Annotated in this window: 41 protein-coding genes and 1 tRNA gene; 23 read left to right on the top strand and 19 right to left on the bottom strand. The window is 47.5% G+C overall.

Annotated features, from left to right (window positions below; translation table 11 throughout):
• Nucleotides 1-190: 190 nt before the first annotated feature.
• Nucleotides 191-1,930, bottom strand: a complete 1,740-nt coding sequence (locus HUF13_RS11780) for an FISUMP domain-containing protein (RefSeq protein ID WP_173475315.1) — start codon at nucleotides 1,928-1,930, stop codon at nucleotides 191-193.
• Nucleotides 1,931-2,197: 267 nt separating this feature from the next.
• Complete coding sequence (locus HUF13_RS11775) at nucleotides 2,198-2,401, bottom strand: type II toxin-antitoxin system Phd/YefM family antitoxin (protein ID WP_254794303.1); 204 nt, start codon at nucleotides 2,399-2,401, stop codon at nucleotides 2,198-2,200.
• A gap of 151 nt (nucleotides 2,402-2,552) precedes the next feature.
• Between HUF13_RS11775 and xseA the strand changes: the two genes are divergently transcribed.
• The 3 genes from xseA to HUF13_RS11760 all read left to right on the top strand — a co-directional run bounded on the left by xseA (nucleotide 2,553) and on the right by HUF13_RS11760 (nucleotide 6,832).
• Nucleotides 2,553-3,851, top strand: coding sequence for an exodeoxyribonuclease VII large subunit (xseA, locus tag HUF13_RS11770; RefSeq protein ID WP_173475314.1), 1,299 nt, complete (start codon nucleotides 2,553-2,555; stop codon nucleotides 3,849-3,851).
• Between the two features lie 152 nt (nucleotides 3,852-4,003).
• Nucleotides 4,004-5,416, top strand: coding sequence for a GGDEF domain-containing protein (locus HUF13_RS11765; protein WP_173475313.1), 1,413 nt, complete (start codon nucleotides 4,004-4,006; stop codon nucleotides 5,414-5,416).
• On the top strand, nucleotides 5,417-6,832 hold the full coding sequence (locus tag HUF13_RS11760) for a sensor domain-containing diguanylate cyclase (protein WP_173475312.1): 1,416 nt from the start codon (nucleotides 5,417-5,419) through the stop codon (nucleotides 6,830-6,832).
• A gap of 59 nt (nucleotides 6,833-6,891) precedes the next feature.
• Here HUF13_RS11760 and HUF13_RS11755 read toward each other — a convergent pair whose 3' ends face one another.
• Entirely contained in the window at nucleotides 6,892-7,308 is a 417-nt protein-coding gene (locus HUF13_RS11755) for a type I restriction enzyme HsdR N-terminal domain-containing protein (protein WP_173475311.1), read from the bottom strand.
• 146 nt (nucleotides 7,309-7,454) lie between these two features.
• On the opposite strand from HUF13_RS11755, the gene HUF13_RS11750 reads away from it, so the two are divergent.
• From HUF13_RS11750 to HUF13_RS11725, 6 genes are all read left to right on the top strand, one after another.
• On the top strand, nucleotides 7,455-8,873 hold the full coding sequence (locus HUF13_RS11750; protein ID WP_173475310.1) for a GGDEF domain-containing protein: 1,419 nt from the start codon (nucleotides 7,455-7,457) through the stop codon (nucleotides 8,871-8,873).
• Nucleotides 8,874-8,875: 2 nt separating this feature from the next.
• Entirely contained in the window at nucleotides 8,876-10,285 is a 1,410-nt protein-coding gene (locus HUF13_RS11745) for a GGDEF domain-containing protein (RefSeq protein ID WP_173475309.1), read from the top strand.
• Between the two features lie 16 nt (nucleotides 10,286-10,301).
• Nucleotides 10,302-11,720 (top strand): sensor domain-containing diguanylate cyclase, encoded by a 1,419-nt coding sequence (locus HUF13_RS11740; protein WP_173475308.1) that lies wholly within the window; start codon nucleotides 10,302-10,304, stop codon nucleotides 11,718-11,720.
• A 94-nt stretch (nucleotides 11,721-11,814) separates the two neighbouring features.
• Complete coding sequence (locus tag HUF13_RS11735) at nucleotides 11,815-11,955, top strand: hypothetical protein (RefSeq protein ID WP_173475307.1); 141 nt, start codon at nucleotides 11,815-11,817, stop codon at nucleotides 11,953-11,955.
• Nucleotides 11,956-12,203: 248 nt separating this feature from the next.
• Entirely contained in the window at nucleotides 12,204-13,505 is a 1,302-nt protein-coding gene (locus tag HUF13_RS11730) for a pyridoxal phosphate-dependent aminotransferase (protein WP_173387217.1), read from the top strand.
• A 199-nt stretch (nucleotides 13,506-13,704) separates the two neighbouring features.
• Nucleotides 13,705-14,769: a spermidine/putrescine ABC transporter substrate-binding protein gene (locus HUF13_RS11725; protein ID WP_173475306.1), complete on the top strand. Its 1,065-nt coding sequence runs from the start codon at nucleotides 13,705-13,707 to the stop codon at nucleotides 14,767-14,769.
• Between the two features lie 73 nt (nucleotides 14,770-14,842).
• Here the strand turns inward: HUF13_RS11725 and HUF13_RS11720 are convergent, their stop codons facing one another.
• Together HUF13_RS11720 and HUF13_RS11715 are read right to left on the bottom strand one after the other, a co-directional pair.
• Complete coding sequence (locus HUF13_RS11720; protein WP_304039117.1) at nucleotides 14,843-15,580, bottom strand: porin family protein; 738 nt, start codon at nucleotides 15,578-15,580, stop codon at nucleotides 14,843-14,845.
• A gap of 211 nt (nucleotides 15,581-15,791) precedes the next feature.
• A complete protein-coding gene (locus tag HUF13_RS11715; protein ID WP_173475304.1) occupies nucleotides 15,792-16,598 on the bottom strand; it encodes an exodeoxyribonuclease III in 807 nt (268 codons plus the stop codon).
• Between the two features lie 194 nt (nucleotides 16,599-16,792).
• Here HUF13_RS11715 and HUF13_RS11710 point away from each other — a divergent pair, with 194 nt between their 5' ends.
• The 7 genes from HUF13_RS11710 to mqnE all read left to right on the top strand — a co-directional run bounded on the left by HUF13_RS11710 (nucleotide 16,793) and on the right by mqnE (nucleotide 24,092).
• Nucleotides 16,793-17,377, top strand: a complete 585-nt coding sequence (locus tag HUF13_RS11710; protein WP_173475303.1) for a hypothetical protein — start codon at nucleotides 16,793-16,795, stop codon at nucleotides 17,375-17,377.
• A gap of 131 nt (nucleotides 17,378-17,508) precedes the next feature.
• Nucleotides 17,509-18,396 carry an MBL fold metallo-hydrolase gene (locus tag HUF13_RS11705; protein ID WP_173475302.1) on the top strand — a complete coding sequence of 296 codons (888 nt, stop codon included), beginning with the start codon at nucleotides 17,509-17,511 and terminating at the stop codon, nucleotides 18,394-18,396.
• A 275-nt stretch (nucleotides 18,397-18,671) separates the two neighbouring features.
• Entirely contained in the window at nucleotides 18,672-19,427 is a 756-nt protein-coding gene (locus tag HUF13_RS11700; RefSeq protein WP_173475301.1) for a tRNA (guanosine(46)-N(7))-methyltransferase TrmB, read from the top strand.
• Between the two features lie 160 nt (nucleotides 19,428-19,587).
• Nucleotides 19,588-21,237: a DNA repair protein RecN gene (gene recN, locus HUF13_RS11695; protein ID WP_173475300.1), complete on the top strand. Its 1,650-nt coding sequence runs from the start codon at nucleotides 19,588-19,590 to the stop codon at nucleotides 21,235-21,237.
• Nucleotides 21,234-22,394: a CDP-alcohol phosphatidyltransferase family protein gene (locus HUF13_RS11690; protein WP_173475299.1), complete on the top strand. Its 1,161-nt coding sequence runs from the start codon at nucleotides 21,234-21,236 to the stop codon at nucleotides 22,392-22,394. Before recN ends, HUF13_RS11690 begins: the two co-directional genes overlap by 4 nt.
• A 126-nt stretch (nucleotides 22,395-22,520) precedes the next feature.
• A tRNA-Met gene (locus HUF13_RS11685) sits at nucleotides 22,521-22,594 on the top strand.
• Nucleotides 22,595-23,051: 457 nt separating this feature from the next.
• Entirely contained in the window at nucleotides 23,052-24,092 is a 1,041-nt protein-coding gene (mqnE, locus tag HUF13_RS11680; RefSeq protein WP_173475298.1) for an aminofutalosine synthase MqnE, read from the top strand.
• A 110-nt stretch (nucleotides 24,093-24,202) separates the two neighbouring features.
• Here mqnE and rfbD read toward each other — a convergent pair whose 3' ends face one another.
• The gene (rfbD, locus tag HUF13_RS11675; protein ID WP_173475297.1) at nucleotides 24,203-25,123 is read right to left on the bottom strand and encodes a dTDP-4-dehydrorhamnose reductase; all 921 of its coding nucleotides are present in this window, start codon (nucleotides 25,121-25,123) and stop codon (nucleotides 24,203-24,205) included.
• 244 nt (nucleotides 25,124-25,367) lie between these two features.
• The gene (locus HUF13_RS11670; protein ID WP_173475296.1) at nucleotides 25,368-27,737 is read right to left on the bottom strand and encodes a sodium-translocating pyrophosphatase; all 2,370 of its coding nucleotides are present in this window, start codon (nucleotides 27,735-27,737) and stop codon (nucleotides 25,368-25,370) included.
• A gap of 102 nt (nucleotides 27,738-27,839) precedes the next feature.
• Here HUF13_RS11670 and HUF13_RS11665 point away from each other — a divergent pair, with 102 nt between their 5' ends.
• The 4 genes from HUF13_RS11665 (at nucleotide 27,840) to tsaA (ending at nucleotide 33,499) form a co-directional block, all read left to right on the top strand.
• Complete coding sequence (locus HUF13_RS11665; protein ID WP_173475295.1) at nucleotides 27,840-28,619, top strand: hypothetical protein; 780 nt, start codon at nucleotides 27,840-27,842, stop codon at nucleotides 28,617-28,619.
• Between the two features lie 195 nt (nucleotides 28,620-28,814).
• Nucleotides 28,815-29,843, top strand: a complete 1,029-nt coding sequence (locus tag HUF13_RS11660) for a histidine phosphatase family protein (RefSeq protein ID WP_173475294.1) — start codon at nucleotides 28,815-28,817, stop codon at nucleotides 29,841-29,843.
• A 247-nt stretch (nucleotides 29,844-30,090) separates the two neighbouring features.
• Nucleotides 30,091-32,652, top strand: coding sequence for a T9SS type A sorting domain-containing protein (locus HUF13_RS11655; protein ID WP_173475293.1), 2,562 nt, complete (start codon nucleotides 30,091-30,093; stop codon nucleotides 32,650-32,652).
• A gap of 169 nt (nucleotides 32,653-32,821) precedes the next feature.
• Nucleotides 32,822-33,499: a tRNA (N6-threonylcarbamoyladenosine(37)-N6)-methyltransferase TrmO gene (tsaA, locus tag HUF13_RS11650; RefSeq protein ID WP_173475292.1), complete on the top strand. Its 678-nt coding sequence runs from the start codon at nucleotides 32,822-32,824 to the stop codon at nucleotides 33,497-33,499.
• A 228-nt stretch (nucleotides 33,500-33,727) separates the two neighbouring features.
• Here the strand turns inward: tsaA and HUF13_RS11645 are convergent, their stop codons facing one another.
• Nucleotides 33,728-35,005, bottom strand: a complete 1,278-nt coding sequence (locus HUF13_RS11645) for a sialate O-acetylesterase (protein WP_173475291.1) — start codon at nucleotides 35,003-35,005, stop codon at nucleotides 33,728-33,730.
• A gap of 152 nt (nucleotides 35,006-35,157) precedes the next feature.
• On the opposite strand from HUF13_RS11645, the gene HUF13_RS11640 reads away from it, so the two are divergent.
• Nucleotides 35,158-35,715 (top strand): hypothetical protein, encoded by a 558-nt coding sequence (locus HUF13_RS11640; RefSeq protein WP_173475290.1) that lies wholly within the window; start codon nucleotides 35,158-35,160, stop codon nucleotides 35,713-35,715.
• 12 nt (nucleotides 35,716-35,727) lie between these two features.
• On the opposite strand, the gene HUF13_RS11635 is transcribed toward HUF13_RS11640, so the two are convergent.
• From HUF13_RS11635 to HUF13_RS11585, 11 genes are all read right to left on the bottom strand, one after another.
• Nucleotides 35,728-37,770, bottom strand: coding sequence for a transglutaminase-like domain-containing protein (locus tag HUF13_RS11635; protein WP_173475289.1), 2,043 nt, complete (start codon nucleotides 37,768-37,770; stop codon nucleotides 35,728-35,730).
• The gene (locus HUF13_RS11630) at nucleotides 37,767-38,990 is read right to left on the bottom strand and encodes a DUF58 domain-containing protein (protein WP_304039116.1); all 1,224 of its coding nucleotides are present in this window, start codon (nucleotides 38,988-38,990) and stop codon (nucleotides 37,767-37,769) included. The genes HUF13_RS11635 and HUF13_RS11630 overlap by 4 nt, the downstream gene beginning before the upstream one ends.
• 295 nt (nucleotides 38,991-39,285) lie before the next feature.
• Nucleotides 39,286-40,197 carry a MoxR family ATPase gene (locus HUF13_RS11625; RefSeq protein ID WP_173475287.1) on the bottom strand — a complete coding sequence of 304 codons (912 nt, stop codon included), beginning with the start codon at nucleotides 40,195-40,197 and terminating at the stop codon, nucleotides 39,286-39,288.
• An 84-nt stretch (nucleotides 40,198-40,281) separates the two neighbouring features.
• Complete coding sequence (locus HUF13_RS11620; protein ID WP_173475286.1) at nucleotides 40,282-41,142, bottom strand: hypothetical protein; 861 nt, start codon at nucleotides 41,140-41,142, stop codon at nucleotides 40,282-40,284.
• Between the two features lie 6 nt (nucleotides 41,143-41,148).
• Nucleotides 41,149-42,336 (bottom strand): TonB family protein, encoded by a 1,188-nt coding sequence (locus tag HUF13_RS11615; protein ID WP_173475285.1) that lies wholly within the window; start codon nucleotides 42,334-42,336, stop codon nucleotides 41,149-41,151.
• A gap of 79 nt (nucleotides 42,337-42,415) precedes the next feature.
• Entirely contained in the window at nucleotides 42,416-43,177 is a 762-nt protein-coding gene (locus HUF13_RS11610) for a glycosyltransferase family 2 protein (protein WP_173475284.1), read from the bottom strand.
• A 20-nt stretch (nucleotides 43,178-43,197) separates the two neighbouring features.
• Entirely contained in the window at nucleotides 43,198-44,268 is a 1,071-nt protein-coding gene (locus tag HUF13_RS11605; protein WP_173475283.1) for an NAD-dependent epimerase/dehydratase family protein, read from the bottom strand.
• Nucleotides 44,268-44,696: a hypothetical protein gene (locus HUF13_RS11600; protein ID WP_173475282.1), complete on the bottom strand. Its 429-nt coding sequence runs from the start codon at nucleotides 44,694-44,696 to the stop codon at nucleotides 44,268-44,270. Before HUF13_RS11600 ends, HUF13_RS11605 begins: the two co-directional genes overlap by 1 nt.
• A 56-nt stretch (nucleotides 44,697-44,752) precedes the next feature.
• The gene (locus tag HUF13_RS11595; RefSeq protein WP_173475281.1) at nucleotides 44,753-45,463 is read right to left on the bottom strand and encodes a queuosine precursor transporter; all 711 of its coding nucleotides are present in this window, start codon (nucleotides 45,461-45,463) and stop codon (nucleotides 44,753-44,755) included.
• 254 nt (nucleotides 45,464-45,717) lie between these two features.
• Nucleotides 45,718-46,194, bottom strand: a complete 477-nt coding sequence (gene queF, locus HUF13_RS11590) for a preQ(1) synthase (protein ID WP_173475280.1) — start codon at nucleotides 46,192-46,194, stop codon at nucleotides 45,718-45,720.
• A gap of 131 nt (nucleotides 46,195-46,325) precedes the next feature.
• Nucleotides 46,326-47,603, bottom strand: coding sequence for an FISUMP domain-containing protein (locus tag HUF13_RS11585; RefSeq protein ID WP_173475279.1), 1,278 nt, complete (start codon nucleotides 47,601-47,603; stop codon nucleotides 46,326-46,328).
• 157 nt (nucleotides 47,604-47,760) lie between these two features.
• On the opposite strand from HUF13_RS11585, the gene HUF13_RS11580 reads away from it, so the two are divergent.
• Both HUF13_RS11580 and HUF13_RS11575 read left to right on the top strand, forming a co-directional pair.
• Complete coding sequence (locus HUF13_RS11580; protein ID WP_173475278.1) at nucleotides 47,761-51,867, top strand: SNF2-related protein; 4,107 nt, start codon at nucleotides 47,761-47,763, stop codon at nucleotides 51,865-51,867.
• Nucleotides 51,868-52,142: 275 nt separating this feature from the next.
• The coding region (locus HUF13_RS11575; protein WP_173475277.1) for an ORF6N domain-containing protein at nucleotides 52,143-52,393 on the top strand (251 nt) is incomplete at its 3' end.

The following is a 52,393-nucleotide window of genomic DNA, read 5'->3' as shown; positions in this document are numbered from 1 at the left end:
TAAAATTACGCCTAAAAGGAATGAGCCCGGTACAATACCGGACTCATAACGCTGTTTTATCCTAACTTTAAACTGTCCAACTTCTTGGGGTCAGTTCATAAGCGGGGATACGATGTAATTGCGACAAGCTCACTAACTGAGCTCAGCAATGCAGAAATGCAAGCATTTCTGCGCAGCATTTGTCTCAATGCTAGTCCTTTAAGCAACGAATTGACATTTCATACACCTGGCTATAATCATTGGACACAGCCGCACCGTCGCTGTTGTAGGCCAAGACCATAAAGTACGCACAATTAGTACAGAGTTTTTCGTCCACAAACTCAGTAGCACTCCAGAAGAAAGCGTTTTCGCGATAGAAGCTGCGACCGGCATTAGACACCATGTAGCCAGCAGGAACCGCAGTGAAGCCGCTCGCATTGTTTCCCTTGAAGTCGGAGTTTCTCCAACCAACTGAATCCTTGAGCACTTTACCCGCCTCAAGTCTCCCGTTTTCATGCGCATTCGAAATAAGCTGTTCCCACTCGGCTTTTGTAGGCAAGTGCCATCCATCGGGGCAAACTCCCTGAATGTTTCCGTTAACATCAGGCGTGCTATTATCTATAGCAGCCTTCCAGCTGTAATAGCGGCCATAGGAGCAATCTCCGTCATAGCATTGGCTGCCATCAACGTCGTAATCCAAGTTTTGCGCCATCCAAGTCTGCGCTTTATCATCAGTACCGATAGTTACCATTTTATAAGCGCCAATTTCGACCTTCCCCCTCATTGCGCAGAATTCTTTTTCCGGGTCGTATTCTACTCCCTTGCAAGTCGTTTTTTCCAGCAACACATTTCCTACACAATCAAACTTCGTAGGATCATATTCCTTGCCGCCACAACGTTCATATACTTTTTCGCCATAACAGAATTGGGTTTGTACGTCATAGCGGATTGGAGATTTATCCTTAAAATAGCAGAGTTTCTGCAACTTTCCACTCTCACAGAGATCATCGCCCGGAGTATAGGCACTTCCATCGCACAAGTCATACAGTTCCATATTAAAGCAGAAGTTCTTCGCCGGGTCATACGGTGTAACACCGCATACTGCCTTGTAGAGTTCCGTTTCCACGTCACCGCATTTCAAGGTGACAACACCATCCTTGTCGCTCACGATACTGCAACTCGTGCCATTCGTTCCGTTTTCGCCATTTTTGCCATTTTCACCGTTCTTGATGGTTCCGACAACCTTACCGCCACAAGATATCGTGACCGAACCATCCTCGTTAGCTTTGCCTTCGCAAGAGGTTCCGTTTTCGCCGTTCTTGCCATTTTCACCGTTCTTGATAGTTCCAACATCCTTGCCGCCACAAGATATCGTGACCGAACCATCCTCGTTAGCTTTGCCTTCGCAAGAGGTTCCATTTTCACCGTTCGTGCCGTTAGTACCATTTTTACCATCAGCACCTTTTGCGCCTTCCTTACCGTTCATGAGAGATCCGACCTTTTTGCCACCGCATAGCACGTCATATCCTGAACCGTCTTTCAGAGCCTCTACGGTACAGGATGTTCCATTGACCCCATCCTTACCGTCTTTACCATCGGCACCATCCTTTCCATTAGAGCCATCTTTACCGTCAGCTCCATTCTTTCCATCGGTACCATTTTTGCCGTCTTTACCATTGGCACCGTCCTTGCCGTTAGCGCCCTTGACCTCAGAAAGATTCACCTCTTTCCAGACACTGTCAGCACAAAGGTAAACAGCATCGGAACTATCTACATAAACTATACGGCCTTTATTCTGGGAATTGCAATCGCCCAGATCATTAAACGAAGTAACTGCGCCTACGTCAGAATTTGTAAGTTGAGTGATTTCGTCACCGCAAGCAGTCAAAAAAGCCGATGCAGAAATTACACCAGCAAGCGCAAAAAGCACCTTTTGGGATCTTAAATTCATGTTATTGTTCCTTAGGTTAAGTGCATATACTCCCCCAAGCACCAATGCCGGAGTGATAAAGCAGAAAATTTTTTGAAGGGCTTACAAATACAACTCAAACGCACTGAGCGTACAAAAGTATAAGTGTTTTGTAAGGATAAAAACATAACGGGCCAAAATATAGGCATTCCCCTAAAAAAAGTCAAGGAATCTGACAACAAATGGGCATGAAGAACCGGCGAGATACCGACCGGGAAAACTATATAAAAGGAGTGTACTGGTAGCGAACTAAAATTCGTTCCAGATGTCGTTCGGGAGTTTACCGATATCGCGGAAGTCGAGCTTGCCGCTTGTGGCGGAATTCATGCTCACGAGGCGTGCCAAAGGCTTGCCAGCGCGTTCAATGACGATTTCTTCGTCCTTGATGGCAACCTGGTTCAAAAGCGTCCCAAAATTCTGACGCATATCCATTGCAGAAACAACTTTCGACACAATGAGTCCTTTTCCCTCTACGTCATCCTCCGCTAGGAGGATCCATAATTTTTCATACAGAATTTAATTATTATTATAATTAACGTCAAAACGCTTGAAAGGAGATGCCCGCCTTCGCGGGCATGACAGGTAAAGGCGGCAGCCTCAAAAAATGGATCAAGAAGTTCGTACATTTTCGGTCACGCAGTACATGCGTTCGCTCAAGAACACCGTAGAATCAACACCTGCGGTTTGGGTGCACGGGGTCATTTCGCAAATTGCGGAAAAGCCATCGGGCGTTTACCTGAGCATTGCGGACTTCGCCGATGGCGACGTGAAGCCGAAGGCCACCCTCGCCCTTTACTGCTACACCACCAAATACGAAGCGATTCTTGCAAAGATATCCAACCTTTCGCAGCCGTTTACGCTCAAGCACGACTTGAAGGTCAACTTTCTCGTGCGTGCAGAACTGTACATCCCATACGGCAAGTTGCAAGCGCAAATCTTGGACATCGACCCAATTTACACGATTGGCGAACTCGCATTGACGAAGAGCGCCATCTTGAAGCGCCTTGCGATGGAAGGCCTGCTCGAAAAGAACAAGCAGCTAGAACTTGCCGAAGTGCCGCTCCGCGTGGGGCTTATTACCGGCGAAAACACGGCCGCGTACAAGGACTTCACCACGCGACTTGAAGCTTCACCGTTTGCATTCAAAGTCACGACCGTCTATGCTCGAATGCAAGGGAACGAAACCGAGGGGAGCATCATCGCCGCACTGGAGCAACTCCAAAGTGATCCCAACTTAGATGTTGTCTGTATTGTGCGCGGCGGCGGTGCCAAGACGGACTTGAACTTTTTCGATAGCGAAGCGCTTTGCCGCGCGGTCGCAAACTACCCCATCCCCGTCTTTACGGGAATCGGTCACGAAATCGACCGTTGCCTTTTGGACGAAGTCGCCTACCTCTCGTGCATCACGCCCACAGACTGCGCCAAACGTCTCGTGGAACGCGTTACGGATAGCTGGAACCGCATGACAGACGCGATGGCAAGCATTGCCGATGGCGCCCGCGACCTCTTGACCAAGAACAACAAGCAACTCGGCACGATGGGAAACCAGCTCCAGCAAAAAGTTTTCGGGCTCATCCAGAACGAGAAATCGAAGCACGTGCTCATCGCCGCCTCCATCAAGAAGGACACTGCATTTTATATAAAGTCCGAGCACGAACGTCTCGACCGCAACCACGAAGGTTTAAAGCAAGGTACACGCAAAATCCTCGACCTCGCAAAATCTGAGTTCGAACTCGTCAGCGAAAAAGTCAAAAACGCAGACCCCAAGACGACTCTCGCCAAGGGCTACTCGCTCACGCTAGACGCAAACGGGAAGTTCATCCGCAAAGCAAGCCAACTCAAGAGCGGCGACACCATCAAGACACGCCTCGCCGACGGCGAAGTCATTTCAACCGTTCAATAGTCTAAAAAAGCGCCTAAGCATTTCAAAAAATGTGATAAATCCCTCTTTTTTGCAAAAACTCAGCGGGAAATAATTAGGAACCCCCGCCATTATAACATTTTGTGTTATTTTTATTACATCAGATCAGAAAATTTTGCAGAAAGGGAGAATTTATGGATTTAGACGAATTTATAAATGAATTTGGTTCTACGGCTTGTATCATATCTATCGAAATGAAACCCGATGGGAGCTACGGCAAAATATGTATCGAAACCGGTAACAAGGCCTACCTTTCATCTTTCGAACAGAAAAACGAATTCAACGACGGACGACCTAATCTGACATTTCAGCCTGGACTAGATTACACTGCTTATATTCCAAAAGACTTGAACTTCGAACATTTTATCTATAGCTGTGCCGTTCTCAACAAGCCCATGCACGCCTATGTCCATCCTGATCGATACAACATGTGGTTCAACCTTTTTAGCGTTCCGGTTGATTTTGGAGTACCAAACAAAGGCTACTGCGTCTACACTCAAGAAATGTCCACCAAGGTCAACATCGACCAAATGACAAACTTATCCGCAAAGACAACTTCGGACATTCTTAAGACATGCATCAAACTCCGCAGCACCAAGAATTTTCTCAAAACAATGGACGAAGTCATCGCGGACATCCGTACCATCTGCGGTGCAAATTTCTGCTGCATCATGCTCACCGATTTCAAGACAAACTCTTGTTCATTGCTAAGCGAAAGCGCCGCCCCTGAACTAGGCCATTATTCACTAAATGATTTCTTGAACGATTCTTTTATTGACATCGTTAAATCATGGCCCGAGACCATTGCTGGAAGTTCTTGCCTTATTATTAAGGACAACATAGATATGGAAGAGCTCAAGGCACGCAACCCCCGTTGGCACGCTTCCATGCAAGAAGCCAAAATCAAGAGCCTCGTTTTATTCCCACTACAGTACAATCACGAGAACATCGGCTTTATATGGGCAACAAATTTTGACACAAAAGATACCGATCGAATCAAGGAAACGCTCGAACTCACCACATACTTTGTCGCCTCGGAAGTGGCGAACTACCAGCTTTTACAAAAACTCGAAATGCTGAGTTCCACAGACCTCCTTACAGGCGTCAAGAACCGAAACGCCATGAACAATCGCGTTTTCAAAATCGTGACCGGACGCGAACGCATGCCAAGTTCCTATGGCGTCATATTTGCCGATTTAAACGGCCTCAAGACCGTCAACGACAATAACGGACACAACGCCGGAGACAAATTGCTAAAGAAAGCAGCCGACACGTTAAAAACAATTTTCAGCGGAAGCGAAATCTACCGTGCCGGCGGCGACGAGTTCGTAATTATATTCATGGGAACCCCAAAAGAAGTCATCGAATCCAAAATCGAGCAACTCCATAAAATGGCGGAAGACCCAAGCAACGTCAGCTTCGCACTAGGCTTCCACTACGAAGAAAACTGTGGAGATATCCGCGCCGCCATGCGAGAAGCCGACTCCCGCATGTACAAAGACAAGAAACATTTTTACGAAATACACCCCGAAAGCAGGACCCGCTAAATGAAGAACTTACAGAATTTTATCGAACAATTTAAAACAATGGCCTGCATCCTTTCTGTCGAAAAAAGAAATGACGGGAAAGCAGGAAATATTTGCATCGAAATAGCCAACAAGCAATATATCGAATTTTTGGAAAAGCTGAACGGAAATGGCAAATCAAGTTTTGAAACAAAATTCGAACCAGGCTCCAATTACGAGAGATTCATGCCCAAAGCTTTGGACTTTGAGCGATGCTGCCACGAGTGCGCCATTGAACAAAAACCGGTCCAAGCATTTATCCAACCCGAGCAATCCAATATCCACATAAGTATGATATTGCTCCCCCTGGGAATAGAAGATCCAAACAAGGCGTATTGCACCTTGTCGCAGGAAACTTCAGAAGAAAGTGAGTCCAGCGAAGAATCAATGCTTTCAGCAGAAATGTCTAAAAACGTCTTGAAGACATGCGTCAAGCTCCGCGGTGCCACGAACTTGCAAAAGACCATGGATGAAGTCATCGAAGACATCCGCAAAATTTGCGGAGCAAACTACTGCTGTGTTCTGCTGACCAACTTCAACGAACATACCTATTCCGTATTTAGCGACTCCATTAAAGCAAATTCAAACCATCGTTCCGTCCGTGACTATATAACAGAAGACTTCGTGGACTACGCAAAGACATGGCTTCACCTCCTTGCCGGTAACAGTTGCTTGATCATCAAAAACAAGGAAGACCTTGAAACAATCGAGCAAAACTTTCCGAACTGGCATAGATCCCTCACCAACGCAAATATCGAAAGCCTTGTGCTTTTGCCCCTAGAGTACAACAATGTCATTTTAGGATTTATTTGGGTCTCAAATTTCGATGTATCAAACACATTAAACATCAAGGAAACGCTCGAACTCACTACATTCTTTGTCGCCTCCGAAATTGCAAACTACCAGCTTGTCGGAAGGCTTGAATACCTCAGCAACATGGACCTTTTGACAAACGTACAAAACCGCAATTCCATGAACAATAGAGTTTCTCAATTTATGAACGGTAAGGTGCAGTACAAATCCCTTGCAGTTATATTTGCCGACCTGAACGGGCTAAAGCCCGTGAACGATAAATATGGGCATGATGCGGGCGATGAATTACTAAAAAAAGCATCATCCGCGCTAAAGTTGACTTTCAGCAAAAGCGAAATCTACCGTGCCGGCGGCGACGAATTCCTAGTCATCATCCTCGATCAGCCCAAAGAAGACATCGAAGCAAAAGTCCAAAAGCTACGCGAAAATTCGGAAAATACAGACAACGTAAGTTTTTCACTCGGTTTCTATTACAACGAAAACGGTGGCAATATCCGTACGGCCATGCATGAAGCCGATGTGCGCATGTACGAAGACAAGAAACAATTCTACTTACGACATCCCGAAAAAAGAAAAAAACTGTAGCCTCTAGATTCTTCTTTTACAAATCTCGTAAATCGCCAAATATTTTCGGACGAATATTGCTATTCGAATAGAGGCAAGTTGTCAATTTTTATAAAACGCCGAGTCTCTGGATCTAGAGCAAAAAAGCGCACGCAATCGCCAAGCGCAAGCATCACGTAGCTCGGCGTCAAAACTTGCAAATACTTATTCAGTTGCTGCTGCAACACCGGCCACGTGTATTCGCCCGGAGCTTTGCATTCCACCAAAAGCCATGGCTTGTTAAGAGACGCACCCGCGCGGAAATTATGCACTAGAATATCCACGCGATCCGCCGTTTTCGCTTCAACCGTCGAAAGCGGAAATTCCACCGCAATCAGATGCTCGGGTACTTTCACCACATCAAGCAAGTAACGCACGGTCGCCTGCCGGACATGTTCCTCGGGGGTCAATGGGACCTCTTTTTTGCGAATCGGATCGTAAATTGAGTCATGAATCATAAGCAACAAATACAGAAATCTTACAAAATGTGAGGAATATCACCCTTTTGGGGTCAAATTTATGAAAAAAAGAGACATAAAACACACCCAAATCAATCATTTCATATTATTTTTATGAAGGTCCTTTTTGCCATGAAGGAGATGTTATGGATCTACAGGAATACGTTAACCAGTTCGACTCAATGACCTGTATCATGTCTGTTGAAAAGAACCCCGACGGAAGCTATGGAACAATGCGCATAGAAGTCGGGAACAAAGCTTACGTTTCGTCTTACGAAAGAAGCAGCGAAAATCCGATCGATATGCCCTTCGGCAACAAGTTCGTGCCCGGCCAAGAATATACCAAGTATATACCCAAAGACTTGAACTTCGAGCATTTCATTTACAACAGCGCGGTCCTCAAGAAGCCGATGCACGCCTATATCCATCCCGACAGGTTCGATGTGTGGTTCAACATATTTAGCCTACCTCTCGAATTTAACGATCCGAACAAGTGCTACTGCACCTACACGCAAGAAGTTTCGACCGAAGCTAGCGTAGAGCAGATGGCAAACCTTTCTGCAAAAACGACCTCGGACGTCCTGAAGACTTGTATCAAGCTTCGCAGCACCAAGAACTTCCTCCAGACCATGGACGAAGTTATCCGCGATATCCGTGTCATCTGCGCTGCAAACTTCTGCTGCATCATGTTGACGGACTTTAAGGAAAACAAATGTTCATTGCTAAGCGAAAGTTGCGATCCTCACGTGGATAAGCGAACGCTCTTAGATTACCTAAATGATGCATTTACAGACCTTGTTAAAACTTGGATGGATACAATTGGTGGTAGCAACTGCCTTATCATCAAAAACGAATCCGATATGGAAGCTGTCAGAGCACGCAATCCTCGCTGGTGCAAATCCATGCGAGATGCAGGAATCGATAGCATCGTTCTTTTCCCGCTCCAGTACAACAACGAAGTCATCGGCTTTATCTGGTCTACAAATTTCGACATTAAAGATACCGACCACATCAAGGAAACCCTTGAACTGACGACGTTCTTTATTGCTTCTGAAATTGTGAACTACCAGTTGTTACAAAAACTGGAAATGTTGAGTTCCACAGACCTTTTGACAGGCGTCAAGAACCGCAATGCCATGAACAACCGCGTCCTCAAGATTGTAAGTGGTCGCGAGCGCGTTCCAGACGCATACGGAATAGTCTTTGCAGACTTGAACGGCCTCAAAACCGTAAACGACGGAGCTGGCCACAATGCGGGCGACCAGCTCCTTAAGAACGCTGCAAAGGCATTGATGGATATATTCACCGACTGCGAAATTTACCGCGCCGGTGGCGACGAATTCGTGGTTATAGCCATGGACAAGCCCAAAGAAGACATCGAGACAAAAATCGAAGCATTGCGTCAAAGGGCATACGATCCAGAACACCCAGTCAGTTTTGCAGTCGGCTTTTATTACGACGAAAACCATGGCGATATCCGTGCAGCTATGCGAGAAGCGGATACTCGTATGTACGAAGATAAAAAGCAATTTTATGCAAAATTCCCAGAAAACAGGAAGCGCTAAATATGGATCTGCAAAAATTCGTCGATACATTTTATTCAATGACATGCATTGTTTCCGTCGAAAAGCGCAAAGACGGAAAGCTTGGGCGTATTCTTTACGAATATGCTAATAAGCCATTCATTGAAGCAACGGAACAAGCCATTCGCGATGGTTACGCTATAACAAAGGAGCCTTTTAAACCCGGCACTAGTTATGAACGGTACATGAAGAAGGAATTGAATTTCGAACACTTCTGCTACCAGTGTGCCGTCAAAAAGGAACCCATTCACGCCTATATTCGTCCGGAGCACTTTGATTTTTGCATCAACCTGATTATGCTGCCCCTGAATATCGACGACCCGAACAAGGCATATTGTACATACTCGCAAAGTATTTCGCCCGAAGTGGACTACGATGCCATGGCCAAGCTTTCTGTCGAAACATCAACGACAGTGCTCAAGACCTGCATTAAGCTCCGCGGTGCCACAAACTTGCAAAAAACCATGGACGAAGTCCTCTATGACATCCGTGAAATTTGCGGTGCTAACTACTGTTGCCTTTTGCTCACCAACTTTAACGAACGCACCTGTTCTGTCTTTAGCGATTCCGTCAAGGAAGGTTCAAACCAGCATTCCATTCGAGATATTGTAACCAATGATTTTATCGACTATGCAAAGACATGGGTCGATATTCTCGCCGGAAGCAACTGCTTGATGCTTCAAAACGAAGACGATTTTGAAACCATCAAAAAGTTGGATCCTAATTGGCATGCATCCTTAATGCAAAACAACATTGACAGCCTTGTTTTGTTGCCACTCGAATTCAACAACAGAATTGCTGGCTTTATTTGGGTTACAAATTTCGATACATCTAAATTATTACAGATAAAAGAAACGCTTGAAATTTCGTCATTCTTTATAGCCTCTGAAGTTTCGAATTACTTGCTTTTGAACAAGCTCGAAAAGCTTAGCAACTTGGACCTTCTGACAGGCGCCAAGAATCGTAATTCCATGAACAACAGAGTTTCACAGTTCTTGAAGGGTGATGTTTCATACAAGTCATTAGCCGTTGTCTTTGCCGACCTGAACGGTCTCAAGCCAGTCAACGACATTAAGGGCCACGATGCCGGCGATGATTTACTAAAAAGCGCCGCTGACATTTTGAAGGATACCTTTACAGAAGGAGAGGTCTATCGAGCCGGTGGTGACGAATTCTTGATTATCATCACCGACACGCCGAAAGAGGGGATTGAAGCAAAAGTCAAAAAAATTCACGATAAATCCCAGGATATTAACAATGTAAGTTTCTCATTAGGTTTTTACTATAACGGAAACGGCGGCGATATTCGCACTGCAATGCACGAAGCCGACGTTCGAATGTACGAAGATAAAAAACAGTTCTATGCAAAACATCCAGAACTGAAAAAACGCTAATAAACCCTCTAAATTTATGGATCTACAAGAACTTGTTGACAAATTCCACACGATGACATGTATCGTATCGATCGAAAAACGCAATGATGGCAAGGCCAGGACGGTACGAATCGAAGCAGGCAACGAAGATTATGTTCGTTCAATGGAAAAAGTCGATGACAATGGTAATGTAATATTCAAGGAAAAATTCGTCCCCGGTCGACGCTATGAACATTACATGAAGAAGGAACTCAATTTCGAGAACTTCTGCTACGAATGCGCAATCAAGAAAAAGCCCATTCATGCCTATATCCGCCCCGAATATTATGATTTCAGCATCAACATGAACATGATGCCTCTCAATATCGAGGATCCCGAAAAGGCATACTGTACTTTTTCGCAGGAACTATCGTTCGAAGAAAATCTTGACGAAATGTCGAACATATCGTCAAAGACTTCTTCTAGCGTTTTGCAAACCTGCATAAAACTCCGTGGTACTAAAGATTTGCACAAAACTATGGACGAAGTTATCGAGGACATCCGCAATATTTGTGGTGCCAGCTATTGCTGCGTTCTGCTAACGGATTTCAACGAAAACACCTGGTCCGTATTTAGCGATTCCTTGAAACCAGGATTAAACCAACATTCTATCCGAGATTTAAAACACGTAGACTTTACAGAATACGCTAGGTCTTGGATTAAACAACTCCGCGGAAGGTACTGTTTGATGATAGCAAACAGCAGAGACCTTGAGCTTATCCGCGAAACCAACCCAAAGTGGTACGATTTGCTCGTCAAAGAAAAAATCGAAACCGTGGCGCTTCTACCGCTCCAATATACAGGGACACTCTTAGGCTTTATCTTGGTCACTAACTTCGACACATCGAATACGGTGAACATCAAGGAAACGCTTGAGCTTTCGTCATTTTTCATCGCCTCTGAAATTGCTAACTATCGGCTTTTGAACCAACTTGAAGTTCTCAGCAACCAGGATCTTCTGACAGGACTATTGAACCGCAACTCCATGAACAACAAAATTTCGAAGTTCATAAAGGGCGAAGTTTCATACGATTCCCTGGCGGTAATCTTTGCGGACTTGAACGGCCTCAAACCGATAAACGACAGCCAAGGGCATGATGCAGGCGACGAATTATTGAAAAGCGCAGCTCATCTTTTGAGAGATACATTCATCGGTTGCGATTGTTACCGTGCCGGCGGCGACGAGTTTCTCGTTATTGCCACCAACCAGCCTAAAGAGGATCTTGAAGCTAAAGTCGAAAAGCTCCGTCAGGACTCAATGATTCCGGGCAAAGTCAGTTTTGCAATCGGCTTCTATTACGACGAACACGGAGGCAAGATTCGCAGAGCCTTGCACGAAGCAGACAACAACATGTACGAAGACAAGAAACGATTCTATGACCGGTTCCCGGCAAATAGAAGAAGAAGAATAAGCTAGTATGGGTTAATGTTTGGTGTTCAGGAGACACTCCCGCAAGGCGAGAGTCCCTGTCACCTTGACACATTTCTTTTGTGGTGCTATATTTCGGTACATGAATAAAATTTTTGGACAGAACATCATCGCAGCAGCAGTAGATGCAAGATTTGCAGCTAACGCAGCAAAGGCGGCAAGCCCGGCAGCAGCCCGAGCTATTATGGGGCTGTCCAAAGAAACAAAAATCTGTAAAGCATAACGCGAAAAACTCAGATTAAAAGTTTCAAGGGCAGCCCCGTAAAAGGCTGCCTTATTTTTTTACCCTAAATTTTTACCCAAAACTTTAACCATAAACAAAAGGAAATCGAAAATTCTAAAAGCACCGGATCCTTCGGCTTTACCTCAGGATGGCGCAGAATCTGCATTGCAAAAACAACATAGATAAATATTATTCTATAATTATGCAGTAAATTTTGAGAATTTTTGAAACCTCCATAGGAGTCTAAAATGCGTAGAAGATTGTTGAGCGAAGGTGCCAAGGAACTTTCATACGAAATCCGAGAAATCGTGAAGAAGGCAAACCAGCTCAAGGCGCTTGGCCTCCCCATCCACTGGGAAAACATCGGTGACCCAATTGAAAAGAAATGCCAGCTTCCCGAATGGATTAAGGACATAGTCGTTGATTTGGTCAAGACGAACAGAAGCTACGGCTACTGCCCCTCCAAGGGCATGCTCGAAACGCGCGAATTCTTGGTGAAAGAAAACAACAAACTCGGCGGCGCTCAGATTAACGTCGACGACATCCTGTTTTTCAACGGCCTCGGCGACGCAATCGCCACAATTTACGGCCTTTTGTCGATGACCACCCGCATTATCGGACCGGCACCGGCTTACTCGACGCACAGCTCTGCCGAAGCCGCTCACGCACACACTTCGCCGATTACTTACCGCCTCCAGCCCGAAAACCACTGGTACCCGGACTTGGAAGAACTCGAAAACAAGGTGAAGTACAACCCGAGCATTGCTGGTATCTTGATTCTGAACCCGGACAACCCGACCGGCATGGTCTACCCGCTCGAAATTCTCCAGAAGATGGTCGATATCGCTAAGCGCTATAACCTGTTCATTATCTGCGACGAAATTTACAACAAGATTGTGTACAATGGCGCTCACGCTTACGCGCTCGCCGAATACATCGGCGATGTTCCGGGTATCGCACTCAAGGGCATTTCTAAAGAATACCCGTGGCCGGGCGCACGTTGCGGCTGGGCCGAATACTACAACCGCGACAAGGACGAGCAGTTCGATGCTTTCTGCCGTGCACTCGACAATGCCAAGATGGTGGAAGTCTGCTCAACCACGCTCCCGCAGATGACGATTCCGCGAGTGCTTGGCGATGCCCGTTTCAAGGAACACCGCGACGCACTCAACGAAAAGATCGGACGCCGCAGCGCCATCATCAACGAAATTCTCTCCGACATTCCGGAGCTGTATTTCAACCCGACTTACGGTGCATTCTACAACACCATCATCTTCCGCGAAGGCGTGCTCAACAGCCACCAGACCTTGAAAATCGACAATCCGATTATCAAGAAGAAAGTCGAAGAATGGTGCAGCAAGACCACAAACCTCGACTACCGCTTTGTGTATTACCTCTTGGGCGCAAAGGGCATCTGCGTTGTGCCGAGCACGAGTTTCTGCACAGACCTCAAGGGCTTCCGCGTGACACTCTTGGAAGAAGACGAAGACGAACTGCGCAGCGTGTTCACCACCATCCACGACGCGATTATCGAGTACTTGCATAGCTAGTCATTAATTATTGATGATTAGTTAACGGAACCTCGCACTGCGAGGTTTTCTTTTATCTTAATTTTTTTATTACGAATCAGTCTAGAGCCCGACCATTGAGTCGGGTTCTTTTTTTGTACTAAACGAAAATTTTTCGAGCATTTCGAAGAATATTTTTTTATGTTTTGTATGTTACAACATTCTATAACGGGATGCTGATTTGAAATCGATTATTCTAATTTTTGCACTTCTCGCAGCCTTGGCAATAACCGCCTGCATACAAAAGCAGGGGGAAATTGCAGATTTATCCAAGACTGTTACGGTGATGCTTTATAGCGAATATATCACTCCAGAATTGCTAAAAGATTTTCAGAAAAAGACCGGCTACAAGATCAAATTGGAAATCTACGAAGCCCAAGAAGAAATGCTTGCGAAACTCATGACCGCCAAAACAGGCAAATACGATGTCATCATCGCTTCTGACGTGGTCATTCAGCAAATGATTCAGCTTCGCCTCATCGCGCCACTCAACATGAGTTTGATTCCCAACCGCATAAATGTCGCGCCGCAGTTTCGAAATCAAAAATACGACCCTACAAACACCTACAGCCTCCCCTACCTTTGGGGCACCACAGGAATCCTCTTCCGTGGCGAAAAAATCCACCCGGATAGCGTAAGCTATTCCATGCTCTACGACGAAAAAATCACCAAGGGTAGTTTTAGTTTGCTCAGCGAAAGCCGCTCCATGCTCAGCATGGCGCTCCAAGCCACGGGCAATAGCGCCAATAGCACAAAGCAATCCGAAATAAACAAGGCCGTGGAATACATATTACAGATAAAACAAGACCTCCACTTTGCCGGATTCGAAAATTCAGTCGAAGGAAAAGCAAAAGTGCTTTCACGTATGAATAGCGCTGCAATCGTTTTCAATGGCGAAGCGCAAGCAGCCATCAACGAAGATTCCACACTCCAGTTCGTGATTCCGAAGGAAGGGTCGTTTATGTGGGTTGACGCCATGCTTTTAAGTTCCAAGGCTTCAAACATTGCAGGTGCATACGCCTTCATGAACTACATCTTGGATGCTAAAGTCGGCGCAAATCTTGCAAAATCGCTCAACTTTGCAACACCAAACAAGGCAAGCCTCGAAGTTATCGATGACAGTTTCAAGAACAATCGCGTGATCAACCCCAACAAGCAAGAAATCAACCGCATGGTATTCCTCACTGATCTAGGCGACATCGAAAGGCTATACGACGAAGCCTGGATGATTATCAAGACGCGATAACCGCAAAAATTTTTACGTACAAAAAAGCCCACACTTCTAATTAAGTGTGGGGCTTTTTCTAATATCTAAACGATTACATGAACCAGAAGGTCACGCCAAGCTGAAAGCGCAAATTCTTGAAGCCGAATGTAGGAGTATCATCGTCATCGTCTTCATCATAAGAGCTATCATCATCATCAGGACTTACTCTGTTAAAAGCCTTCTGCATGTCAATCATGTCTGTTAGGCCAATTGCAGTACGGAAATTGATATCAATCTTATCCGTAACAGAATAGCCAAGACCAACAACGAAACCGAAATCAATAGTACTCTTCATATCACTATCGACATCTTCCGTCTTTTCTACACCAATCGTTTTGCTAGTGACAGAAGCGCTCACGTTAATGCCCAAATCAATACCAGCATCAATAAAGAAATTCGGAACCGGGTTAATACGAGCTACAACTGGGATGTCAACATAAAGTAACGAGAACGTCATTTCCGATTCAAACACAACGTCCGCCATCATTTTTTGTTTTGCAGGCAAAGAACTATAGTAAGTATCAAAATCTATACCCGCCATACTCATCATCTTCGTCATCTGGTTTTTCATCATTCCACCGACATCCCAGAAAATACGACGATAATCAACACCAATTCCACCAACTAAAGAGAACTGCGGATTAATGACAAGCTTGGCGTCAGCACCAACATTGAAACCCGGACCCCAGCCAATTTCAAGCATATCAACATTATCACCCCAAGCAGTACCAAAACTACCTGCTGCGTGAGCACCAATTTTTACGTTTTGAGCAAATACAGCACTTGCCACAACAACTGCTGCAAGAATAATTTTTTTGAACATATTTATCTCCTTTTTAGATTTAATGCCAATATAACATAATTGAATTTTAAAAACAAGTTTTTTTCATATATTTTTCATTTCTTTAACAGCTTAAAGTGCTTTAATTTTTCACAAACAAAAAAAGTCCCGACATGCGGGACTACGTTACAAAAAAACAACAGAAAATAATATTTTAATTTTAGATTTCTTCGGACTTTTTGATTGGGAGCGGAGCAAACGGCGGTTCAAGATCCAAGCAAATCGGGCAATGGTCAGATCCTGTTACACTGCTCAAAATTTCGGAGCTCACCACATTCGGCATAAGCGCTGCATCCACAAATCCATAATCCAAACGCCAGCCCACATTCCTTTCGCGCGCACCAAAGCGGTTTGACCACCACGAATAAGCATCGCGGGTATCAGGGTGCAGCGTGCGGAATGTATCGACAAAGCCATTTTCGACATACTTGTCCATCCAGGCCCGTTCAATCGGCAAGAATCCGCTCACGTTCTCGTTTTCTTTCGGGCGCGCAATATCGATTTCCTTATGGCATGTATTATAGTCACCTACGGTTACCACATGCTTGCCATCGCGCAGCCACTGCTTGCTATTTTCCAGGAACGCATCGTAGAAGCGGAGTTTGTAATCCAAGCGGTCGTCACCCTGCCCACCATTCGGGAAATAGATGCAATTGAGCACCCAATCCGGGAACACCAGTTGGAGCACACGCCCTTCAACATCAAATTCCTCGATGTCAAAACCGTAATTGACCGCATCGGGTTCAATTTTGGAATAGACCGCTACACCGCTGTAACCCTTCTTGCGCTTGCAAGCGTTCCAATAAGTGTAGTAGCCTTCGCGGCTTGCGATTGCGGAGACCTGGCTCTTTTCGGCCCGGACTTCCTGAAGGCAAAGCACATCGGGATCGGTCGCTGAGAACCAATCCTCAAACCCTTTTTTCAGGACGGAGCGAATACCGTTGACATTCCAGCTGTAGATTTTCATTTTACATCAATCCCATTTTTTCCACGCCAAAGATAGAATATTTTTTTAAACTCCAAAGGGCACGAAGGCGGTTACAACAAGTTTCGTTTACAAAAACTTTACAAATATGTAAAAAAGTGGCATTTATTACAGCATTTTAAACCATTTTCAAAAAAAAATTCGCAATTTTATATAATAATCTTATATTTGATGGTATGAAGAATAAAATCTTGTTGTCATCCAGCCTTATTGCTGTTTCGTTCTTGGCCGGTTGTGCCGGTTCATCCTCACAGAAAGCCGAAGAACTCGAAATCCCGACCGACCTTCCGCCGATTTGCCGTGATATCGACTTTGTCGCGAACCCTGACATGCGTGAAGTTTGCGGAGTCCGCAAAGCTAGCAGCCACAACATCGCCTATAAGAACATTCCCCAACAGCGCTACCTGATCAAGCCTTCCGAGACCTCGATCGTGAAGACAAACGGAAAGCTCGAACTCCGTTTCCAGAATTCCTTGCCGCTCAATCTGGAAGGTCCAATTACAAACGAACTCGAATTCTCTCAGGAAAAGCGCCTCGAACGCATCAAGAACTCTTACGATTACCACGAAATTACAAAACCGGGTATGGAACGTTTTCGCATTTTCAAGATGGGAATCCCGACCGACAAGGGAAACAAGTACGATTTCTGTTTCCGTATTCCCGGAAGAAAGGGTAACGACAGGACCCGCAGTAAGGCTATGGGTGTGAACATCGAAATGATGTCTTGCACCGAATTCGACAAAATCATAGCAGACAAATAAGAACATTTCTATAATACAAAGAGCAGCTCTCGCCGAGCTGCTTTTTATTCTATCCCCGTAACGAGTACAGGGTGACATCAAGTGTCATTTTTTACCCAACGTAATTTGCTAAATTATCGGGCGGTAAAAAAGTGAACGAAAATAAGTACATACATAACGCTCTACGGCAGATACACGTCGATACGCCGTGTTCTCCAATTTCCGGATTTTCGATTTCCGGACTAGCAACGTATATTCAAATTCCCGAACTTGATTTTTGCATTGACATGGGCGAATGCCCGCTTTCGGCTATTCCACTAGACCATGTGTTCTTGACGCACGCCCACGGCGACCACGCCCGCTGCCTGATGCGTCACCACAGCCTGCGCAAGATGATGGGTGTCGAACGCGACAGCGTCTATTACATGCCGGATTTCATCAGCGAAAACGCAAAGGCCTGGATTAAAGCCGAAGCGATGTTCGAAGGTGTTGGCGAAACAAAATTCCGCTACCCGGAAATTGAACCGGTAACCGCTGGCGAATTGCAATTTTTGCGCTACCGCAAAGACCTTGCGATTGAAGCTTTCGAAGTCAAGCACTCAATCCCGACAATGGGCGGAACGCTTTATTTTTACAAGAAAAAGCTCAAGGATGAATTCCTCGGGAAATCGGCCACCGAAATTATCGAACTGCGCAAGCAAGGTGTCGAAATCACGCGCGAAGTTTATGAACCACTCGTAAGCTTCATGGGCGATTGCCTTGGCGAAAGCTTGCTCGACAACAGCCGCGTTTTCCAGTCGAAAGTGCTGATTACGGAATGCACGTTCCTCGACGATGGCGAGGAAGCGATGAGCAAAAAGAAAGGGCACAGCCACTTGAAAGATATAGTGCATGCGCTCAACGAGCTCGATGATGAAATCAAGTGCGAAAAAATCATCTTGAGTCATTTCTCGATGAAGTATTCCGAGAGGCACATCCGCGAGATGCTCGATAAGGAAATTCCAGAAAAATTCAAGGAGAAGATTGTAGCGTTTATTTAGTAGGAAGTAGACGGTAGGAAGTAGGAAGTTGGCAGAACTTAGAACTTAGTTACTAGAGATAGCAATATAAACATTTCTAGTAACTCGGAACTTAGAACTTAGTTACTAGTTAATAGTTAAGAGTTACTAGTGATTCTAGAAATGAGGGTCATTCTCGACTGAGCGTAGCGAAGGAGGGAATCCATACTTTGCTAATTTGGAACTGTATGAATCCTCCTAGCGGAGGATGACGAGCAGAACTCGGAACTAAATTTTTATTTTAAGAAAAAAACATTATGGCAGACGAAAACAACAACGAAGTATTGAACGAAGAAGAGAAGGCTCCGAAGGAAGTCGTGATTCCGGAGTTTTATCGAGACTTGAACCAAGATCCGCAAATGAAGGCGCTGTGGCATTACATATTCCGCACGAATGGCGACCGCAAGCCCATCAAGACGCCGGACGGATTGCCACACAAGCTCGACTTCGACTGGAAAGACATGTTCCCGAACGAGAACGGTCATATCGAAGTAGAAATCGGAAGTGGCAAAGGCAACTTCATGACGGACTACGCCGAAAAGCATCCGGACCGTTTTATCATGGGTAGCGAATGGGACTTCACGTGGGCCGCATTTGCTCACGAACGCATGGAAAAACGCGGAATCGTAGCTCAGGGCAATGCCGCCATGTTGCGCGGTGATGTTTTCTACTTCTTGCGCGATGCCGTGAAGTCCAACACCGTGGATACATTCCACATGTATTTCCCGGACCCGTGGCCAAAGGAACGCCACCACAAGAATCGTTTGCTCCGTCCTGATTTTCTCGACGAAGTCGCTCGCTGTTTTAAACCGGGCAAACGCATTTTCTATTGGGGCACCGACCACAAGGAATACAACGAAATTGCACTTGAAACGTTCGATGCCTACCCGACTTGCAAAGTTATCGTCCGCAATACGGCAGAACCGACCGAAGGGATCTTGACCGGATTCGAACGCAAGTACAAGAAAGAAGGCCGTCCGATTTATAGAAGTATTATTGAATTTGAAAAATAGGGATTAGGTGATAGGGATTAGGTGATAGGGATTAGGTGATAGGTAGAAAAAAATCGTGGCGTAGCCACCTTTTTAAGACGTGCAAAGCACGTGATTCTTTTCCTAAAACCTACAACCTATAACCTAAAACCAAGCACATTCTTTTGCTAATTTATCTAGTATGTTAAAGCAACTTACAATTAACGGATTCACATTGATAGCGGAGGCAACGGTTCCCTTCCACGGGGGCTTTACTGCTATTACTGGTGAAACTGGCGCAGGCAAATCCGTTCTTATGAAAGCGCTCCGCATGGTTTGCGGAGACAAATCGCAAGCGTCCATGGTCCGCACGGGCGAAGAAAAAGCAGTCGTCGAAGGAACGTTCGATATCAGTAACGATCCCGAAGTCAAGCAGATACTCGCAAGACTTGAACTCGATGATGACGACGAGCTCATTATTCGCCGCGAGATTTTAGAAAACGGAAAAGGGCGCGCCCGCGTAAACGGTTCTGTGGTAAGTCTCTCGGACTTGCAAGAACTTGGCGAATCGCTCATCCAGATGCATGGCCAGAGCGAACAGCTTTTGTTACGCGACATCCGCACACATGCTAAAATGCTCGACGAATATGCGGGCAACGGCGAGTTGCTTACAAACTATACAAAGAGCTATAACGTTTGGAATGATGTTCTTGCAAAAATCCAGCAAACAGAAGCTCACGCCAAAGACCTTGCTCAACAAAAAGATTTTTTGAAGTTCCAGTACGAAGAACTTTCAAAGGCTGCGCTCCGCGATGGCGAAGAAGAAGAGCTTGAAGAAAAAGTCAACATTGCAAGCAAGAGCGAAGCTGAACATAATCTGCTGAACGAAATTCAAGCGCTCATCGGTTACGATAACGGCATTCTCGAACAGGTCCAGAACCTTCAGTACAAATTGCGTTCCCTCGCCCAAAAGATTCCACATTACGAAGAAGACTTGAACGCCCTCCTCGAAGTGGCGGACCCGTTCGAGGGAATCTGCAAGGATTTGCAAAGGCTCCGCCCGGCAAAGTCCATGAGCCCCGTCGAAATCGACCGGGCCAATTCCCGAATCGCGCTCATTCAAAAGCTCAAGCGCAAGTACCGCACCGATGTCGCAGGGCTTATCGCGCTTACCGAACAACGTAAGCAGGAACTCGACAGCCTCGAAAATCTCGATGCAGACATCGAAGAACTCAAGCGTAAAGCCGATGCGCACAAGGCTGAAACAGTTCGTCTCGCCGCGAGCCTCACCGAAAAGCGCCGTGAAGCCGCACTTCGGTTCGACTCCGCCGTGCAAGAAATTTTGCATAGCCTTGGCATGCCAAAAGCAAAATTCTCTACCAGCATCACTGAACAGGCGCCCGCGTCCAACGGTTTCGACCGCATTGAATTTTTGCTTGCACCAAACCCGGGCGAAGGCGAAAAGTCTTTGCAAAAGGCCGTGTCCGGCGGCGAACTCAGCCGTGTGCTGCTCGCCATCAAGAGCGTCATGGCCGAACTCGACAAAGTTCCGCTGCTCATTTTCGACGAAGTCGATTCTGGAATTTCGGGCGAAACAGGCAACAGCATTGGCGAAGCCTTGCGGAAATTGGGCAAGCATCACCAAGTGCTCACCATCACCCACTTGCATCAAGTGGCCAGTCGCGCCGAAAATCAACTCGCAGTGAGCAAGAAAGAAGTCGATGGAAGGACTTTTACGTCCATTATTGATCTCGACAAGAACGGGCGTATCGAAGAAATTGCTAGAATGTTAGGTGGATCTTCAGAAACAGTCCGCACTCATGCAAAGCAGTTGTTGGAGAATAATTTATGACAGAACCAGAAAATGCATCTGATGTTCGTTTGCGTTCACGCATTTGGAGTATCTTGCGTGCACTCGTCTTTATCTGCGTCATCGTATTCATCTGGGAAGGATGGACAACGATGGCCTGCTCTTTCGTGGGTATAGCACTTATCATGGGATGGGTCAACCTATTCCAGTTGAAAAGCCAGGAAATCGAAAAGCCCTACTACAGACTTTGGCTCAACGCGATTGACGGATTTTTACAGTTTATCGTGATGGCTAGCATTTTTGCCCGCGACCTTCTCCAAAACGAAAGTGTTGAAAAAATTTTGGGTGTCGGTTGCGCCGTTTTGCTCGGGCGACTTATCGCGCACACGTTATTTTCGCTTGGAGTGCTACGCGAAGGGAAACAACTCCCCCGCAAACGCCGCTGGAGTAAACTCGCGAATCTCTCCGTAACAATCACGATGGGCGTCTATTTGTTGAACATCGAAAATCTACAACAAATTATGATGGTCGTTTCCATTTTGCTCATCGCCGCCTCTACCGCTGCATACGCATACTGGTATTACCGCGACCCCGCACACCGCAAACCGCTTTCGATTGCAAGCCAACTCACCATGAGCCGCATTGTGCTCACTCCGTTTTTCCTTTGGGTGTTCTTCTACGACAACGATTTGGATTACAGCAACAACAGTATTGTCTTTAAAGTACTCGCGCTCGTGATGGTGCTTGGATTTATGCTTACCGATTACCTAGACGGCAAGCTCGCACGATCCATGGGCGAAGTGAGCACGCTCGGCAAATACCTCGATCCGTTCAGCGACAAGATTTCGAACATGACAATTTTCATGTGCTTTATTGCAACAGGTTACGCTTCGGTGTGGATGGTCGCCTTGATTTACTTCCGTGAATCTAGCGTGGAAACGCTCCGCACGCTTGCTGCAAGCGAAGGGCTGATTATGCCTGCACGCCGCAGTGGCAAATGGAAAACGGCATTGCAAGGCATTGGCATTGTCGCCATTCTCCTTGGAGCCATCGATCCGGTGCGTGCATTGATTCCAGGTTTCGAAAATATTTGGCCGAAATTTCCTGTCGTTGTGATGGGCATCATAACAGCCATTACACTCATCAGCGGAATTGATTATTTCTACGCCAGCAAACACATTTTGAAAAAGTTCGTGTAATAGAATTGGATTGCTATTTTGCCGAAATCAAGCGAAAAAAGCATAAAAAAAACTTACTCCAACGTTTAATCGGCTATTGACTCTTGCCAAATCTATTATTATTTTCTATATATGGGACAACCTCGACGCGGGGTGGAGCAGTTGGTAGCTCGTCGGGCTCATAACCCGAAGGTCGCAGCGTTCAAGTCCTGCCCCCGCTACTAAAAAACGCAGATTTTAATCTGCGTTTTTTTTGTTTTATGCATATTACTTGGCCCTTCGGGCTAGTTTATAGCTACTAGAATATTGCTCTAGATCCTTCAGCTTGGATTGTTGCTTTAAATAAATTGTATGAATTCCCTCCCTTCGGTCGAGAATGACAAAGTCAAGAATGACATCAGAGCCGAGAGATGCAGGAACATATTTATATGTTCCTATATCCGAGGCGAACAGGTCAAGCCTCGAAGAGAAACGACATCAGAGCCGAGAGATGCAGGAACATATTTACATGTTCCTATATCCGAGGCGAACAGGTCAAGCCTCGAAGAGAAACGACATCAGAGCCGAGAGATGCAGGAACACGCTTGCGCAATGATATTATTCCGCCCACCGTCTCCTTCCTACTTCCTACTGCCTACTTCCTACTAATCACTAGCCACTAATAACTATATTTATCGCATGTCTCGCCTTACAGAACAAGAAGCTCTCGATTTATTTTTGAACGCACCGCTCGATGAACTTTGCGCACGCGCGAATGCCGAAAAAGAAGCACGCCACGGCAAGTCCGTTTATTGGGTGAACAATCGCCAAATCAACTACACAAACGTGTGCGTTCTGCACTGCAAATTCTGTGCCTTCAGCCGCATTAAAAAAGATAGCCCGACCGCTTACGACTGGAATTACGAAACCATCCGCGACAAGGCCGCCGAAGCGATTAGCAAAGGCGCCCGCGAGTTGCATATCGTTGGAGGCCTGCACCCGGATCATCCATTCGATTACTACATCGAAATGTTGCGCAAGCTCCGCAAGGAATTTCCGTCTGCAAATTTGAAAGCTTTTACGGCCGTTGAAATTTGCCACTTCGCCAAAATTTCCAAGCAAACGCCCGAACAGATTATGGCAACGCTCAAGGACGCAGGGCTTGACGCGCTCCCCGGTGGCGGTGCCGAAATTTTAGTACAAAGTGTACGCGACAAGATTTGTCCGGGCAAGGAAACCGGCGAAGAATGGCTTGACGTTCATCGTGCAGCACACAAGCTCGGAATTCCAACAAATGCAACAATGCTGTTCGGGCATATCGAAAAGATCGAAGACCGCATTGCGCACATGAAGATGCTCCGCGACTTGCAAGACGAAGCTCCGGGATTTTTTGCGTTCATTCCGCTCGTATACCACCCGGAACACAACGCGCTCCATCAAATTGTTCCGAACATCACAAGTGAAGAAGACATATTGCGCACGGTCGCCGTTTCTCGTTTGTTCTTAGACAACTTCCCACACATCAAGGCATACTGGATTCAAATGGGCATCGAAACTGCCATGAAGGCTCTCCACGCCGGTGCATCGGATTTGGACGGTACGATTATCGAAGAAAAGATTACGCATGCCGCAGGCGCCACGGTTCCCGTGGGCATGAGCCCAGAACGCATGAAGAGCCTTATAACAAAAGAAGGCCTCGTTCCTGTGGAACGAGACGCCTTGTACGAAAAATTCTCGTAGAACTTAATGGATCCTCGCCATCGCGAGGATGACAAATCGTAGCATGCCATACACGCACCGTCATGGCATCTTGTGTTATAGCCGCCACCTCCGGCACTAAAACCAAAGCGTTAAGCAATAACCCCAATTTCCTTGAGGTAACGGCCAAGGGCATCTTGCCATGTCGGGAGCGGCTTAAAGCCTGCTTCCACAAGCTTGCTCTTGTCCAAACGGCTATTGAACGGACGTGCGGCTTTAGAAAGCCCGTATTCCGCCGTCGTCACCGGCAACACCTTCGTCGGGAGGCCAGCCTGCTTGTAGATTTCCTTGGTGAATTCGTACCAGCTGATAAATCCACCTTCATTCGTAGCGTGATAATAGCCGTACTTGTCCGTTTCAATCATATCCACGAGGAGACGGCTCAAGTCGAGCGTGTAAGTCGGCGTTCCAATTTGATCGTACACAACGCGAACGGTATCGTGAGACTCACCCACCTTAAGCATCGTCTTGATGAAGTTCTTGCCGTTGAGGCCGAACACCCAAGCAATGCGCACAATGAAATACTTTTCGAGAGTTCCACTAACAGCGAGTTCGCCCTTGAGCTTGGATTCGCCATAAACGTTGAGCGGCTCGTAATCTTTGCAATCCGGTTTCCACGGCGCTGTGCCACGACCATTAAACACGTAGTCTGTACTGATGTAAACCATCTTCGCTTCGATTTCTTTTGCAACGCGAGCGATGTTTTCGGTTCCTTCGGCGTTGATTGCAAAGACCTTCGCTTTTTTGTCTTCGTCTTCGGCAAGGTCCACGGCAGTCCAAGCAGCGCAATGCACAATCACATCCGGCTTAACGTTCTTGATTGTTTCAGCAACGGCAGCGGCATTCGTAATATCCATGGGCACATACGGCATAGTCGTAACAGCGCTTCCATCGGCAACTCCAGAATACGCTGGAGCAATATCGCTACCGACCCCTTCGTATCCGCGCTTTGCAAGTTCATTCATCACATCGTGACCCAGCTGGCCACCGACACCCGTCACTAAAACTTTCATAGAAAAACCTCTAACGGGAAAGATAGTAAATAGATGGCAGAGTTTAGAACTTAGATCTTAGATCTTAGAGTTTAGAATTTAAAAGTTAGAAGTTACTAGTTACTGAGGACGCTTCGCGACTTGGCTTGTTCACAAAAGATGGCGGATCCGAGTCCGCCATGACATCACCATCAGCCCGTCATGATGTTGTTCTGTAATCATTTAATGAACGAAGCCATAACGACCAATGACTAACAACTAATGACTAAAAGAACATGTTCCCAAAGCCAACGATAACGCCAGCAAACACGACACTCACCATGGTCATGAGTTTGATAAGGATGTTGAGAGAAGGGCCAGCTGTATCCTTGAACGGATCGCCAACAGTATCGCCAACAACGGCAGACTTGTGCGTATCAGACCCCTTACCACCGTAATTGCCTTTTTCGACAAACTTCTTTGCGTTATCCCAGGCGCCACCGGCATTGTTGAGCATCGTCGCGAGCGCAAAACCACAAGCAAGGCCTCCAGCCAAAAGTCCAAACACGCCCGCAACGCCCATCGTAAGCCCAACAAGCACAGGCACGACCACCGCTAAAATCGAAGGAAGCACCATTTCATGTTGCGCCCCCATCGTCGAGATTTCAACGCAACGAGCGTAATCAGGCTTCCCGGTTCCAAACATGATTCCCGGAATTTCGCGGAACTGGCGACGCACTTCTTCGACCATCGCACTTGCAGCACGCCCCACTGCCTTGATGGTCAAAGCGCAGAATACAAATGTCATCATCGCACCAATAAACAGCCCGCCCAATAGCATTGGGTTCATCAAATTGAGATTATAAATTTGCATAAAGTCCGCATAGCTTACTTTACTTGCAACCATGCCAACTAAATCGCCGTTTTCAGCAATCGCACGCGTTCCACCATCGAGGAACTTCACACCCACAACACCAGAAAGCGCATTCGCCAAATCGTTTACGCTGTTCGCAAAAACAACGGACCCGACCTTCCAAACACCTTCTGCAGATGACGCCAAATGCCCAAGCCAGAATTTCACTTCTTCAACATACGATGCCAAAAGCGCCATAGCCGTCAGAGCCGCAGAACCAATGGCAAAACCCTTGCCCGTTGCAGCAGTCGTATTCCCGAGCATATCCAGTTCATCGGTACGTTCACGCACCTCGGGAGCAAGCCCCGCCATCTCGGCATTTCCACCCGCATTATCGGCAATCGGTCCGAACGCATCTGTTGCAAGCGTTATGCCAAGCGTACTCAGCATGCCCACCGCAGCAAAGCCGACACCGTAAAGTCCCATTGCCATATCGCTGAAACCGCCAGCACAGCCAAACGCGCAGACAATACCCACCACGATGGTCACCACCGGAAGCCCTGTCGAAAACATGCCTACCGAAATTCCATCAATAATCGTCGTTGCAGCACCAAGCCTCGCCTGATTTGCAATCCCGCGCGTAGGCGCATAAGCGTCCGAAGTAAAATATTCCGTAAACTGCCCAATGAGAATCCCCGCCGCAAGACCCGAGAGCACGGAACCAAATATGCCCATCGAAATAAAATCCATTTTGACAAGCACCAAAAGCGCCAAAAGAATAAGAACCGACGAGCCTAACGTTCCCGTCAAAAGAGAGCGCAACAACGACTTGGTCGTAGCGTCTTCACGCGTACGCACAGCAAAGATTCCCACGATAGAAAGGACAATCCCGATTGCAGCCACCAGCATCGGCGCAATCACAAGTTTCAAGCCGCCCATCGGGAGTGCTGCCCCGAGCGCCGCGGTCGAAAGAATGGAACCGCAATAGGATTCATAAAGGTCAGCGCCCATGCCAGCCACATCGCCCACATTGTCGCCCACGTTATCTGCAATGGTCGCCGGATTACGCGGATCATCTTCCGGGATACCCGCCTCGACTTTACCCACGAGGTCAGCACCGACATCCGCCGCCTTTGTATAGATACCGCCACCCACGCGAGCAAACAAAGCCTGCAGCGAAGCGCCCATGCCAAACGTAAGCATGGTCGTCGTAATTTCTACCATTTTTGCATGGGCCCATTCGGCGTTAGCAACCAAGTCCGCATTCCAAGCGCCAAGCGAAAGTTTAGACGCAATGTCGGCACCAAAGCCCCAAACATTGTTGTCGTAAATGTAATTGAGCAAAAAGAACCAGGCCGAAATATCTAAAAGCCCAAACCCCACAACGATAAGCCCCATCACGGCGCCGCTTCTAAAAGCAATGACAAGCCCGCGGTTCAAGCTCGACATGGCTCCATTCGCGGTTCGGGAACTCGCATACGTTGCAGTCTTCATCCCCAAAAATCCGCAAAGGCCACTGAAAAAGCCTCCGGTCAAAAACGCAATCGGCACAAACGGATTTTGGATTCCTAGCGCCGCCAAAACAACAAAAACAACGAACAGCACTACAAAGACCACCGATATCGTCCGGTATTGCTTTTTGAGGTAAGCGTAGGCTCCCACACGCACATAATGGGCGATTTCCTTCATTTTCGCGTTGCCCTCGGGGGCGCGTTTCATAAAACGATAAAAGAAGAGAGCCATTCCCAGAGCAATAAACGCCGCCACTGGGACAAAATACCAATAAGACGGAATCGAAAGCATAAAAACCTCGCTTTTCAGATATCTATCGGCATGGGTAGTATCAAAAATAAATCTATAATGGAAAAGTTGAAAAGGCGCTTACTTTTCTATTTTTTACGTTCGATGTTAGAATCGTTAAATTTTCATTTTTCGCTCTACGATTGGCTGCTAATTTTCATGGTCACCGCCCTCGGGACTCTTAGCGCCTACCTAAAGGACCCGCAGCTCAAGGCCGTTACCGCCACCATCCCCATCCCTTGCGGTTTCGCCTACATTGCAGTAGGCCTCCCGATGGGTACAGAAAACGCGGTTTCTGGATTTATGTGCATGTTATATGTACATATTGTACGTATTTTACACTACAAAGTCAAGGTTCCCATCGTCCCTTCTATTATTGCCGGGCTTGCCTTTTTTGTGGCACTCGGAACATTTTTGCACTCACGCATTCCCCAAGGCGAAGCTTACTTTATCGGGGCCTGCGTTTTTGACTTTATTATCGGCGTGATTTTCTTCCAAAAGCAAAAATACAAGTCCGGCGTGCGCTATAAGACCCCGCTCCCGATTTACATCAAGGCACCCGCTATTGCAGGCGTTGTTTCGAGCCTTATGCTTATCAAGCGTCTGATGGGCGGTTTTTGCACCAGTTTCCCGATGATGAACTCTATCGTGAGCTACGAGAGCCGTTTTTCGCTCGGGGACCAATGCAGGCAGCTTCCGCTATTTTTGATCGCGGGACCATTTATGTTCGTGACAATGCGCTATGTGGAAATAGGCTTTGGACTCAACCACTGGCTTGTGCTGCTCATCGGCTATATCGTCTTTGCACTCATTTATTGGCCACTGAACAAAGAATTAAAGCGTAGAAATGAGATTAACTATAATTCAGTAGACGGTAGGAAGTAGGAAGTTAGAAGTAGGAAGTAGACAGTAGGAAGTAGGAAGTGGTTAGTGGTTGGTGGTTCGTAGGCAGTGGTTAGTGGTTGGTGGTTAGTGGTTAAGGGGTTGGTGAGTAATTTTAGAGCGTTTTTGAAAAAATTTACTTGAAGAAATGGGTCTGCGAAAATAAATTTAAAGAGATAAAACAAGGATTTTTTCGAAATGCATAAAATTTCACGTATTTCTTTAGCTTTTAGCGGTGCGCTCCTGTCAGCAGCCCTTTTGGGCGCCTGCAGTGACGACAACGCGACAACCCCATTCGTCAATACGGCGGCAACGAGCTCATCTAGCATACAGGTCATCGCCCCCGATCAATCTTCAAGTTCCGAAGCGACAACGACTTCGTCCGATTCGCAACTGCAGCAGCAAAGCTCCAGCTCTTCTGAGACCTTATTGCCACCACCATTGTCCAGCTCTTCGGCTACATCGACAGAACCGACTTGCGTTGAAACACCAGTCGCAACAATCGCCGTCGATTCTCTCGGCCTTGCAGACCTCGCCGACGTGTTCAAGAGCGTACGTTGCAACGAAAAAGCAGTTTTCGTGATCCGCCATGGCGAACGTAGCGACGGAGACCATACAAAGTATTCGCCACTCACCTATTGGGAAAATGAAACGGCCGATTCCGTCGCAGGGCAGCCAACTGATGGCGTTCGCCAAGCCATTGCCGTCGGCAAAAAGCTCATTAGCGCAGACGAATTTACATACACGCATACCAAGTACCTTCGCACAGAGCAAACATGCTTCTATATCAACCAAGGTCGCGGACAGGCAACATTCCCGCACGATTCCACAGAAATTTACTCCATCAGTTGGTTCAAGAAAGACAGCGAACGTTACGATTTCTATAAAGACTCCACCACAAACGTCCGTCTCGTCATTTCCGGTTGGGCCTACGACAACCTTTATGCCGATGCATTCTACGACCTCAAGGAAAAATCAGAAGAAATCATCAAGACGCATATCGCACCGGACTACGCTTCCATGAATAAGTTCCGCGTGATTTGCTCCCACGATGACTTCATTTTGCCGCTCTCCGTTTTCGCCTCGAACGGCACAGTCAATTACAGATTCCACGATCCGGCTTCGAGACATTGGCCGTACTTCCTCACGGGTGTTGCCGTCATCATCGACGACAAGAACCAAATTAGGTACGTATCGTTTAAAGGACTCGGCATCGGCGCTGAATAGCAGGCAGAACTTAGAGCTTAGAACTTAGTTTACATACTTTAGATATCGCCCCGGACTTGCGAAGCGCAGAGCCTCGCCAAAGAGTTCCGGGGTCTTTTTGTATTTAGCGAAATTTTCGGGTTTCGCACCAAGATGTTCTCAAAAAACTTCTCATTTTAACATTTATATAATATTCACTTTTCTAAAAATTTAGCTATATTAGCTAATATAAGGGTTTAATTGTTCTCAAATTTTAAACGGAGACGATATGTTTGGTAAAATTTCAGCTATCGGCATCGCCGCCATGACCGCACTTGCTACGAATGCAAGCGCAGAAAAGTACGAATGGGGCAACGTCCGCTTTGATGGTGGCGGATTCGTGAGCGCCATTATGCCGAGCCCGACAGTCGAAGGGCTCATTTACGCGCGTACCGATGTTGGCGGCATTTACCGCTGGGATGCCACAAGCAGCCGTTGGATTCCGTTGATGGACTGGATCAACCAAAACGATGTGGGCCTTTACGGCACCGAAGCTTTTGCACTTGACCCGCAAGACCCGAAAAAGATTTACGTGCTCGGTGGAACAGGCTATTTCAGCAAGGGCCGCACCGCTGTTTTGCGCTCCTCTGACATGGGCGCCACTTGGGACACGAGCTACGTGGAAATGCTCGCCCACGGTAACGGCATGGGCCGCCAAACTGGCGAAAAACTCGCCGTAGACCCAAACAAGTCTAACATAGTCCTCTGCGGTAGCCGTACGAAGGGAGTTTACAAGAGCACGGATTCCGGCAAGACCTGGACAAGCCTCTACAAAGTCGCCCTTTCTACAGCAACCGAAAGCAGCCTTAACGGCGTGAACGGCGTCAGCTTCGTGATGTTCGACCCGGCTCAGGGAAAACTCGCCGACGGTAGCACCGCCACGATTTATATCGGCACTTCCGAAACCAAGGACAATTTGCAAGTCAGCCATGACGGCGGCGCCACTTGGGAAGTTATCGCAGGCGTACCTTCCGGACTTATGCCGCACCGCGCCAAGATTGTCGATGGCAACATGTACGTGACATTCGCTGATGGTCCGGGCCCGTACAACATTTCTCGCGGTGGCGTTTTCAAGTACAACATCGCCGCAGGCACTTGGACGGACATCACCCCGTTTGACGACAACGAAAAAGAAGATGGTACTATCGCTCACGAAAAGAACGAATGTTCTTACGGCGGCATCGCGATTGACCCGAAAGACCCAAAACACATCGTCGTTTCTACACTTGGACAGTACACTGGTCGTCACCTGTTCAAGGACGGCACCGAAAACTACGGTGACCGCATTTACGTGACGACCGACGGTGGTGAAAACTGGACGTTCGGCCAGCACTACGGTGACGGCGTGAACATGGACGAAAACGGCAACAAGTGGATTCACGGCAACGCAATTCACTGGGCAGGCTCCATCGAATTCGACCCGTTCAATAGCAAGAAAGTTTGGGTAACAAGTGGCAACGGCATCTTCCAGACCGACGACATCACCGCTAAAGTTCCCGTTTGGAAGTTCCAGTCCGTGGGCATCGAAGAAACGGTCCCGCTTGACATCGTGAGCATTCCGGGTGGACCACTCGTTACCGCGATCGGCGACTACGATGGCGCCATCTACACCGACATCAAGAAGAGCTATCCACGCCACACGCCGATTATCGGAACGACCGAAAGCATGGCATATGCTCCGCTTTCCGGCACGCTCCTGCGCACTGGCGTTATCACCAAGTACTACACTTACGAATCCAAGAACTTTAATGTCATGTACCGCTCTGACGATTTGGGCGTTACCTGGGACAGCGTCAAGACGGAACTCAAGGGCGGCAAAGGTCTCGTGGTTCTCTCCGCAGACGGCAAAGTGATGCTCCATCGCCCTGACCAGAGCGCAACCGTTTATCGTTCCGATGACAATGGCGCCACCTGGACAGCCGTCGAAACCGGCACGCAGACGCAGTACGCACGCATCGTTGCAGACCCCGTTGACCCGAAAACATTCTACGTGATGGGCGCCATGGGCACACTCTACAAGTCCACTGACGGTGCCAAGAACTTTACCGCACAGGATGCCCGTTTGCAGAATGAAGGCGCTGGCGAATACTACAACGGCGCAGGTCTCATCCGCACCGTCCCGAAGAAGGAAGGTCACTTGTGGGTTCCGATGGACCAAGCTCAAGTCTGGCAGCCGAAGGGATTTACCGAATACGGCCTCGCCTACACGGAAGACGGTGGTAAATCTTGGAACCGTTGCGAAGGCGCAAGCACTGCAATTTCCGTCGGCATCGGCAAGGCTAAGGAAGGCGCAGACTACGAAACGATTTTTATATGGGGTGCAGCAAAGTCGGGCGACCCGATTGGCATCTACCGCAGTACAGACAAGTGCAAAACGTTTGAACGCGTGAACGATGACGCCCACCAGTACGGTGGACCGGGCAACGGCAACTTCGTGCAGGGCGACATGAACAACTTCGGCGTTGTCTACATGAGTACGGTTGGTCGCGGCCTTGTCGTGGGCGCTCCAGAAGGAACAGAATTCATCGACGTGACACCAACCGGAATGAACCCGATTACAATCAAGCCGGGCAAAGCTACGCTTGCATTGCAGAACAGGAACTTGCAAATCAGCGTCACAAGCGAAAGCAAACTCGAAATTATAACCGTAAACGGCAAGACACTCCTCAGCACGAATGTCAATGGCAACAGAAGCGTAAGCCTCAAAAAACTCCCCGTAGGCCATTACATCGCGAAGGTCGTTGACGCAAACGGCAAGTTGCTTTTGAAAAAAGCGATTGCGCTTAAATAAAACGCATTAAAGGAGATGCCTGATTAAGTCAGGCATGACAACAAAAACAAGCTTCAATAAATCATCAATCCCCACACTTAAAAAGGCTAGAGCCATAAGCGAATGCTTTAAAGCTCTAGCCTTTCATTTTGCTATGTTATACAAAGAATTTAAGGCATGGCAATTTCCGATGCAAGATATCACTTTTAAAATCATCGCACGTATCAAGAGCGACTTTCACGAAAAGTTTGGCATTCCGCGTCAAAGCGGGCTGGTGCAGAACTTGCGTTCTACAATCCGTTTCGAGCCGGAGTTCCGCAATGCCGATGCGCTCCGCGGTCTCGAAGGCTTTAGCCACTTGTGGATCATGTGGATTTTTTCGGAGAACATCCGCAGCACTTGGAGCCCGACCGTGCGCCCGCCGAGACTCGGCGGGAACAAGCGCCTCGGCGTTTTCGCGACCCGATCGAGCTTCCGCCCGAACCCGGTCGCGCTTTCTTGCGTAAAAATCGAGCGCATTGATATCGACGGGCCGGAAGGGCCCGAAATCGTCGTCTCCGGCGCCGATTTGATGGACGGAACGCCCATCGTCGATATCAAGCCGTACCTGCCTTACACGGACGCCCACCCCGAAGCCACAGGTGGCTTCGCCGAGGCAGTCCGCCAAATCAAAGTGCATGTAAAGCCCTCCGAGCAACTGAACAAATTGCCCACGGAAAAGCGCAGCGCCCTCATTGAAGTCCTAGAGCAAGACCCTCGCCCAGCATACCAGAACGACCCCGAACGCGTTTACGGATTCAACTTTGCCGAATTCGAAGTCAAATTTAAAGTCGCAGGCGAAGAACTTGAAATCGTGAGCATTGAATAAGTTTTCACCCCAAAAGTGAAAAGAGCCCCGTGAAAATCACGGAGCCCTTAGCAGTGAGGAGAACTTTTATTTTGGATAGCGGTCACCTCTAAAAATTCATTCTCAAAAATTTGGCTGCGACACATCGTGCAGGTTCGTCATTCAAAGTGGCAAAGACCTCCAGTATTCGCCACTTCTCATTCCTGCCTGCACTCGGTCTCGCTCAAATTTTTTTTATCAAAGCAATTTTTAGAGGTTCCCTAGCTCTATTCGTTTTATGACGCGAGAAGATGCCGATTGGACGCTCAACAAATAAACGCCCGACGAAATTTTCTCTCTTGCGAAAAGAACGTTGTTCGTGCCGGAAGTCATCAATTCGCTAGCGCTCGCCACCTCGTTTCCAAGCACGGAATAAAGCCGAACTTTAACATCTCCATTGCGAGCAAGCGTCACCGGCACATTAAGGTAACCGTGATTAAACGAAACCTCGCCAACGCTCAATGACGGTGCGGCATTTCCAATAACGACCGCGCCAGCCGTAGAACTGCTGGAATTATGGCTGTCGCTACTACGATGCGTTCTCGAAGAACTAGACCGAACATTAGATGAGCTGGAGCGCGCTACAGACGAGCTCGATTCTTCGGCAACGGAGCCCTTGCTACTGCTAGATTCCGCAGACACCGGTTTAACCTTGTCGCCAAGCACTTCAATCATCTTTTCGGCATAGCGCTTGCCAAAATCGCGGTATTCCTGCGAGGTAAAGTGGACATTCTGTCCATCGCCAAGAGCCTGATTAAATCCTTCGGATGAAACTACATAAAAGTTTTTTGACTGTTGCGGGAGTTTAGCGATATTGTTGTTCGCGCCCTTGCTAGAGCCGCTGCGCAACACTTCGCCCGCAAGAAACGGCACATCATTGCCAAGACCCAAATCCTTAATAATATTATCGTAAACCTTTTTGACCTTGGAGGGCCATTGACCGTCACCAGCATCCGTTTCACCCTGGTGGAAGATGATCCCCTTGATGACACCATCTTCTTGAGCCTTCTTAGCCATTTCAATCAAGCGACCGTAAGGATTTCCACCATATTCATTAATGCGCTGCGTCATCCAGCTCTGCTGGGACCTAGCATAATTGGCATAGCCATCCTTGTCGAACAGCTGGATGCTGCACCCGGCAACAGCCACGACGATAACGCCCACCTTAATTTTAGAATCCGTCTTTTCGACCATCGTGCGGCCAAAATAGTCCGTAGGTCCAAGTTTTGCGCCCTGACAATGCGCCAACGGAGGCACTGCCGTAGCCCATTTTCCCTTGGTTTTCCCTGAACAAGAACCATTATTTGCCGCCCAGAGCACCTGGAAACGTTCGTCAACGGTCTTATCCTGACTACCGACGTCCCCCTGGCCTTCCATATTGGATTGGCCAAAAGCGAGATAAATGTGGAAATTTGGATCTGGAGCAGCATGAGCCGACACGGCAAGCCCCAAACCGAAAAACAAGCCCACGAAACGCGAGACTTTCATCTAACACTCCTTGGGGCACTGAAAATGCCCCCCAACAACATTCTCTAATATATTTCCATATCCCAACCAATTGTTAAATCTTTGGAAAATCGCGTTGTAGTGTTCTGCAACATTGAATTATTTATATATATTCCCATTAAAAAGAGGATTTTATGACAATCAAAATTTTGGCATCTCTCGCTTTGGCGACAACCCTGTTCACCGCCTGCGGCGATAACGCAACAACACCCCCACCCTCCAAAGCTGAACAATGCGCTGCAGGACTTTCCGCAGATTGCGTTTTAGGCACTTGGAGCCTTCAAGGTCCTACCATACAGAGAACCAACGGAACTGACGCCGTTACGATTATCGATCCGAGCCATGATTTCGGTGAAAAACCGGCAACACTCCGATTCTACGTTGACGAAAAGCAAAAAGCAAATAAATTTGAATTTAACAACTCGGAAAATAGCAAAGCAGAAGAATGCAAGCCCATAAAGATCTACGGAACCTGGGACATTGTTGGGACTTCGCTTCACCTTTGGGCAAAAACCGGTAACGATTGCATGGCCGCAAGCGAAGAGACCATTCCGGTTGAGATTTCTACAGTTGGCGGTAACGTCACGATAACACTCAAGCAGATATTCTTCATGGAACCGGAAATGAAGCAATCCGATGCCGTAGAAAAGAAAACGGCTACTGAAGTTTACACCTTCGTGACGGCGAATTAAAATTCTAGTGGATTAACGCCAACGATTGCTTTCGTATTCTTCGAGCTGTTTCAGCAAAAGGTTACATTCTTTTTCAATGCGCGAGTCCTTGGGACTCGCCTTTTTTATTGCCGGCCGAGCCTGCGCCATCATGGTTTGCTTTATGCGAACCATAAACGCCGAAACCGTTTCGCCAGGAATGCGCACAAAGCCCATTCGAGCCAAACGCTTTTCAGTAGATTCGAGCAACGAAATCCATCGCACCGCATCTTTCGAGACCATAGTTGAAACTTTATTGCGGCGATATTTGCGGAACCTTATTCCTGCAAAGACGGCAAGCAATACAAATAAAATCACATAAGGCACAGGGCCAGAAACAAAGCGCTCCGAAGCGGTCTGCCAGCTATCAACAACACGGCGCCATTCGCCATCCTTAAGCAAATGAAGCACATACGAAACACGGCCTTTAAGCCCTTCCACTTTTTTCGAGAACCAAGACGATTCCGCAAAGGAGTTCACAAGAACAGGCGGAGTCGGGTCAAAAATATACCACTTGCGGTCTATAAAAACTTCAACCCAGGCATGGCTATGGCGACGACGGAATGTCACGTAAGGGCGACCTTCGACATGTTCCGGATGCGCAAAGCCCGTCACATAACGCGCAGGGATTCCCTGATGGCGCAAGAGAAGCGTTGCAAGCGTTGCATAGTATTCACAATAGCCCTCCTTATTTTTCCAGAAGAGCGTAAGCAGGTCTTTCATATTCGAGACACCTGAGTTCATCGAAGTTCCAGCAAAACCTCTGCGCCACGACACTACATACGAATATTTGAAATTTTTAATAAAATAACTTTCAATAGCCGTTAAATTCCGAACGGCAAATTGCTGTTCTGATTGCTGTTCCGAGAATGCCGCAGAATCGCGAGTAGGAAGCGCCATCGCAGCCGCTACAGAATCAAGCAAGTTCAAATCTTTTTCTGGAATTTGCAGGAACGCAGAATCAACCTCGTCCGACACCGCCGAAGTTATAGCAAGCTTTTCCGCAGAATCACTCACATAGTAATACCAATCGCTTCGCGTTCCATTTGCACCGGCAAAAACATTTGTCGAATAATAGTTGAGCGAGTCCGCATTTTTACTCGCAACGCCCACGGCATTCGGAGCGGCAAACATAAAGCCAAAATTGTCTAAAGTCGCCTGCACCCAAACAGACTTCACGTTTGGCGCCAATGTTATAGAATCTTCCGTTTCAAAGACGGCATAATCCACGCGATAACGGGCGGGATAAAGTTTCTTTTCTGCTGTAGGCGGGAGTTTCCAAATGCCTGCCACATATTTTTCATAAGCAGCAGCGCGAAAATATGGCGGAGCAAGCGTATCCCAAATTCTTAGAATAATTTCGTTATTGTATTTTGAATTGTAATTGCTCGAAAATGAGCCCAATGCAGCCACGGGATCAAAACCCATGACGCGATTTCTCACATAGTAATCTTCGGCCCAGCGGCCACTGTAATAGTGATTGCTTTTCCAATATTTAAATCCAAGATATGAAGAGCCGCACAAACTTGCATACATCAAGACAAAGAGAAGCCTTTTATAAAACGCAACGCGAGGACGTCCGAACGCATACACAGCAAGGATCAAAGCAACAGCAGCACTCACCACAACACCACGGGGCGCTTGAAAGAGCCCCATAAAGAGTGCCGCGATTCCATTGAACACAACAAAGACTTCGTAACCGCCATTGCCAAGGCTTCGTTTTTGCAGCCAAGCCAAATAAAGTAAATACCACGCCGGAATAAAAACCAAATACGGCGACACACCATTTTCGACACTTGGGGTCAACACCCACCACAAAGCGCTCGGGACAATCGCACCATACGCATACAGTTTTCTATAGCGAGGAATTTTTCTTTGAATCGCCGCCGACTTCGAAAGCATATATTGCTTCACGTGTATAGCAATAAACAAGATTGCAAAAATAATACCGAGAATTTCTAGGCCACTCGAAATGCCCAAATTCACCGAGACTATGCAAAAGAAAATCGTCTTGCAAATTTCACGGAAGTTCATCATAGACCCACCTCCGTTTCGTGCGATTTTTCAAATGAGCGTTCGAGAAGTTTTGCATTAACAGCCAAAACATCGTCCGAAACCGTAGCTTTCAATGCACCAGCCGCCAAGGAGTGCGATTCTAAAACAACTTGCTTGTGCACTAGCGGATCATCAGTGGCAAAAAGCCCCACGCGAAGTACAGGGCCAAGCGGGCGCGCCGCAGGCGACCAAAGTTTTGGCGTACGTGTCGCATTTCGAGAATTTGTCGCGGCACGAGATGCGCGAGCCCCTTTCGAAAAGCGCGATTCAAGCAAAGAAGATGCAGGTATTCGCGCCAGCGCTTCTAAAAAGCTTTCGCCGCCATCCGCCTGTACCAAAGAAATTTCATCATCGCCAATGAAAAAACGCCCGAGCGCATTCCGTTCCAAGAGCCATAAGCCAATGCCAGCGGCCAAGCGGATTAACATCTCAACCGAGGATTTCTCGCGCAAATTTCGGGCAGTCACGTCAAGCACAAGGATTGCTCCCGCGCCACGTTCCGTTTCGAACTCCTTCGTAAACGGTTTCCCGTAACGAGCAAAAGCTTTGTGGTGCAAATCGCGCAACGCATCGCCTTCGCGGTATTCGCGCACGCCCACAAAATTCATTCCACGAGTGAGGCTCGGCATTAAAAGTGGAGCAAAAACAGCACCACTTGCCCCCGAGATCAAAAACGGGAAAGCGCTCACGCGCAGCGGGCGCGGGATTACGAGAAGTTCGGCTTTCCCTGTATTCGCCGCATAACGAAGTGCCCCGTTGATTTCAGGCAAGATAAGTGCCACCTTCGGGATTTCAAAAGCACCGCGCTTTTTCGTCTGTATTTTGCAAGTCAATTCCGCAGATCCGTGAGCCACAATTTGCACAAGTTCCGATTCGACACATTTAAGCGAAGAATCCATGCGGAAGCAACCCAGCGACACAGCATTTAGCTTGTCCACAGCATAAACTTGCAAGCGAACCGTCGAAACTTCACCTTCGTAAACATTGCGCACCGTGATGTCACCCGCCTTGAACAGGCTCTTTCGCGCAGTCATGAAAAGGCTTGGCACAAGCGCCAAAAGATACATGAAGTCCAAACCGCAAAACACCCACGCCGCCCAAAAACCGGGCACCGCCCCCGCAAACATCGAGAACATCATGAGCGCAGCCGCCGCATGCCCCACCGGCGTAAAACCTTCTTGCCAAATGTAATACAAATGCATCAAGAGCCCCTTGCGCTTGGGACTTCTAGGAATTGCATTTATAAAGAAATGGAGAGAGGACATAGAGGTTGTGAGGTATGAGGTCGCGGCAGTGCCGCTTTAAAGTTTAGGTTTTAGGGGTTTGATTTTAAGGTTTCGTCAACGCAAGCGTTCATGCTGTCTCGCCTTGCACGTCATTCTGAGCGTAGCGAAGAATCCAGTGATTTTTACTGGATCCTTCGGGCTTTCAGCCCTCAGGATGACGTATGCAAAACAATCATCTCGGAGCGCGAAGTTCGATAGGATCCAATCACGTTTACTTCGGCACTTTCACCTGTTTCAAGACGCCTTCGAGAATTTGTCTGGAAGCGCCGGGCGTATTCGAATCTTTTGCAAACACGCGATGTTCCATCACCGGAAAGAACACGTGCTGGATATCATCGGGATTCACAAAGCCTCGCCCAGCAACGTACGCACTCGATTGTGCCATCTTGATGAGGTTGATTCCCGCACGAGGGCTTGCGGCCAAGCGCACCGCCGGATTTGTACGCGTTGCCTGCACCAGCGAAACCACATACATTTCAAGAGACTCATCAATGTGAATTTTGCGAACATCGTTACGCATTGCAATAACTTCATCCGGAGTTGTCACCGCTGTAAGCGTATCGAGCGGTCGCCCATCGCGATGTGCGCGCAAAATGCCAAGTTCCGTTTCCGCCGTCGGATACCCAAGCGAAAGGCGCACCAAGAATCGGTCCATCTGCGCCTCAGGGAGCGGAAACACACCATGGAATTCCACGGGGTTTTCCGTCGCAAGCACCATGAACAGTTTCGGGAGCGCATGGCGTTCACCTTCGAGCGATACCTGGCGTTCTTCCATCGCTTCTAGGAGTGCACTCTGCGTTCGCGGGGACGCGCGGTTGATTTCGTCCGCCAACAGCACCTGCGTAAACACAGGCCCCTTGCGAATTTCGAACTCGCCCGTATTTGCCTTGAATACCGCACCGCCCGTCACATCGGCAGGCAATAAGTCCGGCGTAAACTGGATGCGCGCAAAATCGGCTCCAACCGCCGTCGCCAGCGCCTTCGCAATCGTCGTCTTGCCCGTTCCCGGCACATCCTCGATGAGCACATGACCATCGGCGAGGAGAGCCATAACCAAAAGTTCAACCGCCTCGGATTTTCCGAGCAGCACCCCATTTAAAGACTGTATAAGATTTTTAACCATACAGTAAATATATATAGTTAAAAGTCAATCGTTAGCAGTTAGTAAACTATGATTGATAGATAGTTAAATATAGGTCGTTGGAACCTAAAAAGCAAAACTTACACCCATACCAACAGCACCGATAATTGCCAACGCTATACCGACACCACGCTTCGCACTTCCTCCATCCCCTGCTACATCAGCAGCAAGCACAGTCCCCACCGATAGCAACACTCCTCCAACGCCAAGAAAGCCAAAGTGTAGCCAAGCCAAAGCCCGGGTATTTTTCACAGCAGGAACTTCGCCAATAGGCTTATTGGACCGTTTAACTTCTTCTGTATTTTTTTCAACTTGCAGATTCTTTAAATCCACATTTCTAAAGCGAGAATTCTCGTCATCATATTCCGCAGAAGTGTTATCTAAGCTTTGAGCATCGCCGATGCCGCCCGCACCAGCACGGCGTTCCATGGAATTAGGAGTTTGCTGTTTCCCCTTGACCTTGCCAAAGAATTCCGCAGCACTATTCTTTACCACCTTCAGAAGCTCTTCCACATTAGCGCCATGACCATTGAAACTCGCCACAAGCTTGTTCCCCGAGGTCTCGTAGATTTCCGCAGAAATTGCAAGTTTCGAGCCGAAGCTACTCACACGCGCTTGGCACACGTAATCGGCAGCAATATTCCGCCCCGTTTCCACAAGGCAACGGCCTTCGCAATCCTCGATGGCTTTACCCGGCGGCAACATTTCACGGATGTTCTCGCGAGTCATGATAGTGTAGTTTTGCGAAGCGGGGAGTTCCTTCACCGCCTCTTCACGAAGTACATTCGTAAGGTATTGACGATCCGGAAAAGACACTTTCTTTTTAACGCTAGGGTCTGCAACAGTTTCAAGCACTGCTACATGCGTCGCTATAGCACTCGAAACGCAAAGCAACAGAAAGAACAGGATGTGCTGAACATGCCTCATAGGAATTTATTCTGCGAAAGTGAATGGGATTGTAGCCGTTGTGTTGCCAACTTCAACCTTACCGAATTTCCAACCACTGATAACCTTCTTGATTTCGCCATCGAACTTTGCATTGTTCGTCGTAGACGAAAGAATTGAAAATTTAACGACATCACCATTTGCGTCAATCGTGAACTTCACGACAATTCTGCCCTCGAATTCAGGATTTTTCTTCCGATATTTGTTGTAAATATTCCTAAGAGCAGGCTTGCGTTGTTCAACAACCTTCATTATATCCGATGCCTTGCGTTTTCCATTGACATTGACATCGTCATCTGTAGCCGTACCTACGGAACCGCCAATGCCTCCGCTACCATTGTCGCCACTCGTTTTCAACAAGCTATCGAGTTTATCGCCGCCATCACCATGAGCACGACGTCCACCATTCTTGCCAGAGTCTTCAAGCTTTTTAGCCGAGAAAGAGAACGTAACGATTCTGGTCATATTTGCGCCAGACACCTCGCCAAAATTCCAAGTGCTGACAGCCGCTTTAATGAGTTGGTCAAAATCAAGTTCGCCCGTAGTCGTCGCTTCAATAGAAATATCAATGATATTTCCTTTGGGAGCAATTGTGAACTTCAGAGCAACATAACCCTCAAATTTCTTTTTCGTTTTCTTTAAATACTGATTGTAGATTTCATCGAGTTCCGGACGGTGTTGGCTCATGACCGCATCCATCTCCTCACGAGTACGGATTGCATCGTCTTTATCTTCATCGAAGTTGCTTTCGAAACCACCAAACAAGGGTGCCCAGTAATAAGCGTAGACGTCATCGACTTTGACATAGGGAACTTCATTGTCACCCTTCCAAGCCTTATACTTAGTTATCTTGATGGTACAATTTTCTGTATCGCCTTTCACGTCGATGTAATAGCGGTGCGAAATTGTGCCGACAACACCATAACCTGCATATATTGCAGCAACATGTTTTTCCGTTACGATTCGGCCAGCAATGGGATCGGCCTTAGTGAGATCAACGCCTCGTTCCTTGAAAGTGGTCAACACAGCATTGTAGCACACGTCAACACGCTGGTTGTAACTCCTAGTGAGATATTGGTCGTAAAGTTGCGGATCATCGAGTTGCATGGTCTTGGCACATCCAGAGAGGAGTGCTAATACAGCAACTATAGCAGAGGCAATAAGGGGTTGTTTCATGCATTCTCCTTTTTCATTCCTAACAAATGTAAGAAAAAGCACATATAAATGTCAAAGTTTTTTATAAAAGACTACAATTTTAGTGTATCATTAAACGGCGCCAAATTTGCCTCAGCACGCGGAGTCCGTAAGTGACAACATTCAGGTTCGATTTTTCGCCGGCATAGCGCGTAGGAATCGGGAGTTCTGCAATCGCAAAATGGCGAGCATCCGCAATGGAAATCAGTTCCAAGTCAATATCAAACGAGGGGCTCAGGCGATTCAAATCTACAGTTTTCAGGAATCGCGAGGAATAAACGATAAAGCCGCTATGACGGTCCGTGAGTTTTACGCGAAAAGCAATATTTTCTAATGCGGTCAAGAAAGCACCGCCAATGCGTTTGTGTAGCGGCATGCCGCCGCGTTTTGCTTCGCCCGCAATCGCATGTCGTGAACCTTGCAGCAAATCGAGATTGTTATTTTCCATCTCAGCAAAGAACTCGCCTAACTTTTCAGCAGGGTATTGTCCATCGCCATGCAAGCAAGCAATAAACGCAGCACCCGAAGCCAAGCCTTCGGCAATGCCTTTTTTGACCACGGCACCGTAACCGCTATTTTGTTCAAATTTTAAATATCCAAAATGAGATGAGAGATTGCGTGCGGTCTCAGAAATTTTCCAGCAATCGGAATCCAAAAAATTCAAGTAAGCTTGGGCAGTACCATCGCGAGAGCCATCATCAATGACAAGCACACGAGCGCGCGACAAAATAGATTCATCAATTTTTGAAAGGACTTCGACTAGCGTATTTTCTACGTTGTACGCAGGAACAAAGATGAAGTAATCTATCGCAGAGCAAGACATAATTGGATCCTTCGCGCAGCTCAGGATGACGCAGAATCAGTATCAGAATGACTTGTATTGCTGTAATGTCCGACAAACCACTCTAACGATTCGCGTAGCACCACATCAATCGGAGTTTTTGCCTTGAAGCCAAGCAAGCGCTCCGCCTTTTCGACTGACGGCAAACGGCGCATGGAATCTTCGTAACCTTCGCCGTAATATTCCACCCCCGAAACCTCTTCCGGTTCAGGAACAGACTCAAGGCTCATACCTTTAATTTCTGCATAAATCTTGCGCATTTTCCACGCCAACTCGGCAATCGTAATTTCGTTGTCCGGATTCCCGATATTGAACGCTTGCGAGAACGGCGTTTTGTCCGATTCAAACAAAGCGAACATAAAATCGACCGCATCAAAGACACTTGTAAAGCTACGCTTGGCAATTCCGCCATTCACGAGCTTGAGCGGTTCGCCGCGCACAAGCGCCGACGAAAAGTTCGCAAGCACACGCGGAATACCCGAGCCATCGACCCCAGGCATAAAGTCCATGTACGGCCCAACAAAGTTAAACGGCCGCACCACGGTCCACTTTAAATTCTTGAGGCCCGCAATATAGCGTTCCGTGAGGAGCTTCGCAGTGGCATAACTCCAACGGCTTGCAGTTACCGGACCAAACGTGAGTTCCGACTCATCTTCGACAAGCAAGCCAGAATCTGCAGACGTGCGACCGTAAATCTCGGACGTCGAAAAATGAATCAACCATGAACCCGACTTGGCGCAAGCATCGGCCAACGCTGCCGGATGGTCGTAATTACTGCGGATAACTTCGGGAGCTTCCGCCATGTATCGGCTCGGCGTGCAAATCGCAGCCAAGTTCATTACAACTGGATATTTTGCAATTCGTTCAACGACACTCTTATCGGCGAGGTCAGCCACCATGAACTCGCAACGCTCGTTGCTGAGCCTGTGCTGGATCCTGTAAAAATTCAAATCAACGCCAAAAACGCGCCACTGCGTGCGCGACAAAATAGCATCGAGAAGGTGGCACCCAATAAAACCACCGCAGCCAACAATGGCTACGGTGATACTAGAATCGTTGAACTGGAGGTTCATTATTTCTTGACAACGAAGAGGGCGGAGTTGTTACCCAAACTCGACTTGTTGTAAGGCTCGACACGGATACTACCAGTCAATGTTTCTTCAACACCCTTTTCGGCATCAAGCTTGACCTTCACCGTATGGCAAGTCTTGCCGTCAGCCGGAGCCGTCAAATCATAGGATCCGTTGAACAAATCACTACCGCGATCGCCAGCATTTTTCTTGAACATGATGCGATAACCATCATCAATGGTTGTACCAAAAACAACCGTAATTTCGTCACCGACTTTAAACTGTTCGCTAACGGTCGGATAAACAACCTTGACGCCATCGGACACGGTGCAATCGTATCCGCTCTTTGCGCTCGTCGGGGAATCATCATCATCACCGCAAGCAAAGAAAGCAAGGGAGCTAGCCAAAATCAAAACGTGGGAAAACTTCATAAAAATAACTTCTCCATTTTATAGTTGAACGACTCTTAATATACAAAAAACGTTCTTTACTCGTTCAGCAGTTCCGGGTGTTTTTCGGCGATGCGGCGTGCAAGGTACACAAACGGAGTGTCCATGAGCGATGTCACGATGAAGATGCCGTAGCCGAAGATTAAAATTTCACCAATCGTATTCCACGGAAAAACGCCAGCAAACGCAAGCAGGTTAAACACGACCACGTTAATCAACTGGCTCACCAGCGTGGAACCGTTGTTGCGCAGCCACAAATAACGCTTCTTGCTGCCAAACTTTTTTTCGGTCCATTTCCAGACGGCGTGGTATGCCCACACATCGTACATTTCGCAGACGGCGTATGCAAACAAACTAGCAAGCATCACACGTGGCGTATTCGAGAACACCGTGCGGATGGGTTCTGCCATTGTATCGCCTTCGGCCGGGATGTACAAGAACCAGCTTTGCGAAATGAGAATGAACGTGACATTTGCAAGAATGCCAATTTTAACGCAACGGCTTGCTTCTTTTTTGCCGAAAATTTCGCTCATGATGTCGGTCGCCAAGAAAGAAGAAGCGAAGATGACATTACCGAGCGTAGTATCGAGCCCGAAGGCATGCACGAGAATGAGCACTTCGATGTTGGCGGCAATCGTGCAAATGACGGTCCAGGCGAAAATGCCCTGCTTGCCGAAGAAGCGGAAGAATGCAACGAGACCGCCAAAGAACACGAAGATAGAGGCGATTAGGATAATTTCGTTTTGCATAGTAGTAGGAAGTTAGATGTAGGAAGTAGGAAGTGGTTAGTAGGCAGTAGGTAGTTCACTGAGCCTGCCCCGGACTTGTTCCGGGGTCATCCTGAATCCCTTTTGGGATGAAGGATCCAGTCACATTTAACTGGATTTAATCAAGTTTCTACTCCTTGGCTCGGTTATAAAAATGAGTTCACCCATTTTTGCAACACTCGCCTTCTGAGTAGTCTTCGCTGCGTTTCACTTGCTCAGAATGACGTTATGAATTGCTATCTTCTACGATCTATCGCAGAAAACAGACGATTCTTGGCGATGGCTTCGAATTCCGTGCCCGGCTTGCCGTAGTTAGCGAACGGGTAAAGCGAAATGCCACCGCGCGGCATAAAGATGCCTTCGACTTCGATGTACTTCGGATCCAAAAGCTTCACCAAGTCCTTCATGATGATGTTCACGCAGTCTTCATGGAAATCGCCATGGTTGCGGAAAGAGAACAAGTAAAGCTTGAGCGACTTGGATTCCACCAAATACTGGTCAGGAATGTAATTGATCTTGATTTCGGCAAAGTCCGGCTGGCCCGTTTTCGGGCAGAGGCTCGTGAATTCCGGGCAATTGAAAGTGACCATGTAGTCGTTACCCGGATGCTTGTTCGGGAACTTTTCGAGCACTTCGGGGCTGTAGGTCGTCTTGTACTGGGTCTTGTTGTTGCCCAAGAGCGTTACGCCTTCGAGTTCAGCTTCTGAACGCATATTGTCTCCTAGTTTTGGTTTATAGACTCACAGAATTTTTTGAGATTTCTGCGGTCTAAGGTCAGGATGGTTTCGAACTGACCGATTTTTCGGAGACAAAGATAGAAAAATCCCTAAATTTTCCTAGGCTTTTATTTCTTGACGCAGCGGACGGATTTGGCGGCTTTTTTATTGAGCGTTTCAAAGTTGCCCGTTTTAGTGTTTAGGTCATAGTAATAGAACTTACCCTTACTACCTGTAGCGCCACTCGTCCAAAATTCAGCTCGAGGGGGCCATCCATATTTGCCTTTAACATCGCGATTACCAAAAGCTTCGATTTGAAGTCGTTCAACGTTATCAACTATAGCAGGCAATTCACTATCTGTAGGGAGGCGCCATCCATTGGGGCAAGCGTTTTGAGCGGCCTTCCAAGTATAAAGACGGCCATATCTTTCACAATTGGCCCAGCCGTCATTGAAGCACCAACTTTCTTTTGTCTTGAAATCCAAATTATGGGCAAACCACACAACGCCACCAATATTTGCAACCTTATACGACTTCGCATCGCGAGGGTCATGGAACACTACATTTGCAGCCGCAAGACTATCATCCTTTACACAACGGACAGAATACCCAGCAGTCTTTCCATACCCAGGTTCCCCATACGACCACTTATTAGACGCTAGCCCCCATTCAAAAGCTTCTTTTTCATCGTATTCCGAGGAAGTCCAAAAATCGCCGTTGTGAGTAAGCCCCCAAAATACGGTATCAGTACCATCAAATCTATGGCTACCCGCAGCAAGCCCCGCAAAGCCGTATTCATCTTTAGCACCATAATAGATATTTGCAAGCAAGGCTTCTTTTTTTCTATCTACAGCATCTGCCAAGTTCTGCCACTCGGCCAATTCAGGGAAATGCCAACCTTCCGGGCAAACGCCACGAACGGGGTAAGTCGGAGTACATTTTTTTCCTTTGCCACAGCCTTTTGCGTTATTCGAAATATTTCCGGCACTATCCATTGCGGCTGACCATGAGTACAGACGCCCATACTGAGCGCAATTACGTTTATCATTGTCATAGCACCAGGAGTTTCCAATTAATCCAGGAGCCGTGACAGTATCGCCATAATTCAAGTTCTGCGCCATCCAAACCAAATCACCAATTTTCACAAATTTATATGTAGCGCCATCTCTGGAATCTACAAACGTGTTCTTAGCTTGGGCGGTAGGCTTTGCTTGAGAATTAGCCGCTGTTCGAGATTCTGCGGTTTCCGGCTTTGGGTTTTCTGCGGCTGGGACTTCTTTTTCAGTTTGCTTTTGTTTTCCCTTGCCTAAAGATTTTAGAAGGCCTTTCAACGAAGACTTTGCACAAGCCGGTTCAGCAACAAGCATCCATGCCACTAGGGCCAGTACGATTCTATTCGTTTTCATATTTCTATTCCTTTTGGGATGGGAAGAGCACGTTTCAAAGCCTTCTTTTTTCTTACTTCAAATATAAAAACAAATCGTGATTAATGTTCTATTTATCCTCACGACTTAGCACGTCGTTCATTTGTTCATTTGAGCAGTTTTTACTATATTTGGGCGCATGGATTTTGGAAGTTATGGAAAGACTTGGTGGGCAAACAAGTGGTTGAGTTCGATTCTTGCAACCGCAAGCGAGCAGGCTATTTTGCAGGGGCTCAAGTTTGCCACTCGTGGACAAGTCACAAATATCGACATTATCGATAACCGCGTAATTTCCGTGGTGAAAGGTCCGAATGGCGGGCTCCACAACAACTACATCGTCTTCCCGAAATTTTCCAAAGAATCTTCCGAAATCTTCGTGAGCTTTTTAAAGCAACAGCCTGCGGAACTTTTAGCGTTCAACAACAAGGCGTTAAGCCCGTCGCTTGAACTTTTGATGAGCAAAAGCGGGCTCCAACTTTTTGACGATCCGGCCAAAGTCAACATGGGCTGCGATTGCCGCGACGAACGCCCTTGCAAGTACCTCGTTGCCACATTTTTGAAAATCGCAGAACAGGCAGACAAGGAACCGAATGTTCTTTTCAAGATTCACGGGCTCGACCTGGAATTTATCAAGGACTACAAGCCGGACGCGATGGAAATGGAGGCACCGCCCGAAGCAAATCTCGTGAGGTCGTTCAGCAAAGCGACAAGACTCGTTGGGAATGCAGCAAGCTCGGATGCTGCTGGTGCTTCGGAAAATGCCGCCGGAAATGCATCCGCTAACGGGACTACCGCCGAACGCGAGGTCCAAAACGCCGCGGAGCTTTCAAACGCAGAAGACGCGAGCGCTAGTTTATTTGGTGGGTATAAAGGCTCGGGCCGCGAATCGCAAAACAGTATTCCGCCCAAGCAACTGCCGACATTCGATTTCAAGAGTTGGAAAGACTACTCGCACATTCTGCCCGCGATGTTGCAAAATTTTCCGAAGTTCTGCCCCGCCGGGAATTTCCGCAAGAGTTTTACGGATGAACTAGAATCGTGCCACAAATTCTTTACTGACTTTGAAAATTTCGATGCATTCTCGGAACAGTTCCGCGTGAACAACGCGAAGACATTCCTGATGGAAAACGAGCAATTGCGTTTGTTCCATAGGCCCGGTTGGCACTGGAATTTTGAGCAATCGCTTGCCAATAAAGTTATCGACAGCAATCTCACCGTCAAAAACGTGATGGGAGCGCTTTGCTGCCTTAGCGCTGGCAATTTTTCGTGGCACCACTATTCCGTGCGCTATTTGCACTTGATGTTGCAAGTGGCATTTTACCTCGTGCGCACCGGAGCCATTTACCCGCAAGTTTTTTGGATCGGGAAAGACGTGGCGCAGATGCGATGGCTCCCAGCCGAGATGCTCCCCGAGATACTCTACATTGTCGCTGACCTCGAAGTGACGGCCCCGCGTGAACTTGCGTGGACATGCAAGGACGAATCATTTTTTGAAATTGCTGAACCGGCAGAACACATTCTTTCGCTGTTCATTTCGCAGTTGTTAAAGTTTGCGCGCACGTACAAGACTCCGCTCAAGACGAATCACGGCAATTTGCTCTCGTTCTTTTTCGATAGCGTTTCGGGAAAGCTTGCGAACAACGCACACGCCATTCCAGGGAAAATCCAGCAATGGCTTTCGGTGTATTCTTGCCTCGGTTGCCGTACGCAGATTCTCTTTGTCTGTAGTGAAATGGACAAAGATGTAGCGCTGGATGTTTTTGTACTTGACGAAGACGGAACTGCAGCGAATGCCACGAGTGTAAGCGAGAACGCGGCTAAAAATGCCGCCGGGAATGACGCAACAAGTGCAAGCGGGAATGCCGGGAATGCAGCGGGACTGCTAAATATCGCGAGACGCACGCCGCTTTCGGAATTATTTGAAAACAACGATTCACGTTTGCTCTCGATTATGAGCGTTCTGAACGGCATTGCCGATGGATTCAAACCACTTGACGCCTATTTGGTACGCCGTGCGAGCGAACCGATTTTAATGCGAGGCGCAGAACTCCTCGACTTTTTACAGGATTGCCTCAAAAAGCTCCAACTGTTCGGCATCCAAACAGAAATTCCAAAAAACCTTTTGAACATCGGAAAACCGAAACCCAAGATGCGCTTGCAAGGCAGCATGAGCTTTGGAGCATTTACTGCCGGCGACCTGCTCGACTTTGACTGGGAAATCGCCATCGGTGACGAAAACATTTCGGCAAAGGAATTCTTGGAACTCGCTGAACAAGCAGACGGACTTTTAAAATACAAGTCCAGTTACGTGCAAATTACCGAACAGGATTTGCAATCCATCCGCGATAAAATAGAAGGCAAGTCTGGCGAGTCTGCGAAAAACGGCAAAGGCAAAAAAACTGGTGGAGATGATGCGGGAACGTCTTCTGAAACTGCTGCCGAGGGGGCAACTGGTAACGCCGCGAAAAATGGCGAAAACGAAGACGAAATCCTCGAAGAAGATTCCGTTCCAGAAATCACGCAGGCCAAGCTCGTACAAGCTTGCTTCACCGGCGAATGCGACAACATCCCGGTCGAAATGGCAAGCGATTTCAAGCAACAGTTTGATGCCTGGCGTTCCGAAACGGAAATTCCATTACCCGAAAATTTGAACGCGACACTCCGCCCCTACCAAATGCGCGGCTATTCCTGGATGTACAAGAATCTGGAAATCGGATTCGGTTGCATCCTCGCCGACGACATGGGCCTTGGCAAAACGCTTCAAGTCATCACGTTCCTCCTCAAGATGAAGCAGGAAGGCAAATTCGAGACGAAAAAAGCAATCGTCGTGATGCCTGCAGGCCTCCTTTGCAACTGGCAAGTCGAAATCAAGAAGTTTGCGCCGGAACTCACGTTCTTCGCTTACCATGGCGGTCGCCGCAACTTGGAAAAGTTCAACGCCGATGTATTGCTCACGACTTACGCTACATTCCGCAAGGACTTTAAGGAACTCGACAAAATCGAATGGCAGACCATCATCATCGACGAAGCTCAAAACATCAAGAACGCCGATAGCGAACAGAGTAAATTGCTCCGCCGCATGCGCGCCCCGATGAAAATTGCAATGAGCGGAACCCCAGTCGAAAACCGCCTCATGGAATTCTGGACCATCATGGATTTTGCGAACCACGGATTTTTCCCAAGCGCAAGCGAATTCCGAGAAAAGTTCGAAACGCCGATTCAAAAGAACGGCAATCAAATCGTTGCCGAAACGTTCCGCAAAATCACGGCGCCGTTCATGCTGCGCCGCCTCAAGACTGACAAGAGCATCATCAGCGACTTGCCCGACAAAATCATCCAGGACGAATACGCCGAACTCACACGCTCGCAAGCAGCCCTTTACAAGCGCACCCTCGATCACTTCCTCGCCCAGCTCGAAGAAGAACAACAACTCAGCGAAAAGGCAAACGATGCACACGCACTCTTCAAGCGCAAAGGCATCATCTTGCAGATGATTCTTGCCCTCAAGCAAATCTGCAACCACCCCGCCACATTCCTGAAAGGACTAGACGACAACCATTTAAGGCGAGAGTCGCGACCAACGGGAGTTGGGCATGACCGAGCCGAATGGTTGGGAATTGAGCGAAGCGAAAGTCCAAAGACGAAAGACGAGAGAGACGCCGCGGCAGTCCCTGCAGAAAGCGCGAATTCCAAAAAGTCTAATAAGCTCGAATCCGGCAAAATGCAGATGCTCCTGGACCTCCTCACCTCCATCCAAGAACAAGGCGAAAAGACGCTCATATTTACGCAATTTGCCGAAATGGGCCACTTGCTCAAATCCACCATCGAAAGTGAACTTGGACTCCGCACGCACTTCTACCACGGCGGTTGCACACAAACGCAGCGCACCGAAATGATCCAGGATTTCCAAGAAAATCCAGACTGCAAAGTGCTCATTCTCTCACTCAAGGCTGGTGGCACCGGCCTCAACCTCGTCGCCGCCTCGCAAGTCATCCATTACGATTTGTGGTGGAACCCCGCCATCGAAGCACAAGCCACCGACCGCGCCTTCCGTATCGGCCAAAAGCGCAACGTTCAAGTCCACCGCTTTATCACCAAGGGCACCTTCGAAGAAAAAATCAATTCACTCCTCGAAACCAAAAAAGCCATTGCCAACTTGACCGTGAATGCTGGCGAAACATGGCTTGCCGACATGGACGACAAGCAACTCGCCGAAGTCTTCTGCCTAGACAACACAATTGTGTAAAACAGGTCGCTTGACTTCTATTTTGTAGATTACGCATAGCACAAGGTGATTAAAGCCTATGTGCTGATTTTGCTATATCGTTATCTATATCATTTCTTTTATCCCTTAGCTATATCCATTTCTAGGTGAATCGGTAAACCGATTCGACTTTTCACATCAATAAAACTGATGCATTTTTGCAACAGTTCAAAAAGGCTATTATCAAATGAAAAAAAGAAAACGAAAGTAATGATATCATTCCAATCCATCCGCTTGTAGAAACTGGCGTAGAGAAAATGATTCAAGTAATTCGCGGAAAACAGGTGTTACTAGACCACGATTTGGCAACGCTTTATGGAGTGGAAACAAAACGTATCAACGAACAAGTAAAACGAAACACCGAACGATTTCCCGAAAAGTTTTGTTTTCAATTAAATACTGAGGAAATCAGTCACAAGCCACCCCTAAGAGGGGTGGCTTGCTTTGCCCCTAGAAGGGGCTGTTACTGCCAGCGCCTTAATGACGCTGGCTTTCTCTTCGTTCAAGC

Origin of the sequence: Fibrobacter succinogenes (assembly GCF_902779965.1) — a bacterium.
GTDB lineage: Bacteria > Fibrobacterota > Fibrobacteria > Fibrobacterales > Fibrobacteraceae > Fibrobacter > Fibrobacter succinogenes_F.
The sequence above is the reverse complement of the archived record's forward strand: the minus strand, read 5'-3'. Positions and strand labels throughout refer to the sequence as shown.

What these genes read in the sequence shown, in the direction of transcription:
- HUF13_RS11600 (WP_173475282.1), bottom strand. Translation starts at nt 44,696, where the DNA reads ATGAAGTTTTCCCACGTTTTGATTTTGGCTAGCTCCCTTGCTTTCTTT.
- HUF13_RS11610 (WP_173475284.1), bottom strand. Translation starts at nt 43,177, where the DNA reads ATGTCTTGCTCTGCGATAGATTACTTCATCTTTGTTCCTGCGTACAAC.
- HUF13_RS11740 (WP_173475308.1), top strand. Translation starts at nt 10,302, where the DNA reads ATGGATCTACAAGAACTTGTTGACAAATTCCACACGATGACATGTATC.
- mqnE (WP_173475298.1), top strand. Translation starts at nt 23,052, where the DNA reads ATGTCTCGCCTTACAGAACAAGAAGCTCTCGATTTATTTTTGAACGCA.
- HUF13_RS11710 (WP_173475303.1), top strand. Translation starts at nt 16,793, where the DNA reads ATGAAGAATAAAATCTTGTTGTCATCCAGCCTTATTGCTGTTTCGTTC.
- recN (WP_173475300.1), top strand. Translation starts at nt 19,588, where the DNA reads ATGTTAAAGCAACTTACAATTAACGGATTCACATTGATAGCGGAGGCA.
- HUF13_RS11655 (WP_173475293.1), top strand. Translation starts at nt 30,091, where the DNA reads ATGTTTGGTAAAATTTCAGCTATCGGCATCGCCGCCATGACCGCACTT.
- HUF13_RS11625 (WP_173475287.1), bottom strand. Translation starts at nt 40,197, where the DNA reads ATGGTTAAAAATCTTATACAGTCTTTAAATGGGGTGCTGCTCGGAAAA.
- HUF13_RS11745 (WP_173475309.1), top strand. Translation starts at nt 8,876, where the DNA reads ATGGATCTGCAAAAATTCGTCGATACATTTTATTCAATGACATGCATT.
- HUF13_RS11580 (WP_173475278.1), top strand. Translation starts at nt 47,761, where the DNA reads ATGGATTTTGGAAGTTATGGAAAGACTTGGTGGGCAAACAAGTGGTTG.
- HUF13_RS11615 (WP_173475285.1), bottom strand. Translation starts at nt 42,336, where the DNA reads ATGAAACAACCCCTTATTGCCTCTGCTATAGTTGCTGTATTAGCACTC.
- HUF13_RS11630 (WP_304039116.1), bottom strand. Translation starts at nt 38,990, where the DNA reads ATGCATTTGTATTACATTTGGCAAGAAGGTTTTACGCCGGTGGGGCAT.
- HUF13_RS11735 (WP_173475307.1), top strand. Translation starts at nt 11,815, where the DNA reads ATGAATAAAATTTTTGGACAGAACATCATCGCAGCAGCAGTAGATGCA.
- HUF13_RS11665 (WP_173475295.1), top strand. Translation starts at nt 27,840, where the DNA reads ATGTTAGAATCGTTAAATTTTCATTTTTCGCTCTACGATTGGCTGCTA.
- HUF13_RS11765 (WP_173475313.1), top strand. Translation starts at nt 4,004, where the DNA reads ATGGATTTAGACGAATTTATAAATGAATTTGGTTCTACGGCTTGTATC.
- HUF13_RS11635 (WP_173475289.1), bottom strand. Translation starts at nt 37,770, where the DNA reads ATGATGAACTTCCGTGAAATTTGCAAGACGATTTTCTTTTGCATAGTC.
- HUF13_RS11670 (WP_173475296.1), bottom strand. Translation starts at nt 27,737, where the DNA reads ATGCTTTCGATTCCGTCTTATTGGTATTTTGTCCCAGTGGCGGCGTTT.
- HUF13_RS11750 (WP_173475310.1), top strand. Translation starts at nt 7,455, where the DNA reads ATGGATCTACAGGAATACGTTAACCAGTTCGACTCAATGACCTGTATC.
- HUF13_RS11755 (WP_173475311.1), bottom strand. Translation starts at nt 7,308, where the DNA reads ATGATTCATGACTCAATTTACGATCCGATTCGCAAAAAAGAGGTCCCA.
- HUF13_RS11605 (WP_173475283.1), bottom strand. Translation starts at nt 44,268, where the DNA reads ATGAACCTCCAGTTCAACGATTCTAGTATCACCGTAGCCATTGTTGGC.
- HUF13_RS11645 (WP_173475291.1), bottom strand. Translation starts at nt 35,005, where the DNA reads ATGAAAGTCTCGCGTTTCGTGGGCTTGTTTTTCGGTTTGGGGCTTGCC.
- HUF13_RS11585 (WP_173475279.1), bottom strand. Translation starts at nt 47,603, where the DNA reads ATGAAAACGAATAGAATCGTACTGGCCCTAGTGGCATGGATGCTTGTT.
- HUF13_RS11640 (WP_173475290.1), top strand. Translation starts at nt 35,158, where the DNA reads ATGACAATCAAAATTTTGGCATCTCTCGCTTTGGCGACAACCCTGTTC.
- tsaA (WP_173475292.1), top strand. Translation starts at nt 32,822, where the DNA reads ATGCAAGATATCACTTTTAAAATCATCGCACGTATCAAGAGCGACTTT.
- HUF13_RS11620 (WP_173475286.1), bottom strand. Translation starts at nt 41,142, where the DNA reads ATGAGGCATGTTCAGCACATCCTGTTCTTTCTGTTGCTTTGCGTTTCG.
- HUF13_RS11715 (WP_173475304.1), bottom strand. Translation starts at nt 16,598, where the DNA reads ATGAAAATCTACAGCTGGAATGTCAACGGTATTCGCTCCGTCCTGAAA.
- HUF13_RS11690 (WP_173475299.1), top strand. Translation starts at nt 21,234, where the DNA reads ATGACAGAACCAGAAAATGCATCTGATGTTCGTTTGCGTTCACGCATT.
- HUF13_RS11730 (WP_173387217.1), top strand. Translation starts at nt 12,204, where the DNA reads ATGCGTAGAAGATTGTTGAGCGAAGGTGCCAAGGAACTTTCATACGAA.
- rfbD (WP_173475297.1), bottom strand. Translation starts at nt 25,123, where the DNA reads ATGAAAGTTTTAGTGACGGGTGTCGGTGGCCAGCTGGGTCACGATGTG.
- xseA (WP_173475314.1), top strand. Translation starts at nt 2,553, where the DNA reads ATGGATCAAGAAGTTCGTACATTTTCGGTCACGCAGTACATGCGTTCG.
- HUF13_RS11660 (WP_173475294.1), top strand. Translation starts at nt 28,815, where the DNA reads ATGCATAAAATTTCACGTATTTCTTTAGCTTTTAGCGGTGCGCTCCTG.
- queF (WP_173475280.1), bottom strand. Translation starts at nt 46,194, where the DNA reads ATGCGTTCAGAAGCTGAACTCGAAGGCGTAACGCTCTTGGGCAACAAC.
- HUF13_RS11760 (WP_173475312.1), top strand. Translation starts at nt 5,417, where the DNA reads ATGAAGAACTTACAGAATTTTATCGAACAATTTAAAACAATGGCCTGC.
- HUF13_RS11595 (WP_173475281.1), bottom strand. Translation starts at nt 45,463, where the DNA reads ATGCAAAACGAAATTATCCTAATCGCCTCTATCTTCGTGTTCTTTGGC.
- HUF13_RS11700 (WP_173475301.1), top strand. Translation starts at nt 18,672, where the DNA reads ATGGCAGACGAAAACAACAACGAAGTATTGAACGAAGAAGAGAAGGCT.
- HUF13_RS11780 (WP_173475315.1), bottom strand. Translation starts at nt 1,930, where the DNA reads ATGAATTTAAGATCCCAAAAGGTGCTTTTTGCGCTTGCTGGTGTAATT.